Origin of the sequence: Gracilimonas sp. (assembly GCF_040218225.1) — a bacterium.
GTDB lineage: Bacteria > Bacteroidota > Rhodothermia > Balneolales > Balneolaceae > Gracilimonas.
The window spans coordinates 1-57,671 of sequence record NZ_JAVJQO010000002.1; the positions used below are offsets into that span (position 1 = coordinate 1).

At 41.5% G+C, this 57,671-nt stretch carries 51 protein-coding genes and 1 tRNA gene (1 of these 52 running past the window's edge); 16 read left to right on the forward strand and 36 right to left on the reverse strand.

The window, feature by feature from the left end:
• Positions 1-133: 133 nt before the first annotated feature.
• Entirely contained in the window at positions 134-496 is a 363-nt protein-coding gene (locus tag RIB15_RS00015) for a hypothetical protein (protein ID WP_350200088.1), read from the reverse strand.
• A 327-nt stretch (positions 497-823) separates the two neighbouring features.
• Between RIB15_RS00015 and RIB15_RS00020 the strand changes: the two genes are divergently transcribed.
• The 3 genes from RIB15_RS00020 to RIB15_RS00030 are packed head-to-tail and all read left to right on the forward strand — an operon-like array spanning position 824 to position 2,891.
• Positions 824-1,519 (forward strand): TetR/AcrR family transcriptional regulator, encoded by a 696-nt coding sequence (locus RIB15_RS00020; protein WP_350200089.1) that lies wholly within the window; start codon positions 824-826, stop codon positions 1,517-1,519.
• 20 nt (positions 1,520-1,539) lie between these two features.
• On the forward strand, positions 1,540-2,409 hold the full coding sequence (locus RIB15_RS00025) for an N-acyl homoserine lactonase family protein (protein ID WP_350200090.1): 870 nt from the start codon (positions 1,540-1,542) through the stop codon (positions 2,407-2,409).
• Entirely contained in the window at positions 2,406-2,891 is a 486-nt protein-coding gene (locus RIB15_RS00030; RefSeq protein ID WP_350200091.1) for an SRPBCC family protein, read from the forward strand. The genes RIB15_RS00025 and RIB15_RS00030 overlap by 4 nt, the downstream gene beginning before the upstream one ends.
• Before the next feature lie 531 nt (positions 2,892-3,422).
• Here the strand turns inward: RIB15_RS00030 and RIB15_RS00035 are convergent.
• A complete protein-coding gene (locus RIB15_RS00035) occupies positions 3,423-5,918 on the reverse strand; it encodes an efflux RND transporter permease subunit (RefSeq protein WP_350200092.1) in 2,496 nt (831 codons plus the stop codon).
• Between the two features lie 446 nt (positions 5,919-6,364).
• Between RIB15_RS00035 and RIB15_RS00040 the strand changes: the two genes are divergently transcribed.
• Positions 6,365-7,414, forward strand: a complete 1,050-nt coding sequence (locus RIB15_RS00040; RefSeq protein ID WP_350200093.1) for a hypothetical protein — start codon at positions 6,365-6,367, stop codon at positions 7,412-7,414.
• A 75-nt stretch (positions 7,415-7,489) separates the two neighbouring features.
• Entirely contained in the window at positions 7,490-8,530 is a 1,041-nt protein-coding gene (locus RIB15_RS00045) for a hypothetical protein (protein ID WP_350200094.1), read from the forward strand.
• 2 nt (positions 8,531-8,532) lie between these two features.
• Here the strand turns inward: RIB15_RS00045 and RIB15_RS00050 are convergent, their stop codons facing one another.
• A complete protein-coding gene (locus RIB15_RS00050; RefSeq protein WP_350200095.1) occupies positions 8,533-9,273 on the reverse strand; it encodes a phosphocholine cytidylyltransferase family protein in 741 nt (246 codons plus the stop codon).
• A gap of 6 nt (positions 9,274-9,279) precedes the next feature.
• On the reverse strand, positions 9,280-10,599 hold the full coding sequence (locus RIB15_RS00055) for an inositol-3-phosphate synthase (protein WP_350200096.1): 1,320 nt from the start codon (positions 10,597-10,599) through the stop codon (positions 9,280-9,282).
• Positions 10,600-10,798: 199 nt separating this feature from the next.
• On the opposite strand from RIB15_RS00055, the gene RIB15_RS00060 reads away from it, so the two are divergent.
• Positions 10,799-12,235 carry a lipopolysaccharide biosynthesis protein gene (locus tag RIB15_RS00060; protein WP_350200097.1) on the forward strand — a complete coding sequence of 479 codons (1,437 nt, stop codon included), beginning with the start codon at positions 10,799-10,801 and terminating at the stop codon, positions 12,233-12,235.
• A gap of 6 nt (positions 12,236-12,241) precedes the next feature.
• Here RIB15_RS00060 and RIB15_RS00065 read toward each other — a convergent pair whose 3' ends face one another.
• The 19 genes from RIB15_RS00065 to guaB all read right to left on the reverse strand — a co-directional run bounded on the left by RIB15_RS00065 (position 12,242) and on the right by guaB (position 28,959).
• On the reverse strand, positions 12,242-13,138 hold the full coding sequence (locus tag RIB15_RS00065) for a sulfotransferase family protein (RefSeq protein WP_350200098.1): 897 nt from the start codon (positions 13,136-13,138) through the stop codon (positions 12,242-12,244).
• Positions 13,139-13,160: 22 nt separating this feature from the next.
• On the reverse strand, positions 13,161-14,165 hold the full coding sequence (locus tag RIB15_RS00070) for a sulfotransferase family protein (RefSeq protein ID WP_350200099.1): 1,005 nt from the start codon (positions 14,163-14,165) through the stop codon (positions 13,161-13,163).
• Positions 14,166-14,193: 28 nt separating this feature from the next.
• A complete protein-coding gene (locus RIB15_RS00075; protein WP_350200100.1) occupies positions 14,194-15,369 on the reverse strand; it encodes a CDP-glycerol glycerophosphotransferase family protein in 1,176 nt (391 codons plus the stop codon).
• 32 nt (positions 15,370-15,401) lie between these two features.
• Positions 15,402-16,952 (reverse strand): capsule assembly Wzi family protein, encoded by a 1,551-nt coding sequence (locus RIB15_RS00080; protein WP_350200101.1) that lies wholly within the window; start codon positions 16,950-16,952, stop codon positions 15,402-15,404.
• 139 nt (positions 16,953-17,091) lie between these two features.
• On the reverse strand, positions 17,092-17,685 hold the full coding sequence (locus tag RIB15_RS00085) for an MlaC/ttg2D family ABC transporter substrate-binding protein (protein ID WP_350200102.1): 594 nt from the start codon (positions 17,683-17,685) through the stop codon (positions 17,092-17,094).
• Positions 17,686-17,694: 9 nt separating this feature from the next.
• Complete coding sequence (locus tag RIB15_RS00090; RefSeq protein WP_350200103.1) at positions 17,695-19,080, reverse strand: TolC family protein; 1,386 nt, start codon at positions 19,078-19,080, stop codon at positions 17,695-17,697.
• A 97-nt stretch (positions 19,081-19,177) separates the two neighbouring features.
• Positions 19,178-19,264, reverse strand: a tRNA-Ser gene (locus RIB15_RS00095).
• The gene (gene atpG, locus RIB15_RS00100) at positions 19,264-20,160 is read right to left on the reverse strand and encodes an ATP synthase F1 subunit gamma (protein WP_350200104.1); all 897 of its coding nucleotides are present in this window, start codon (positions 20,158-20,160) and stop codon (positions 19,264-19,266) included. Before atpG ends, RIB15_RS00095 begins: the two co-directional genes overlap by 1 nt.
• A 13-nt stretch (positions 20,161-20,173) precedes the next feature.
• A complete protein-coding gene (atpA, locus tag RIB15_RS00105; protein WP_350200105.1) occupies positions 20,174-21,784 on the reverse strand; it encodes a F0F1 ATP synthase subunit alpha in 1,611 nt (536 codons plus the stop codon).
• Between the two features lie 31 nt (positions 21,785-21,815).
• The gene (gene atpH, locus RIB15_RS00110) at positions 21,816-22,364 is read right to left on the reverse strand and encodes an ATP synthase F1 subunit delta (protein ID WP_350200106.1); all 549 of its coding nucleotides are present in this window, start codon (positions 22,362-22,364) and stop codon (positions 21,816-21,818) included.
• A 10-nt stretch (positions 22,365-22,374) separates the two neighbouring features.
• Positions 22,375-22,887, reverse strand: a complete 513-nt coding sequence (gene atpF / locus RIB15_RS00115; RefSeq protein ID WP_350200107.1) for a F0F1 ATP synthase subunit B — start codon at positions 22,885-22,887, stop codon at positions 22,375-22,377.
• Between the two features lie 16 nt (positions 22,888-22,903).
• Positions 22,904-23,119: an ATP synthase F0 subunit C gene (gene atpE, locus RIB15_RS00120; RefSeq protein ID WP_255132016.1), complete on the reverse strand. Its 216-nt coding sequence runs from the start codon at positions 23,117-23,119 to the stop codon at positions 22,904-22,906.
• A 42-nt stretch (positions 23,120-23,161) separates the two neighbouring features.
• The gene (gene atpB / locus RIB15_RS00125) at positions 23,162-24,235 is read right to left on the reverse strand and encodes a F0F1 ATP synthase subunit A (RefSeq protein ID WP_350200108.1); all 1,074 of its coding nucleotides are present in this window, start codon (positions 24,233-24,235) and stop codon (positions 23,162-23,164) included.
• 5 nt (positions 24,236-24,240) lie between these two features.
• Positions 24,241-24,627 (reverse strand): hypothetical protein, encoded by a 387-nt coding sequence (locus RIB15_RS00130; RefSeq protein WP_350200109.1) that lies wholly within the window; start codon positions 24,625-24,627, stop codon positions 24,241-24,243.
• The gene (locus tag RIB15_RS00135; protein WP_350200110.1) at positions 24,611-24,841 is read right to left on the reverse strand and encodes an AtpZ/AtpI family protein; all 231 of its coding nucleotides are present in this window, start codon (positions 24,839-24,841) and stop codon (positions 24,611-24,613) included. Before RIB15_RS00135 ends, RIB15_RS00130 begins: the two co-directional genes overlap by 17 nt.
• Before the next feature lie 11 nt (positions 24,842-24,852).
• Positions 24,853-25,290, reverse strand: a complete 438-nt coding sequence (locus tag RIB15_RS00140) for a bactofilin family protein (RefSeq protein WP_350200111.1) — start codon at positions 25,288-25,290, stop codon at positions 24,853-24,855.
• A gap of 9 nt (positions 25,291-25,299) precedes the next feature.
• Positions 25,300-26,157 (reverse strand): M23 family metallopeptidase, encoded by an 858-nt coding sequence (locus RIB15_RS00145; RefSeq protein ID WP_350200112.1) that lies wholly within the window; start codon positions 26,155-26,157, stop codon positions 25,300-25,302.
• Positions 26,158-26,187: 30 nt separating this feature from the next.
• The gene (locus RIB15_RS00150; RefSeq protein ID WP_350200113.1) at positions 26,188-27,456 is read right to left on the reverse strand and encodes a glycosyltransferase; all 1,269 of its coding nucleotides are present in this window, start codon (positions 27,454-27,456) and stop codon (positions 26,188-26,190) included.
• A 15-nt stretch (positions 27,457-27,471) separates the two neighbouring features.
• Entirely contained in the window at positions 27,472-28,959 is a 1,488-nt protein-coding gene (gene guaB / locus RIB15_RS00155) for an IMP dehydrogenase (protein WP_350200114.1), read from the reverse strand.
• 112 nt (positions 28,960-29,071) lie between these two features.
• On the opposite strand from guaB, the gene RIB15_RS00160 reads away from it, so the two are divergent.
• Entirely contained in the window at positions 29,072-29,845 is a 774-nt protein-coding gene (locus RIB15_RS00160) for a hypothetical protein (RefSeq protein ID WP_350200115.1), read from the forward strand.
• Here RIB15_RS00160 and RIB15_RS00165 read toward each other — a convergent pair.
• On the reverse strand, positions 29,842-30,183 hold the full coding sequence (locus tag RIB15_RS00165) for a hypothetical protein (protein WP_350200116.1): 342 nt from the start codon (positions 30,181-30,183) through the stop codon (positions 29,842-29,844). The genes RIB15_RS00160 and RIB15_RS00165 overlap by 4 nt on opposite strands.
• 163 nt (positions 30,184-30,346) lie before the next feature.
• On the opposite strand from RIB15_RS00165, the gene RIB15_RS00170 reads away from it, so the two are divergent.
• Positions 30,347-30,880 (forward strand): ExbD/TolR family protein, encoded by a 534-nt coding sequence (locus RIB15_RS00170; protein WP_350200117.1) that lies wholly within the window; start codon positions 30,347-30,349, stop codon positions 30,878-30,880.
• Here RIB15_RS00170 and folD read toward each other — a convergent pair whose 3' ends face one another.
• From folD to RIB15_RS00190, 4 genes are read right to left on the reverse strand one after another with little or no spacing between them, the layout of a single operon-like run.
• Positions 30,881-31,771, reverse strand: coding sequence for a bifunctional methylenetetrahydrofolate dehydrogenase/methenyltetrahydrofolate cyclohydrolase FolD (gene folD, locus RIB15_RS00175; RefSeq protein WP_350200118.1), 891 nt, complete (start codon positions 31,769-31,771; stop codon positions 30,881-30,883).
• Between the two features lies 1 nt (position 31,772).
• Positions 31,773-33,146: a sigma-54-dependent transcriptional regulator gene (locus RIB15_RS00180; protein WP_350200119.1), complete on the reverse strand. Its 1,374-nt coding sequence runs from the start codon at positions 33,144-33,146 to the stop codon at positions 31,773-31,775.
• A 12-nt stretch (positions 33,147-33,158) separates the two neighbouring features.
• Entirely contained in the window at positions 33,159-34,595 is a 1,437-nt protein-coding gene (gene dacB, locus RIB15_RS00185) for a D-alanyl-D-alanine carboxypeptidase/D-alanyl-D-alanine endopeptidase (RefSeq protein ID WP_350200120.1), read from the reverse strand.
• A complete protein-coding gene (locus tag RIB15_RS00190; protein ID WP_350200121.1) occupies positions 34,596-35,069 on the reverse strand; it encodes a PTS sugar transporter subunit IIA in 474 nt (157 codons plus the stop codon).
• Positions 35,070-35,369: 300 nt separating this feature from the next.
• On the opposite strand from RIB15_RS00190, the gene RIB15_RS00195 reads away from it, so the two are divergent.
• The 5 genes from RIB15_RS00195 to RIB15_RS00215 all read left to right on the forward strand — a co-directional run bounded on the left by RIB15_RS00195 (position 35,370) and on the right by RIB15_RS00215 (position 39,845).
• The gene (locus RIB15_RS00195) at positions 35,370-36,035 is read left to right on the forward strand and encodes a heme exporter protein CcmB (protein ID WP_350200122.1); all 666 of its coding nucleotides are present in this window, start codon (positions 35,370-35,372) and stop codon (positions 36,033-36,035) included.
• A 65-nt stretch (positions 36,036-36,100) separates the two neighbouring features.
• Positions 36,101-36,499: a four helix bundle protein gene (locus RIB15_RS00200; RefSeq protein WP_350200123.1), complete on the forward strand. Its 399-nt coding sequence runs from the start codon at positions 36,101-36,103 to the stop codon at positions 36,497-36,499.
• 54 nt (positions 36,500-36,553) lie between these two features.
• A complete protein-coding gene (locus tag RIB15_RS00205; RefSeq protein ID WP_350200124.1) occupies positions 36,554-37,735 on the forward strand; it encodes a DNA polymerase III subunit in 1,182 nt (393 codons plus the stop codon).
• A gap of 3 nt (positions 37,736-37,738) precedes the next feature.
• A complete protein-coding gene (gene dapF / locus RIB15_RS00210; protein ID WP_350200125.1) occupies positions 37,739-38,563 on the forward strand; it encodes a diaminopimelate epimerase in 825 nt (274 codons plus the stop codon).
• 64 nt (positions 38,564-38,627) lie between these two features.
• The gene (locus RIB15_RS00215) at positions 38,628-39,845 is read left to right on the forward strand and encodes a type IX secretion system plug protein (RefSeq protein ID WP_350200126.1); all 1,218 of its coding nucleotides are present in this window, start codon (positions 38,628-38,630) and stop codon (positions 39,843-39,845) included.
• 8 nt (positions 39,846-39,853) lie between these two features.
• Here the strand turns inward: RIB15_RS00215 and RIB15_RS00220 are convergent, their stop codons facing one another.
• Genes RIB15_RS00220 through RIB15_RS00245 form a run of 6 tightly spaced genes read right to left on the reverse strand, consistent with a single transcriptional unit; the run spans position 39,854 to position 53,260 of the window.
• A complete protein-coding gene (locus RIB15_RS00220) occupies positions 39,854-43,195 on the reverse strand; it encodes a peptidase MA family metallohydrolase (protein WP_350200127.1) in 3,342 nt (1,113 codons plus the stop codon).
• 18 nt (positions 43,196-43,213) lie between these two features.
• Positions 43,214-45,385, reverse strand: coding sequence for a ribonuclease R (rnr, locus tag RIB15_RS00225; RefSeq protein ID WP_350200128.1), 2,172 nt, complete (start codon positions 45,383-45,385; stop codon positions 43,214-43,216).
• 10 nt (positions 45,386-45,395) lie between these two features.
• Complete coding sequence (locus RIB15_RS00230; protein WP_350200129.1) at positions 45,396-50,108, reverse strand: translocation/assembly module TamB domain-containing protein; 4,713 nt, start codon at positions 50,106-50,108, stop codon at positions 45,396-45,398.
• Complete coding sequence (gene aroB / locus RIB15_RS00235) at positions 50,108-51,199, reverse strand: 3-dehydroquinate synthase (protein WP_350200130.1); 1,092 nt, start codon at positions 51,197-51,199, stop codon at positions 50,108-50,110. Before aroB ends, RIB15_RS00230 begins: the two co-directional genes overlap by 1 nt.
• On the reverse strand, positions 51,192-51,755 hold the full coding sequence (locus tag RIB15_RS00240) for a shikimate kinase (RefSeq protein ID WP_350200131.1): 564 nt from the start codon (positions 51,753-51,755) through the stop codon (positions 51,192-51,194). Before RIB15_RS00240 ends, aroB begins: the two co-directional genes overlap by 8 nt.
• Complete coding sequence (locus RIB15_RS00245) at positions 51,752-53,260, reverse strand: NFACT RNA binding domain-containing protein (RefSeq protein WP_502881327.1); 1,509 nt, start codon at positions 53,258-53,260, stop codon at positions 51,752-51,754. The genes RIB15_RS00240 and RIB15_RS00245 overlap by 4 nt, the downstream gene beginning before the upstream one ends.
• A gap of 102 nt (positions 53,261-53,362) precedes the next feature.
• Here RIB15_RS00245 and RIB15_RS00250 point away from each other — a divergent pair, with 102 nt between their 5' ends.
• The 3 genes from RIB15_RS00250 (at position 53,363) to RIB15_RS00260 (ending at position 55,764) form a co-directional block, all read left to right on the forward strand.
• Positions 53,363-54,016: a hypothetical protein gene (locus RIB15_RS00250; RefSeq protein ID WP_350200133.1), complete on the forward strand. Its 654-nt coding sequence runs from the start codon at positions 53,363-53,365 to the stop codon at positions 54,014-54,016.
• Between the two features lie 392 nt (positions 54,017-54,408).
• Positions 54,409-54,924 (forward strand): SLATT domain-containing protein, encoded by a 516-nt coding sequence (locus RIB15_RS00255; RefSeq protein ID WP_350200134.1) that lies wholly within the window; start codon positions 54,409-54,411, stop codon positions 54,922-54,924.
• 45 nt (positions 54,925-54,969) lie between these two features.
• Positions 54,970-55,764 (forward strand): hypothetical protein, encoded by a 795-nt coding sequence (locus RIB15_RS00260; protein ID WP_350200135.1) that lies wholly within the window; start codon positions 54,970-54,972, stop codon positions 55,762-55,764.
• A 157-nt stretch (positions 55,765-55,921) separates the two neighbouring features.
• Here RIB15_RS00260 and RIB15_RS00265 read toward each other — a convergent pair whose 3' ends face one another.
• The gene (locus tag RIB15_RS00265) at positions 55,922-56,776 is read right to left on the reverse strand and encodes a 3-hydroxybutyryl-CoA dehydrogenase (RefSeq protein ID WP_350200136.1); all 855 of its coding nucleotides are present in this window, start codon (positions 56,774-56,776) and stop codon (positions 55,922-55,924) included.
• Positions 56,777-57,246: 470 nt separating this feature from the next.
• Positions 57,247-57,671 carry the 3' portion of a hypothetical protein gene (locus tag RIB15_RS00270; RefSeq protein ID WP_350200137.1) on the reverse strand. Its footprint extends 274 nt past the window's final position, so only the last 425 of its 699 coding nucleotides appear in the window; its start codon lies off the right edge, out of view — the gene reads right to left on this strand; its stop codon occupies positions 57,247-57,249.

The window sequence follows — 57,671 nt, forward strand, 5'->3', positions numbered from 1 at the left end:
TAACGGCCCAGCGTTTAAACGGCGCGGGGATTATAATTTAGTTGAAGTAGCGATATTAATTCCTTGCAAACAAGTTTCCATCGAACCCCGTCCGCGTCCGATTTAAAACGCCTTGTTATACCACAACATATGATTACTTAAGTACTACGGATTCTCCAATTGGTGTTAGAAATATTATGCTTTTTTGTTTAAGTATTTCTTGAGGTACTTCAAAGTTTCTCACTTCGCTAACAATACCATCGCAAGGTTGATCTGGAGTTTCTTTAAATAACCAAACTTCTGTTCTTGATGTGGAAGCACGTTTCTTCAATAAAAAAGAATGATCGTTACTACAACCACTGTAGTAAAGTGAAATATTTAAAATATTCTCCTCAAGAAAAGGTGTGCGTTCACTCAAACTAATCGTGTAAGATGCTCCAAACACTGATTCTTCAGTTTGATTTACAGAACAACCAATTATTAAAGGTAACAAAAATAAAAAGCTAAGATTTCTCATACGACCTCTTTTATCATTATTGTGGTATAACGACCTTGCGCATAACCTGCAGGCGCAAAGATGTTGAAATTATTTACAAATGACAGGTTAACTAATAAATGGGAAGCTGGCAAGAATGGGCGAGGCCTGTCCGAGTTAATGCGCGGGTTAGCCGTAACCACGGTTGTAAGAACGAGCCGAAACTGCTTGCTACCTCATTTTGTGATTTTACTCTTCTACTGACCGGTCAATTTTTACATCCAGAAAGTATTCCTTGACAATTTATTTTAACGGTGTTAAATTAATTAAACAATGTTCAAATAAATCTATCATCGTAATAATATTTTTATGGCACGTTCGAGGCGAGAAAAAATTCGTGACATCACACGTGAAGAAATCAAAAACACAGCCCGGCAATTGATGGCTGAAAAAGGTACAAGTGGTCTTTCTATACGAGCCATCGCTCGAGAAATGGAAATGACGGCCTCGGCCCTCTACTATTACTATTCCAGCTTGAACGATCTTATCACAGCCCTTATTGAAGATGCTTTCACACAATTGGCAGACACTATTGAAGCCGATAGCAAGAATCCGGAGTTGACTACATCTGCTGAACGAATAACCGCTGTTGCTAACGCTTACCGCGGGTGGGCACTCAATAATCCCACTGATTTCCAATTACTCTATGGCAATCCAATACCCGGTTATTCGCAACCAACAGGTATTACCTATCCACCAGCACGCCGTAGTTTTCTTGTTACGGCCCAAATCTTTTCCGAGGCGATTGATAGCGGGGAGATCGATCTGCCGACTAATTATCGCAATTTTCCACCCACTTTAGAACAATCGTTGTTTGATTTGACACAGGTGGATGGTCATGACCTGCCTTTGCCCGCATTGTATTTAGCAGCGACGGCCTGGGTGAAGATACATGGTCATATCATGTTGGAATTGTTCAATCTTATACAGCCTGTCATTGCGAATGTAGACGACTTTTTTCAATACGAGGTAAAGAATTTTATTCAAAACGTAGGTCTTAAATAACCATAAAAGGAGGAGCTAAAATGAAAATTCATGCGATAGAAACCGGCAAAGTAAAAATCACAAAAAATTGGCGCATTGGGCGGGGTAACGGTCTCAAGCGTTTTAAAAACACTCTGTTTGACAGCGAATTTACCGAATGGCTGCCCATTTATGTGTGGGTGATAGAACACCCGGAAGGACTCATTGTTATCGACACCGGCATCCCGGTGGACGCCAATAAGCGTATATGGTTCCCACCGTTCATGCCCCTTGTGCAACGTGCTGCCAAATTCAAAATGACACCAGAACAGGAAGTTGGTTCCCAGCTAAGGCAACTCGGTTTGTCGCCAAACGACGTGCGCTGGGTTGTGCTGACCCATCTGCACCAAGATCATGATGGCGGACTGCATCATTTCCCCAATGCCGAGTTTGTTGTCTCATCTAAAGAGTGGGAAATGGCCGCTGGGATAAAGGGACGAATGAATGGTTATCTCAATCAACGCTGGCCCGACTGGTTTAACCCACGATTCGTTGATTTTGATAGCCAGAAACCATTTGGGCCGTTTACCGGTCATCATACACTCACTCAAGCAGGGGATATCCATCTTGTACCGACCCCCGGACATAGCCCGGGCCATCTGTCGGTGATTCTGGTTGAAGATGATCTTATGTCTATCCTATTCGCAGGAGATGCCTCGTACACCGAAGAATTACTCATTGAGCAAAAAGCTGATGGGATAGGAGCCGATCCGGACGTTCAACAAGAGACCCATAGAAAGATTCTGAAATACGCTGAGCAGCGTCACACAGTTTATCTGCCAAGTCATGATCCTGGTGCGAAGGAGCGGCTGGAAAATCGTATTCCCCTCAACATTAACGCGAACCTTGAATTGGAGGCGCAAGCAGTATGAAATTTCAAAATGAAATTGAGATTCAGGCGTCAATCAACGACGTGTTTGAGTTTGTGGCCGATATGAGGAACATACCAAAATGGAACTATTTTGTGACAAAGGTGACCCAGGAAAATGGAAACGGACCTGTACGTGGCGCACGCTATTACCAAACACGGAAAACGGACAGCCAGCGTTATGAAATAATCCATTACGAGCCGGGGCAAAGCCTGATCATCAAGACTATCCCTGGCAGTTCACCTATGTTCGAACGTCATCTACGTTTTGAGGCTACCGCTAACGGTACACGACTGATTGACGAGATGACGCTCCGCACAGGGTACCCTGGGATACTTGAACGTTTGGTTGTCGGACGCATTCGCCGAGCTGTAGCGGAGAATTTAGGGAAGCTCAAGGAATTACTTGAGTATGGGCAGACTCAACTTCAAGACGGGCGGGACATCTACCTGGCCTCCATTGATGGGGCCGAGGCCAAAAAGTAAACTTCCAACCCTTATCTTGCCAAGAACTGCAGTCGCTGAGAACTTTCCGGCTAACATATTAATATGCGACATGGGCTATCTTATGAGACGTCGTATAACATTCGAAAATCATCCATAATAGCACCCAAACGCATCTTTTGGGTTTTTATGCGAAAGGGATGTCGCATAACCTCGTCGGATAATATCCAACTTTTTTGTAAGGATTTGCTTTCCCATCGCTCTAACAATATAAATAATATTATCCGAACAAGGGTTTTGTTAGCAACCGGCAGATAAAATCCACGAATCCCTCTTCAAATCCCTTATTCGATGTTTTATGGATATTATCCAATCTGTAAGACGGATAATGTCACCGGATAACATCCACTCAGGAATGTGCAGATTTCTTTTGAGAAAGGAAAATCAAATAGTTAGCGGTACGGAAAAGAAACTGGATTCTTGCCTGCGCAGGAATGACGGGAGTGATCGTGATGTAGTTTTTAGGTTAAATCTAAATACTCACATCTAAAATCAAACGTCTAACATCTAACCTTAAAACCGAATCCAGTCCTTGTCTTCCAGCCATTGGATAAGCGCAGGCAGAAAAGTAATCGAGGTAAGCAAAGTCATGCCAATTCCCAATACCGCCATCACCCCTATCGACTGTAAGCCCGGATGGTTGGTAAACAGCAGTCCGGCAAAACCCAGCATGGTGGTCACCGAGCCCATGGTAATATGCTGACCGGTACTCGACAGCACCTGCCACATGCTGTTCTTCCCTTCTTCGCGATAACGGTGTGCAAGGTGAACGCCACTGTCTTCCCCAATTCCCAGAATGGCCGGAAGCACCACCAGGTTGTAGAAGTTAAACTGTAGCCCGAAGATCATCATGATGCCAAACAGCCAGAGCAATCCCACCAAAAGCGGAAGCATGGCCATCAGCGACCAGCGGAACGACCGGAAGGAAAACAGCATGAAGAAGTAAATAAAAATGAACGTAGCTCCTACCATATATGGACTTTCGGTTCGCATCAGGTCGAGCATAGACGCTGCTACAATGGAAGTACTGGCAGCATGGAATTTCTCTCCGCTGTCCAGTTTCACTACGGCGACATCGTTTTTAAAGGCAATGGATTGCCGGCCGTCTCCCAGTCCCACCGATGGATAGACAATCACAAAACGGCCCACTTCTCCATCTTTGGTGATAAACCGGGACTTCAGGTAATTCGGGATAGAATCTAACGAAACAGGCTCGGTGGTTTGGGCAGCCTGTCGCAGCTTATCCAGGTCTTCATCGTCCTGCTCTACCAAAAACGGATCACGCAATAATTCACGGATTTCAGCAATTCGCTGAAGTTTCTGCTCCTCTTCCTCTTTACTGGTCGGGTAGCGTTCCTGTAGTGTCTCCACGCTTTGGATGGTCGGCGAAGTGGTGTCCGAACGCATGCGCTCTTTCAAAATGGCGGCAATCTCTTCCACCTGATCATTATCTTCTGCTACGATGTAAGCGGGATTTCGTTTGCTGTTGTCATCTACCTGTCCGGCAAAAGACCGGAATTCTTCATACTCAGGGAAGGTGGGTTCCAGCTCGCCAAAGTCATACTGGAAGCGGAGGTTACCGCTGAAACCGATGACAAAGGCAGAGGCAACCAATCCCACTGTGACAATGGTTTTAGCAAATGGATAGCGATGTACGCCGGTGTATTCTTCTTTGGTATCGTCGGAGATAAGGATCCAGTTTAATCTTTCATCAAAAATAACCAGCAACGCCGGAAGGATATACAACATGGCCATCAAAGCGAGTAAAATCCCTGTTCCGGATATAAAACCGAATTCGGAGAATCCGCGGAAATCAGCAAACATCAGGATATACAGAGCCGCGGCCGTGGTAAATGCAGATACCAGGATTGCTTCCCCGGTCTTCTCGTTGGTTCTCATCACGGCATCATGGGCGTTCATTCCCATAGAACGCAATTCAATGTAGCGGGCGTAATAGTGAATTCCGTAATCGATCCCCAGCCCAAACAGAATTACAAAAAGTACCGAGGTCATCGTATTCAAAATTCCCAAATAAAAATAGGTGATTCCAAACGTCCAGGTCAGGCTAATCAGCAAAGGCACTCCGATAATTAAAACAGGAACCGGCATCCGGATAAAGTGCGACCACACCGAATATTTCCCCCGTCCATTGGTTCCTTTCCGGTAGTGGATGTATTTCTTGAAAAAGAAGTACAGCATCACCAACAGAATCACACTGCTGATTCCGCTGGCAAAACTTCCCAATACATCGTTCATGATGGATGTCAGCTCTTCAAGGTGACGTTTTAACCTTCCCCCAAAGCGAACTTCCATGTCCGGATGGTAAGCCTGTGGATTCATGGAAGACAGCAGAGAATCATATTCAGCAAACATATCCTCCAGGTATTTAATATCACTCTTGGACCCGGTTGGGTAAAACTTCACCACCATAATGGTGCTGTCTTCATTAACCGGGTATTCGGAAGGCACCAGCATGTTATAGCTGTCCTCAAAGTTTTCTGCACCGGTACTCTCTTCCTCCTCTTCATCTCCAAGATCAAAATAAAAGGGGTTGGCTTCTTCTTTAGCCTGCTGTATCTCGTCCTCAAGAAATTGCGTGACTTCATCCAGTTCTTTGTTGCTGGCTAAATAAAGAGCATTATCTTTTACAAACTCGGTTTCCCGGCGGAATTCAGCCCGCTTGAAGAACGTATCTTGATACCGGGGATAATATAAATCCAGCGAGCGCTGAATAAGCGTATCGGCAAACGCTTTATTGGCTTCAAAACTCGGAGAGTTGATAACCACCAGCATTTCAGTTTCACCACCTACTGTTTCGCTAAGCTTTTCCAGGGCTAAAACATTGGGATGATCTTCGGGAAGCAGATTAGCTATATCGGTATCAACCTTAAGCTGAAGTGCATAATAACCGCTCAAAACAGCCAGCACAATACAAATGGAAACGACCCAATATGGATGAGAGTAATTGAATTTTAATAGTGGCTTGAAAAGCCGCAGAAGTTGTTTCATTTATAAATAAATTCTTGGAAAATTCTTAGGTCAGCGCCCTGTCCGTTTGCCACGTTTTGATTTTCGTTTGCAGATGACCTCAGCTATTTAAAAACTGAATGAAGTTATTTTTAAATTTCTAAACATAAAAAATATATCATTCAATCCTGATGGGTAGAAATTAACTGTTTTTCAAATCATTTATTCCCCTTTCCTAATACAATCTTTAAAAATAGAACATCTTCTGATTATATGAATTTACTTCATTCAGACTAATTACTTACTTGCTTCGTTTTTGTGGGAAATCAGAAGGATGATCATTTCAAGAAAAGCCAATGAAATCCTCCAGAATAATGTTCTATCCATAATATTTATTCCAATGTTATATATTGGTTGAGTTAATATTTAAAAGTCTGTCATCTGCGAACAAACACCTATTTTATCCAATCTTTCAATTATTTTATTTAATGAAATCACTCTTTTTAAGGTTATTTCTATTTCTAATCCTGATTCCCGCTGCTCTTTCGGCTCAAACCGTCTATTTCCCGGTTGGCAGTTTTGGAGATGCCGATGGCGAGGATTTTGAGGCCAAAAATCTTTCATCAAAGTATTACAACGAGCTTTGGACATACCATGTGCACCTGGATAATGGTGTTCAGCTGATTTACACGTTTTCCATCAATGACTTCGGCTCTTTTAAAGGAAGAGTTACCGGCGTTAAGCTTTCGGTTACCTGGACAGACGGTAATACCTACGTGGTGAATAAGGAATATAATCCCGCAACCTTAGTGGTTGATCCTGACAGTAATTACATCCGGCCACACCCTGACCGGCCCTACTGGGGCAAAGGCAGTTTTGATGATAAACACCGGTTGTTTTTCCATAATACCAACGACGGGATTCAATATGACCTTGACCTGACGTTCCGTAACATGGCTAAAGGAAAAGTACTGGGTGATGGAGTGTATAAAGTTGGAGATAATGAACTGGGTATTTCTCTGCTTATTCCTCATGCCGAAGTAACCGGGATGGTAGCCATAAATCAGGATACCTTACAGGTAACCGGCGTCGGGTATATGGATCACATTTATCAGAATAATTTGTCATCTGAAATTATTGACCGCAGTTATCGTATTAAAACCGGCAATAAAGAGAATGGCATGTTCTTTCACTTTTTAACACTGCGAAAGGCGGGTCTTCAAACCCCTATCGGTTATGGTGTCGGTTACAAAAACGGGCTCGAATATATGATCACTCCTTCCAGCATTGAGCGCGTTGAATCAGATTCTAAAACCAGCGAGCTGGATAGCTTTATAAAAATCAAGCCCTACCAGACCGACCTGCTGAACGTGAGAGTGAAAAAGCACATGGATACGTATTCCCTGCTCAACGAGCTTGGAGGTATAAAAAGGTTTTTAGCTAAAAAAGTGATTGGCGGAGAACTGATTGAGATGAATGGCACCGTAACCATCAATAAAGACCAACCCGGTTATTTTTATTATCTGGTAGCTAAATAATAAATTTGAGGTCAATACAAATTAACCGTTTTGACGGATGGGGCTCACTTCATTAATTTTTTTGAGCAGTATTCTATGAAACAATCATTCATCGTTATCCTCTGTTTATTTTATTTTCAACAAGCTTTGTTTGCCCAGAATTATATTAAAAAAACACCCCCCGAAATAACGGATCTTGAACAAGATGATTTCAAGATTCACAAAAAACAGGGCGCTTATTATAATGAACAATGGGCCTACCACGTGATTCTGAATAACGGTGCTCAGATCTATGTAACCTACACCGTGCATCATTTTGCAGGACTCAGGAATTCTTCAAGCAGCGGGAGACTTTCCCTGTTGAATTGGAAGGGTGAAAACTACAGTACGGCCAAAGAATATGACCTGAATAATCTGGTGCTTGATGAAAACCCATATAAAATGAAGCTGCATCCCGAACGTGATATTTGGATTGCAGGCATACCCGGATTTAATGAGCATCACTTTCATTTTAAGGGTAAATATGAGATACAAATAAATTTTGATCAACCTTACCCCGGTTTTAAGCCAGGCGATGGTGTTTTTAAGGTAGGTAATGAGGATGAACTTGGAATGTTTGTCCATATTCCCTTTTCCAGAGTTTCGGGGTATATCGCAGATAATAATGATACCGTAAAAGTCTCCGGGATCGGATTTATGGATCATACGTATCAAACAAATTTAGCCACAAGACTGTTTGAAACCAGTTACAAGTTTAATGGAAGAACAGAGAGCGGTTTTTCAGGAGGCCATTTTTTGGTACCTAAGCACTCTCCCAATGACGCCATCGGTTATGCCTATTTCTATGATGGCGAAACATTGACTCTGAAAGATCCAGAAAAGATTACGGTTAATAAACGAAAAGAAGTATCAGGAACTAAGATCCCTGTTGATATTACTGTCAATTATGAGGACGGATCCAATGATACTTTTTATTTTAGTGAAGTAGAGGAAAAAGTAGCTATGTTAGATGAACTGAGTGCTTTTAAAAAACTAATCATTAAGCCCTTTTTAGGTGGAGAAGTTCTTTTCTACCGGGGCCGGGCTCAAACAAACAAAAAAGAAGAAGTCTATTTTAACCTTTCTTTGGTTGATTGATCTCAGAGTTGTACACCCAACATCTTCTCTGCTTCTGCAAGCATTTCCGGGGTGTCCACATCCTGCCAGTAAGCATCTCCAATATCCAGTGTATGCATTTTACCTGCTTCAGCCAGAGCCTGTACTCCATCGGAAAGAGATGCATCGCCGGTGGCTTCATACACACGTTTGATTTCTTTGAGCAAACCATCTGTACAGACAAAAACACCGGTGTCTATGCAGTTGTATTCGCTGATAAGCTTCCCTATTGATTTAATACGCCCCTCTTTAACCATTACCTTTGTAGCATCATCCATATCAAAAATTTCATCTACCTTGTAATCAACAAGTAAAGTAGCAGTTCCTCTATCGGGGCGATGCGCACCGGCCAGCTTCATCATCTGATCGGAAAGGATATGATCAGCCATAGTCAGGATAAAATCGTCCTGAATAAAAGGTTCTGCTGCTAATACCGAGATACCATTACTCAAATCATATCGCTTATTATGGGCGAATTCTATGGGAATATCACCGGTATAGGAATCAAGGATATCATTTTTGATCTCCTCAAAACCAAATCCCAGTACAATGACGACTTTATTACACCCGGCTGTCTTCAGGCTTTCTATAGTTCTGTAAATAAGCGGAGTACCACCAACGGTGGTCAGTGGTTTGAGATTGGTATCCGTATCTGCACCAGCCAGACGGGAACCAAATCCCGCTGCCAGAATTACACCTGTCTTTGTTGCTCGGGAGTCTGACATTCTAAATTACTTATAGGTGTCGTAATTTTCTGAAAGGTGAGTTACCGGCTGCTCCCCTCCCATCACACGCAATGTATTCTTCAATCTGAAATGCTGAATGAAAATATCATGCTCCTGAACGTGTCCGTTTTCCACCTGTGGACTCTTGAAATAGAAACTCAGCCATTCCTGAATACCGGACTTTCCTTTACGCTTGGCAAGATCAAGGAATAGTGCTAAATCGAGTACGATAGGAGCAGCAAGAATAGAATCACGACAAAGGAAATCTACCTTAATCTGCATAGGATATCCCATCCATCCAAAAATATCGATGTTATCCCAGCCTTCTTTTTCATCTCCGCGCGGTGGGTAATAATTGATCCGAACCTTATGGTACAGATCTGCATACAAATCTTTGTACGTTTCGGGCTGAAGAATGGTGTCTAATACACCCGACTTTGTCACTTCTTTAGATTTGAAGCTTTCAGGATCATCCAGAACTTCACCATCACGGTTTCCTAAAATGTTTGTTGAGAACCAGCCCCGAATTCCAAGCATTCTTGTTTTGAAGCCCGGTGCCAGAATGGTCTTCATCAAAGTTTGACCGGTCTTAAAGTCTTTTCCGGCTATTGGCACGCCTTTTTGCTCAGCTAATTGCGTAAGAGCAGGATTGTCAGCAGATAGATTTGGGGCTCCGTTCGCATATGGAACACCTTCCATGATTGCAGCATACGCGTACAATTGTGAAGGTGCTATCGCCTCGTCGTTTTCCTCAAGGCCTTTTTCAAAAGCTTCAATCGACATATGGCAAGCCGATGGCGATTGGTACACTTCGGTAGATCCACACCAAACCATAACTGCCCGGGAGGAATTGGTTTCTTTCATTTTGTTGCGAATGTCTTCCCTGAGCTGTTCTGCAAGATCTTTCTTAGTCTTGAAATCTTTTACATTCGGACCTTCAAGCTTCTTAACATATTTCTGTTCAAAAGCAGCAGACATGGGCTCAATAGTCTTAAGAAAGTCTGCAATAGGATCAATATCCTGAGGCTTCAGAACTTTTGCATGAACACACGCATCGTACACATTTTCAGGCTTTACATCCCATCCACCAAAAGTAATATCTTCCAGATTGGCCAGCGGAAGAAAGTCTTTTATTAAAGGATTTCTGTTTTCAGATCTGGCCCCCAGCCTGATGGTTTGCATCTGTGTGAGAGAACCAATGGGTTTTGATAATCCCTTTCTGATTGATTCTACTCCTGCTATAAAAGTGGTAGCGACGGCTCCCATACCAGGGGTTAGAACTAATAAGTTGCCATCCGGTGCTTCGTTTTTACTCTGTTGTGACATTCGGTGATTTTTTTGAAGTAATTTTGCTGCGCAAAGATAAAGAACTTGACGAAGTTATGTTAGCACTTAATTAGTAATTATATAACAATCTGGTTACTTCCTTTTAGATCATACATTTTAATTCCTCAGACTTCGCCCTATATTTGCTGACTCCATTTTTCCTTAACAAAAGCAGCAATCCCGATGAAATTTGCCCATAATGAGTGAGAATTCTTTTGCACGGAGAGTAGCTTCTTCGGTGCTTTATAGCGGTGTGGGATCCGTCACAGCCCGATTATTGAACGCTGTTGCTCTTTTTTACACGCTTAAAGTAATTTCAGAAGAGCAATTCGGAATCGCTGCACTCGCTCTCGCTTTCTTTAGTACAACCAAAGCATTAACAGAGCTTGGACTAGGAACTGCCCTGGTTCAGGAAGAAAGAATCGGGCGCACACAAGTTGATTCCCTTTTCTGGATCAGCTTTCTGCTCTCGGTGGTTGTGTATGGTATTATCTATCTCGGCGCCCCCTATGTTGCGGCTTTCTATGATACCCCGGTACTTTCTTCCATGATTCGGGTATATATGCTGGGCATCATCGCATTCAGCTTTTACATGATCTCCAGCAAGCTGATGATGAGAGATCTGGAGTTCAAGAAGCTGGCTATCAGTGATAACGTGGCGTTGGCTTCCTCAGCCGGACTTATGATCTACCTGGCTTTCACCGGCTGGGGAGCATGGGCTATTATTCTTGCTGAATTGGCAAATAAAGTTGGACAGATGGTGTTTTGCATGTTCTTCAAACCTTATTGGCCGCGGCTAAAATATGAACATGGACAGGTGAAGCATCTCATTGAATTTGGAGTTTTTACAACCGGTTCCAACTTCTTCCAGAAGTTTTACATGAATGCCGATTACCTGATCATCGGTAAGTTCTTTTCGATGGAGTTAGTAGGTATTTACTCTTTTGCCTATCGTCTGGTGTTTGATACGGTGAAAGAGCTTTCAAATGTAATTAACCGGGTTGCTTACCCCGCTTTTGCAAAGCTACAGAATGAAATTCCCCGGCTTCGCAATTACTTCTTCACAATGTCCCGGGCAAGTATGCTTTTGGTGGGAACCGTAATGGTAATCATCGGAACCTATATAGATTGGTTTCTCCCACTCGTAGGCTATGAAAAATGGATGGACGCTGTTCCCTATATGAGAATATTTGTGGCCGTTGGAATTATTCAGTGCCTGGTTACCCTGCTTCCAAAACTGATCAACGCCAAAGGCGAAGCCAAATTCATCTTCTATTTTACTTCTGCCAATGCCTTATTACTGCCGGCAGGATTTATCATAGCCTCTCAAATCAGCATGATGGCTGTAGCACTTGTATGGCTTACCGTGTACCCTCTTGTCTCGCTGGTGATTGTATATTTTGGAGCAAAGCTGACCGAGACCAATGTCTGGAAATTCGGATTGAAGAGTATCTCTGCATTTGCCACACTTATTCCTCTGGCAGGATTTGCTTACGCCGTACGATATGGCATCACTACCTTTTACGGTGAGGCAACGATAGGAGCTGTAGCTTTGGCTTCAATCTTTGTATTCAGTATTACAGCAACCGTCATCTGGGTTCGCGAAAAAGAAGCCATTCAGGCCATTCGGAAATAAGTATAATTATACTGTAAACTCGTAATCTTTCAGAAAATCGTATTTCTGACTGCGCTCCGCTACCTGATCAATCATCTCCTGCGGCCATTCAATTTTGGTACGGCTTTGTGAAGGAGAATCGAATACTTTGGCGGCAGCAGCCTTGATATAATCCTCATAAGGTTCCACTTCCAGAAATTCGACCAGAGTCCGCAGGGTTTTTTCTGAATCAGAAATAAACTCTTCATGTGTTAATTCACACCACTCATCTTCTGCCACTTCTGATTTGAGTTTGGCATTGGCTTCAACCCTCTTGAAATAGCTGTCAATAGCTTCCTGCAGACTGGGCTGTACCGACCATTTTCTCTTGTGAGTAGCGATATTATCCAGCGGGTGGCGTACGATATGAATCAGCTTAATAGGAAGTTTGACCTCTTTTCTGAGCTTTTCAATAATATTTGGCTTGGCCTGTAAATGACGAGACGATCCTCCGCCCTTTTTATCACCGATTACTTTCAAATTTCGGTATCGTCCCTGCCACAATCCTTCAATCGCATAATCATAACCGGTCCATTCACGGCCTTTCCCGGTAAACACCTTGTCTTTATGCAAAATGAGGCTGAAAATCTGCTCACGGCTGAATCCGGCCCTCAGGTAACGCAATGCATCCAATTCATGGGAAATAACCACATCAGGGTGTGCATCCAGAAGTGAACCAACCAGTGTGTGTCCGCTGCGGGGGTAACCAATAAACATGCAGTAGCGCTCTATCTCATTATAATCCCACTTGAAATGGGAGTTCATGATTTTACTTTTCACGTAATCCCAGGGCATTCCAAGATCTGCACGTAGATCTCTGCGTTCGAACCCAAGCGCATCTGATAAAGCGGTTATCTGTTCACCAACTTTTTTGAATACCGCCATTTTACTTCCTAACTATTTATTTTTATTTGAATTTCGATTTATCAGGATATCTATATCCTTCCTGCCGGGCTCCGGTAACAGTAGCCCAAATTGATCGGCTGAAATCTAAGCATTGATAGAACAAGTTTTTGGAAAAGGAAAGGGAATATTCACTTTTTTGATATCCCATTTCTTCCAGCTTATTGCCAGCTGTTTGTTCCACTAATGCAATCTGCCAGCGGGTTAATGCCGTTTTCCATTCCTCGTTCTTATCTTTTTGAATAGGTTTTAATGTACCCTCTTTCCAGGACTCCTCACCTTCCGCAAAACCTTTTTCATCTCTTTTGTAGTACTCCAGCATTTGTGGCTGAAAATCTACACCTAAGAACGCACAAATATTTTTCAACAAACCCTCCGTATCCTCAATCAAATCCTTATAACGGAGCATCATATACTGCTCAGCCGAAAGCTCCCTTTTGCACTGCTCATGAGCTTCTACATACTCACGCCAGCGTCGGGTTGTCACAAATACTGATGGCGAGCCAAAATGAGCTTTTATCTCCGACCATGCTGCTGCTCTGGGATCCCTAAACATAGATATTATTTTTGCATTGGGATAGGCCTTTATGATTTCCTTGACACTGAGAATGTGTCTTGGAGTCTTTTCGCCAACAATCTTCTTGCCTCGGTCTGTCCGGTACATGGTAAGTTGAAGGGTGAATAGCTCGGCAGGATCTGTCAGGTTTAATTCTTTTGAAAGCTGTCCAACATCCTGCTTTTCAAGCCCTAAATCTCTAATTCTGGTTTTTTGGTCATACCAAAAATGAAGAAGCCTTTCCCTGAAAGAATCTTTTAGGTCGCTTTCTTTATACTTTTGATTCAGATAATCTGCGGAATGAAAGAAATGGGTTTCGGGAGGAATCACAATTTCATTGTGCGAACTCAGCATACTCTGCAGCAATGTTGAGCCCGATCTGCTGGTACCAACGATAAAAAATATCCGGTCCCTGGTATCCTGAAGGTCGTTTTGGCTAATCTGTATACTCAAGAGCTAATTGCGTGATTTAATTTTGAGTTCAGCCTTGGTCTTCCACAAGTTCATTTATTGCTTTCCAGATACGCTCACAATTTTTCCCATCCGCAGAAAGCATGTGCTTATCTAAATATTTTTGGGATGCTTCAATACAGCAACCAGGGTTTTCTAATCCCTTTTGAATTTGATCCATCATGGAATCAAAATTCCTCGCCAACATTCCCCCATTATCTTCAGGGGAATATTTCCATATAAACTTAATGGAATCTACTTTTTTCTTACGAATGCCAAACAGGGTTTTATTCAGCCACATAAACGACTCATCTTTACTTTTTACAGGGTATATGTGAACCGTTGGCCGGTGCGTTGCATAAAATAAATTGGCAATACTACTGAAGTTTGTCACCAACAAATCTGAGACCTGCAGATCAAGAAAATTGTCTGGATGATGATCCTTAAACTTTAATACGATGTTATCATATCTTGTTTCCAGGCTTTGCAAAAACTCCAGGTAATGGTGTTCAAATCGATAAGAATCGTGCAAGCGCAGAATTACATTTACATCTTTCTTTTTAAGATCGGTTAGCAGCTCGTTGAATAATTTATCCTCATCACCCCAGTGCGAAAATACTTCTCCATAATGCCAGGTTGGTGCAATCAGTACCGTTTTTTTGTTTACTACATCAAAAGGATAATAAGGCTGAAGTTCTTCTTTGGATACTTTTTCCTGCAAATAATCATGGCTGGCTGATCCAAGATTAATACAATTTTCCGGGTCAAAGCCGCTTACTTCTGTACGATGTTTGAAATCAATTTTCCCAAAACTCGCCCATTTGATATCAGGATTAGGTTCCTTCATCGTACCCCAGGTCAGCTTTATATTCCGGTGAAGCCATTTGAATTCTTCTTCATCATTAGGCCCCTTCCACCCATAGCCATGCCACAGAATCAAAGCTTTAGGACTCAATTTACGAAGTGGAATATTGTTATCCATAATAGTGATATCAGGATCAAAGCCTTTTACACCTCTGATCAAGGTCATCTTATTGGAGTTATACAGCTCTACATCCAGGTCCCAAAAATCAAAAATACCTTCTTGCTTAAATTTTTCCGCATCCTCCAATAGCACTTTTACTTCAGAGTTGGTCTCCTCGGTAAGATATTTGGTAAAACTCAATAAGTCTGCGCCAAAAGTAGTGGCGTAGATCAATACTTTCATAGAATGAATCCTAGTTAGTTGCCCTAAAAGTTTTAATTATTCCCATAAAGACCTAACCTAAAACCTGCTTTTAAAATAGTCACTAATCTTTGCTGAGTAATTCCAGCTACATTATTGTAATTCGCTACGTGATTATATCCTGTATCCAATTCAAACCAAAACTTCGAATTTGGCTGGTACAATACGTGAAGACCACCTCTTACCGTATTCTCCTCCTGCCCTGTTAAGATCAAATCTATGATACTGCCATCGGAATTCCTGCGGTTAAAATCCTGGTTAATCACCTGTTCCCCTTTTGAATAGTACGTAACATAAGGTGCCGCCATAAGCCCTTTTACATGCTGATCCAGAAAAAATTCCGGATAAACTTTAACCTTTATATAGTCATTTGTCGGGGTGCCAATTCCTCTATTCAAATATAAGTATCGTCCTTCTGCCTGATCAGTATTATAGGTTTGATAGGCAACAGCTTCAAACTCCAGATTCAAATTTAAAGCAGAACTTTTTGGGGCATAGCTCAAAGAAGACAGAAATGTGAATGTAACCGGTTCACCTTCATTGGTTGTATGTTCAAAATCATCAATTAATAGCTGACCGTTCAGGGTTATATTCTTGAATTGGGTCCATACCATGCCACCGAAAAGCAGATTGTTTGTGTCATCCCAGGGTAAATTATCCGATACAAATACATGCGCCAATAATGGATTACTATATTTCAAAGAGAGGCCTGCATTATTTCCCGAGTACAGGATCGCTTCAAAGAAGCTGAATCTTAAATTAGGTAAAGGATGAAAGTTCAAGCGATGAAGGGAAAGAAATCTGTTTTTTGAACCGTCCTCAAAATAGGTTTCGCCCACAAAAACGTCATTCTCTGAAATATCATTTAGTTCTCCGATAATACTTTGAAAAGAAAAATACTTACCGCCAAAGCTGATATTCAGATGATCAAAAGAACGGGCATTCGTACTAATAATAGATGAAGCCTCTCCATACTTGCCCCAGTGATGATTATAACGGCCCAGCATAATCCTTATATCCCCTTTTTGATAACCTGCATAGGAATCCTCAGCCCTGATAAATAATCGTTTTGCCGCATCAATTCCATCAGGATCCTGATCATAATAGTAGTCATGACGGAAGGAAAATTGTCCAACAAAATTCTGCTTTTCCATGTATCCGGTAACAGTAGCTGCTGGATACACATACAAATTTTGGTTCAAAGGATTTATGGGATCGAGCCGCTCGGTATCACTTAACACCGGAGAAGCAGAGAACTCACCCCCAATTTCATTGTCTGCCAGATTATTAAGATTTACTCTCTCTTTTATAAAATTTAGCCAAATCTTCTCATTTGCTGACAGTCTTTCTTCATCAATCTTATTTATCGATTGCTTAACCTGTCCATATGAATAAGGCAAAACAGTAGGGTCAAGATCCAGCATTTTCCCCCGATGTTGCAAACGCTGGATATATTCATACGTGTAGTCTGAAAGCGTCAGTATCCTGCTATCTTGTGCATACAAGCTAACCGAAATAAGAGAAATAATTACTGTAAGAAGAGCGCCTTTAAGTCTTTTAGTCATCAAGAAAACAGGTAATGAATCTTTTTGAGAGCAAACAAAGTTAATTCACGATAAACTTTTTATGAAATATATTTTGGAATCGCATATTTCCTGAACATCAGCTCAACAATACAAAAAGATTTACCATAATTCTTGGTGATCACGCCCTGGCAGCTCTTTTTCTCAAACTCTCCAAAAGAGGTTCAAATCCTTTTTGGTTAATAATGCGCTGGAACTGGCGATTATAGGAAGATGCCGTTGATACATCATCAATTTCCATATCTACTATTACCCATTCGCCGCTCATGTACTCCATTTCATAATTAACAGGAGTACGCACATTTTCAAGCTGTGCCAAAGTTTCAACCCGGGCCTCATCACCTTCTACCTGAATATCCTGATAAGTGATTTTTGCTCTGTAGATATCCAATTTATTTAAAGACTGATCTCTGACTATGGTCGCAAAAAGGTCCACAAACTCCGTTCTTTTTTCTGTAGAAATAGTATCGAAGGTTTCTTCCAAAGCTTCCTTCGCCATAGCTTCAAAATTGATAACGCCATTAATAATTTCTTTAAGCTTCTGACGCTGTTCATCCGTGTACTCTGTTCCTTCAGGACCAACAAGTTCCTTTATTTGTACATCTCGTTCTTCCAGAAGGTTTCTTACATCTTCTGAGGTCTGTTGGGCAACTGCAGTTGCCGTCATGAAAAACCCTATTAGAATTACTTTGATTCCGGTGTTAAACATATTCATTCGTCTTAATCAATTGGTTATTAACGTAGTTAACGGAATACCCGCCGATTTATTCAGTTTGGCCAGAGATGAATTATACTCAAAAATTCGCTGCTTTAATTGCAGCTTAAGTTCAAGTTCTTTCCGCATGGCATCAATCAAGTCCTTTACTTCACCCATACCAAAATCATAGTCGAGTTGTTCCTGCCGTAACCAGCGCTTTGAGGTAACCAGCGCTTCATCAGTCTGTTCTACCTTCACATCAGCCAGGGAAGCTTGCCTGTAATTTGTATTCACTTCCAACAAAATACCATCCTTTGCGGCATCCTGGGCATATGTAACTTTCTTCAGTTCAATTCTGCTTCGTTCTATATTAGCTTTTATAGAAAAGAAATTAAGCTTCTGGCGAATTGTAAATCCAAAACCACCACTGAAGAGGTTTGTATTGTTCTGAATGAATGGATTTGACTGACGGGGCCGATTCGGTGTATTGGCAAAGTTTAAATACCCGGCCAGGTACAAACCGGGCAAATTTTGTTTCTTCTGAGAAGTAATGTACGTCTCAGTAGCTTCCTCTCCCACTTTAAGTGCTTTTAATTCTGGTCTGTTGTTAAAAGCAGCATTTTGATAAAAATCGACTGATTCAATATTTGCGGCTACAGGATCAAGAAACCGAACTTGTGGTTCATAAACTTCATTCTCTTCATTCCGGAGCACATAGTTCCAGGTCTCCTTCACAAAGTTCATGTTCTCTTTTACTTCTGCTTTCTGAATCTCGAACTCTGATTTATAGATCTCAAATTTAAAAACTTCAGATTCATCGAGGCTGCTATCGCCTTCTTCTTTCATTTTGTTTATCTGGCGTTCAACCTGGTCTACTTTATCCTGAGCCTCATCCAGCAAACGCTCAATTTCCAAAGCCAATACATAACTGAAATATAAATCAAACAGCCTTAGTTCAAGATCGGCTTTCTTTGCCTCAAAACTATGCTGAGCTGCTTCAGCTCCCAGCCTTGCGGCTTCAACCGCTTTATTGATTGCTCCCCATGTAAAAACCGGCTGTACCGCTGAAACCTGAAATTTGGTGAAAACAGCCCAGTTGCTCCAGTCATTTCTGAGGTTTGGATCTAAATAATATTCGTCTTCCTGAAGATCGGTCCTGTCGCTTTCTACACCAGGAACAAGCCCGTGTTGTGTATCTAACCTTAAGTTAGGTACTATGCGCTGTGCCTGAGCCTGCTTGATTTGGTTCTCGGCAATTTCAACTTCCTGTCTTTGATACTTAATCTGACCAGAATTATTCAGTGCTTTATTCAGGAATGTATTGAAATCAACTTGAAGAGTATCCTGAGCTATACCCACAGAACTAAAGGTGAGTAAAAGACTTACAATCGAAAAAAGAATTCGTGCTGTCATATTAATTAGTTGGTTTGAGGCGTAAACGCATGCACGATGATATTATTTAAAACCCATTATATAAAACAGAAATAGCCCCAAAAGGGGCTATTTAATGCGGAGAGCGAGGGATTCGAACCCCCGGAGACCGTGAGGCCTCAATGGTTTTCAAGACCACCGCATTCGACCACTCTGCCAGCTCTCCTAATTTTCACTTAGTGCCTGAGCACCAGATACAATCTCAGAAATTTCTGTTGTAATTGCACTTTGTCGAGCCTGATTGTACTCAAGGCGTAAATCTTTTTCCAGCTCCTTCGCATTTTCAGTTGCACTGTCCATTGCGGTCATTCGTGCACCTTGCTCCGAAGCATTCGATTCAAGTACGGCTCGCCATAGCTGCATGTTTAAATGCAAAGGCAATAATCGATCTAATATTGCTTGCGAATTCGGCTCGTAAAGGTAATCAATAGCTTGCTTAGATGCATTATCAGAATCACTTTTTGTGATATCTTCTGTATCTATAGGAAGTACCTTTTGAACTTTACGGTTTTGTGCAATTACAGACTTAAATTCATTGAAGGCGATATACACTTCATCAAAATCGCCATCAACAAACTGTGAAGTCGCAGCTTCCATTATACTTGATGCTGCATCGTATTGAATATCATCAAAAAATCCGGGGAAGCTGTTGGTTACTTTATATTTTCTCTTTTTGAAGTGAGCAGAAGCCTTTTTCCCAATAGTCACCAGTGATAATGTTTTATTATCGAGGTGCTTTTGAAAATCTTTATGAAGTCGGTTTTCAACTTCCTTAAAAAGATTATTATTAAAACCTCCGCAAAGTCCTCTGTCAGAACCTACCACTATAAAGAGCACATTTTTAACCTCTTCGGGTTTACGCATCACTGGATTAGTAGCATCGCTATTTTCAGCTAGCCGACCTGCAACTTCCTCAATCTTAGATGCATATGGACGCGTTTGTGTCATGCGATCCTGTGCTTTTCTAAGCTTGGCAGCAGCAACCATTTTCATAGCTTTGGTAATCTGCTGTGTATTATTAACAGATGATATCCGGTTTCGTATGTCTCGAAGATTCGCCATCTATGCTAATTCTTTAGTTGGTTGCTTTAACCTGATCAATTATGGATTCCGCTACTTCGATGAGTTTATCTCCAAAAGCATCATTCAGCACTCCGCTCTTAGCTAATTCACCCATTTCATCTTCATACTTGATGCCAATAGTTTCGAGATATTGATTCTCAAATTCTCCGATTTGCTCTACAGCGAGCTTATCGAGAAGGCCTACATCATTCACTTTCAGAAGCGCGATTTGCTGCTCTACCGGTAGCGGCTGATATACATCCTGCTTAAGTAATTCTACCGTACGCTCTCCTTTTCGGAGCTGAGCCTGAGTAGAAGCATCAAGGTCGGAACCGAATTTAGCAAAAGCTTCCAGCTCACGATACTGTGCAAGGTCAAGTTTCAATGTACCTGACAACTTCTTCATTGATTTCACCTGAGCAGATCCACCTACACGAGATACAGAAGTACCCACATCAATAGCTGGGCGAATACCCTGGTTAAACAAGTCCGTATCCAGGAAGATCTGACCATCGGTAATAGAAATTACGTTCGTAGGAATGTATGCAGATACGTCACCCGCCTGAGTTTCAATTACAGGAAGTGCCGTCAATGACCCTCCGCCTTTTACTTTTGGTTTTAACTCGTCAGGAATATTGTTCATTTCGGAGGCTACTTTATCATCATTAATGATCTTAGCAGCACGTTCCAGAAGACGGCTATGCAGATAAAATACATCACCGGGATAAGCTTCACGGCCCGGAGGTCGTTTCAGCAAAAGAGAAAGCTCACGATAAGCTACCGCCTGCTTAGAAAGGTCATCATAGATTACAAGAGCATGTCGGCCGGTATCACGGAAATACTCCCCGATGGTAGCACCCGCAAATGGAGCAATATAACGCATCGGTGCAGACACACTAGCAGGAGCCGCAACAATTGTTGTGTACTCCATGGCACCATTTTCTTCCAACACCTGACGGATATTGGCTACCGTAGATCCTTTTTGTCCTACAGCAACATAAATACAATGAACAGGTTTATCAGAATTTTGAGTAGCTTTTTGATTAATAATGGTATCAACGGCTACTGAGGTCTTTCCGGTCTGGCGGTCACCAATAATCAACTCACGTTGTCCGCGACCAATAGGAATCAAAGAGTCAATAGCTTTCAATCCGGTTTGAAGAGGTTCTTTTACCGGTTCACGGTAAATCACACCCGGAGCTTTTCGTTCAAGTGGCAATCGAATGGTTTCACCGCTTATAGCACCTTTACCATCAATGGGATTACCAAGAGGATCAATTACACGACCAAGCAAGCCTTCACCTACGTTGATAGATGCAATATCATTGGTACGTTTCACGGTATGCCCTTCCTGAACTGCGCTTGACGCGCCAAAGAGTACAATACCTACGTTATCTTCCTCAAGGTTAAGTACCATTCCGGTTACAGGTTCGCCTTTTTCATTTTTTGAATCTGGCAATTCAACCAATTCACCGGCCTGTACTTTTGAAAGCCCATATACACGTGCAATACCGTCACCTACTTCAAGTACGGTACCTACATCGTAGGTATCAGCTTCGTTGTCAAAGCCTGATAATTGTTTTCGTAATATGGCTGAAACTTCGTCTGGTCTGACTTGACTCATTGTTATCTAAGATTAATAAAACTGTTTTAATTTATTCCGTTGCTGTATTCAGGAATACATCTTCAAGCTGTTCCAACTTATGCTTGATGGTACCGTCAATAACTGTATCAGCTATTTTAATGGCCATGCCGCCTTTCAGGTCTTCCTGCACTATAACAGAGATGTTCACCTTTTTACCGGTCACATCTTCCAGTCTTTTAACGACCTGACTCTTCTGTTTGTCATCCATTTCTTTAGCAACAAAAACTTCCGCTTCAATAATACCTGCATATTGATTGTAGATATTGATAAAAGCAGCAGCAATTTCGTCTAGTATGTTTTGACGATTTTTGCGCGCTATAAGAGTGATAAACCTGTAAACCAATTCACTGAGCTCACCTTCAAAAAGAGCTTCAAGTGCATTTACCTTTTTATCTGGTTTGATGACCGGGCTCTTCAAAAACAATTGCAGATCGCGTGAGTCTTCGATTGTGTTCTTTACAAACTGAACATCCTCAAAGGTACGCTCTACAGCATCCTGTTCTTTGGCGAGCTCTAAAAGTGCAGTGGCATAACGGCGTGCCGCTTTAGATACCAGCATTTATGATCAATTAATTTTTTGGAAGGTCGGACAGAAAACTATCCACCAGCTTGTTATTCTTTTCACTATCAAGCTCTGAGTCTATAATGATAGAAGCAGATTTTACGGCAAGTTTTGCCACCTCTTCTCTCAATTCAACCAAAGCTTGTTTCTTTTCTTGCTCAATAGAAGTTCTGGCTTGCTCAATAATTTGATCAGCCTCTTCTTTCGCTTTCTTGATGCGTTCGGAGCGAATTAATTCCGCCTCTTCAGCAGCTTCTTTACGAATCTGCTGTGCTTTTACTTCAGCTTCCCGAAGAGCTTTCTCGTTATCTTTAGAGATTTGCTCGGCTTTAGCCAGAGCTCTCTCTGCAGACTCCAAGGAGTCTTTAATTTTAGACTCTCGCTCTTCAAGCGCTTTCATAATTGGGGGTACTGCATATTTAGACATCAAAATGATAAACACGACCATTGTGATGGCAATCCACCAGGCAAACCCGGTGTTAAATGAGAGTAATCCCCCTCCGCCTGCTAAAAGTAGCATAGAGTGTAACACGATATTAACCCAAGAAGATGATCAGTGCACAAATAACCGCACAGAAGAGAGCAACACCCTCAATAAATACTGCCGTTAAAAGCATCGCACCACGGATATCTCCAGAAGCTTCAGGCTGACGTGCAATACTTTCTGTGGCCGCCTTACCAATCATTCCGATTCCAAGTCCGGCACCAATTGCTACGATTCCTGCTCCAATACCAGCTGCTAAAAGTCCCATATTTCTTTTGTTTTGTTTTTAGTTGATTATGGTTTTTTAAGTTCAATTTGCTTGTTCAGCAATATGCTCTGCGTGATATCCTTCCTCATCATGTGCATGATCTTCAGCTGCCATACCGATAAATACAGCGGAAAGAATGGTGAATACATATGCCTGCAGTAAAGCCACGAAAGCTTTAAGGAAATATAAAGCTGCAGTAAGAGGTACAGATAACAAACCTGCCATCCCATAGGCCCCACCGGGACCAAAGAGATCAGCAAAAATGAAGATTAACCCGAGAATCGCGATAATCATCATCTTTCCTGATAACATGTTGGCAAAAAGTCGAATAGCGAGTGCAAAAGGCTTGGTGAATAGCCCAAGAATTTCAACCGGCGTTAAAATCAGACGTGTCCATCCTGGCACGCCAGGAAACCAGAATACGTGAGCCCAGTGATCTTTAGTGCCACTGAACTGAGTAATGAAAAACGTGATGGTAGCCAAAGTAGCTGTCACCGTTAAATCAGCGGTTGCAGTAGCCGCCCATGGAAGTAATCCAAAAAGGTTCATGAAGGCAATCCCCATGAAAATGGAGAAAAGGTACGGTACATACTTTTTATATTTGTCATCGCGAATATTATCCTTGGCAATATTATCACGAACAAACTCAAACAGGATCTCAAAGATATTTTGAAAGCTCCCCTTTGGCTCGGTATCACGGCCAACACCTTTTTTGTATTTACGGGCCATAGAGATAGTAATCCAAAGAACCAGGATTATGCTAATCCAGAAATACATTAAATGTGAAGTAATAGAGAAATCTACTTTAATATGCCCGCCATTAGCTGGCACAATAGCTCCAGCCTCAGACATCATAAACTCATCAGACGCCTCAGCTTTTTTTGTAGAACTGTAAAAACTTAACTGAGCTTCACCTTCTGCTGTTTCCCAATAAAAAATGCGGGGCAGATAAATTTTCCCAAATGGCGTTTTGAAATAATCGTGATCAAGAACAGTGCCCATTACGTCGATTATTGGCTCATCACTGGCTTCCGCCTGATCTGCCGCAAAAGTATTTGAGGTGCTTATACTTAAAAATAAAAGAGTTAAGAAAACTCGACGCAGGGTTTGAATCATTGTCTTTAACTGCCGCTCTTTTGAAGAATTTTGTTAATAAAAATCATTTCCGTTACAGATTGGCAAAGATAGGAAATTATGAAACTAACTGTAAAGTAGATTTCATCAATTTTTGTCACTCCAAGCAAAATTCCGAACAAAATCAGCACTAATAGAAAGCGAATGGCTGTAGAGAAGAAAAATATTTTTATAAAGGTGCTGGTTTTGGTCTCTCTGAAGGTATCAAAAACCCACGCACTGCTGATTACAAACACGCAGCTGAGCATCACGCCGGTTACGACGGCTATACCTTCCTGTTCCCCAACAATAAAAAATACCCCTGAGAGTAACATCAAAAATCCGGATATCCATAGTGTGTTTTTAACTACGCTCCGGTCACTGTTTTTTATCATTATCCTGTTGATTTAGCTTTTTTGCTATTCGTGCAATCATCAACCCGAAATTGAACATACCCACTAAAACCCCGGTTAGAGTGAGCCAGGGAGTTAGTTCAAAATATAGATCAAGATAGTATCCGCCAACAATAGGCAGGGCCATTGATACAGCAATCTCTACCCCAAGGCCTACATATTCAGCATATTTATCGGGCAGAAGGTTATGAAGCAATTATTTGTGGGTCAGGATTTTACTTTGGTATCGCTGGCGTAATCAGCATCGCTTTTCTGAGAAAGTTCTTTTGCGTCTGACCCCATCCGGCATGAGCCATTTATTTGAGCACCCTCTTCAACGATAAGAGTTTTGGTGTAAATGTTTCCATCAATAATGGCGCTCTCTCTGAGAGTAAGTTTGTTAGATACCTTCACCTCTCCCTCTACTCTACCAGCGATATCAGCATCAGATGAAGTGATATTTCCAATAATCTTACCGTTTCCGGTTACTATTAGTTTTCCTTTTGAAACCGCCTCTCCGTCAATGACTCCGGCTATGCGAATATCGGTCTGGGAATTAAGGTCTCCTTTGAGTTTGGTACCCTCACTCAAAATATTTACTGCGGGCGAATGGTTTGTATTCTCAGACACGTTATTAGTATTTGTAGATTTTTTTGAATTTAGCATAACTCGATTTTATTTGATTAAATAGACTTCCGGATTTTGAGGTACTCCATTCTTCCAAATCTCAAAATGGAGATGCGGCCCTGTACTTAACACTCCGGCGTTTCCAATTTCGCCCAGAATATCACCTTTTAAAACAAGGTCGCCTTCCTTCTTATTTAATTTCGAAAGGTGCTTATAAGTTGTAACCACACCTTCACTGTGTTGCACGGATATTACATATCCATTATTAATTGTCCAACTACTATTAAAAACGGACCCATCAGCAATATTGATAACGGGTTCGTTATTTTTTGTGGCAATATCTAATCCATAATGTTCGTCATCAGGTAAATAGCCACGGGTTAAGGATCCCTGTACCGGGTACCTGGCTGGAAAATCCGGTGCCGCCTTAGACACATTTGAAAATAACACTTCGTTCTGGCTAAGCCGATCGAATGAACCTGTTTGCTCGAAATTTATAAAATCTGAGTTTTGAAAAGGATCATTGGGATCGAAAAAATTATCAAAGCGCTGATCCATCGCCAGCGTGGTATCAATGCTCAACCGTATGATATTCTTCATTTCCCTCAGCTGCAAATCACGCTGGCGAAGAGAATCTTCCAGGGCAATAGCTTTTTCTGTTACATCCATAATCTGTGCGCGAATTTCAGCATCATCAGTGCTATATAATAATCCTCCTAATGGAGTTAACATAAACACCAAAGCTACGAAAATGGCGAATACCGTAGAAATACCCAGTATCATTCCAAACAACCCATTGGGATAAACCCTGTAAGAATTATCCTCATCGGGCTTGGAGTCATCCAGCAAAATGACAGTAATTTTCTTCTGTCGCTGTTCAAATAATTTTTTAAGCAGATCAATCATTGCTTTTCAAGTTACTACAATCACATCTATTTATTGAGTAGAAATTTTATTCAGAATAGTGGCTAATTTTCCTGTTAAAATTCTTCGGTTATAGGATTCCACCACTTGTTCCGAGTATTCAGGCCAGCTATCATTTTCATAACATTCTATGATATTCATCAGCTGTTCCTTGATTTCTGCCACATCATATGGATCTGCTAAAAACGCTTTACCATAATCAAGCAGCATCTCTTTAGCACTCCCTTCAGGTACAAGACCAAGAATTGGCTTTTTTGTTGCAAAATATTCACTGGTTTTTCCCAGAGAAATGATTTCGGGGTTTTTCTTTTGCCCGATATTCAGCCATAACACATCCGCATTCATTAAATTCTTTACGGCCAAATCATGATTCACGTACCCGAAATCCAGAACCATAGAAGACAAACCCAGATCATTTATCAACTTCCAGTGTTGTGCATTTAATCCTCCCTGGAATTGAAGTTCGAGCCTATTCTTTAGCTCCGGCTCATTCTCAATCAACTTATATACTGCTTTTAGAAAAGAATCTGGCCGGCTTTCAGGATAAAAAGTGCCACTATATAAGAACTTCAGTTTATGGAGTGAACCGGAGGCCATCTCTTCTGCTGATTCAAAATCTTCAGGATCGTACCCATGACCTATGACTTCAACATCTTTTAGCACCCGTGACTTTATGCTTCCCGCAATTTCAGCATTGATAGTTAGCAGGGTGTCAGCTTTTGTTAGCGTATCAATTTCCAGCTGTTGCATTTTATTCTTATGCAGGGCTGTGGGGTAATTAATCAAATGACTCTCAACCCAGTCATCCCTCAAGTCCATAATGGTTGGCAAGCCAGTCTGTTCCTTTAGTCTTTGGGCAAGCATCAAATTACTATGCGGAGGTCCGCTGGCAAAAACAGCATCTATTTCTTTCTCTTTAAAGAGTGTAAGCGCCTTCTCTAATCCCGGTTCAATCCAGCTTTTTTTGTTGTCTGGTATATAGAAAAAAGTTGACAGCCAGCGCAGAACTTTTGCAATTGTACCTGGCACTTTTACTTTTCTGGGACTCTGTCCGACCCGGTGAAATGGAGTATTTGCTTCTACCCTGTGAACTTCTATGTTCAAAGACTGTAATTCTTCCTCAAGAGAGTCATCGAATGTGTGATAAGCTCCCGGCTCCGGACATAAAACAATGGGATTCCATCCAAACTCTTTCAAATACTTAGCAAACTTGAAAGGTCTTTGAACTCCGCTCCCTCCCATCGGAGGAAAATAATAGACGATGAAGAGTACGTTTTTCATTCCGGACAAGGCCGATCAGGAAACCGAGTAATTCGGTGCTTCCTTCGTAATCTGAACCGAATGCGGGTGACTTTCACGATAAGATGCCGCTGAAATCTGTACAAACTCAGCTTTTTTCATGTCTTCGATATTAGCAGCGCCAGCATAACCCATAGCAGCTCTTAGTCCGCCAGACATTTGATGAACTACTTCACTCAGATATCCTTTAAATGGTACCCGGCCTTCAATACCTTCGGGAACCAGCTTGCTGATATCATCTTCCACATCCTGGAAGTAGCGGTCTTTAGAGCCTTTGTTCATAGCACTGATACTGCCCATTCCACGATAGGATTTGTACTTACGGGATTCATAAATAATCGTCTCTCCAGGACTTTCATCTACCCCTGCAAACATCGAACCCATCATAACGGCATCGGCGCCTCCTGCAATAGCTTTAGGGATATCACCAGTTTGTTTGATACCACCATCAGCGATTAAGCCAATTCCTTTTTTGCGGGTAAACTCGGCCACCTCCATAACTGCACTTAATTGTGGAACTCCTACACCAGTTACCACCCGTGTTGTACAAATTGAGCCTGGCCCAACACCTACTTTTACCACATCAGCACCTGCTTCTGCCAGAGCTTCTGCCGCAGCTTTGGTAGCAATATTTCCACCAATCACATTGAGGTCAGGATAAGCTTCCTTAATTTTTTTGATTGTTTCGAGTACACCTTTGGAATGTCCGTGTGCGGTATCTACAGTTATGGCATCCACGCTGGCCGCCACCAGTGCATCCACCCGATCCATGGTATCTGCTGTAACTCCCACTGCTGCCCCAACTCTCAATCTTCCCATCTCATCTTTACAAGCATTGGGGAAGTTCATCTTCTTTTCTATATCCTTGAAGGTAATAAGCCCAACCAGCTTATTATTTGCATCTACAATAGGAAGCTTCTCAACTTTATAATGCTGAAGGATCTGCTCTGCCTGCTTTAAGTTTGTTCCTTCTTTTGCCGTGATCAGGTCTTCATAGGTCATTATATCCCCGAGCTTTTTATTCAGCTCAGATTCAAACCGGAGGTCTCGATTGGTTACAATACCTACCAAAATTCCGGTATCGTCAACAATAGGTATGCCTCCAATTTTCTGCTTCTTCATCAGAGCACGGGCTTCCCGGACTGTTGCTCCTTCTTTCAGGGTAACCGGATCAACAATCATACCGCTCTCACTTCTTTTCACGAGCCGGACATGCTCGGCCTGATCTTCGATGCTCATATTCTTATGAAGCATCGCGATACCGCCTTCTCGAGCTAAAGCAATGGCTAATCGATACTCTGAAACTGTATCCATAGCTGCACTGATAATCGGAACGTTGAGTTTCAGCGTGGGCGTAAGCTGAACCGTTGTATCTACATCGCGTGGGAGAACCTGAGAAAAATTAGGGACCAAAAGTACGTCATCGTACGTAAGTCCCTGTCGCGTAATGCGTTCGAAAGGGGAAGAATCATTCATTTTGTACATGGAGAAGAAAATTTGGCTTGCAGTTTTTCAAAGATAAGGATATCTCTGTGGAAGTTCTGCATTGAATAACAATTTTTGTTGGGATTACGTAGAGCGACCAAACTTATTATTTATGAGCGATTCCAAGACATACTCGAAAAAAGAAATTAGCAAGATTCTCACCAAAGCTTCTGAAATTCAGGTTAAAAAAGATCTGTATGAAGATCAGGAGACTTTGTCTGAAGAAGATCTCATTCACATAGCCGAAGAAGTTGGTATTAGCAAGGAAGCCTTGCATGAAGCTCTAGCTAAAATTGGAGAACCTGACCTGGACGATCAATCCTATAGTTTGATAAAAGGAACTTCACGCATTCAAAATGTTTCTTCGGTAAAAGGTGAAATTAATGAGGACCAATGGGAAGACCTTGTTCTTGAAATACGGAAGATAACCGGCGGTATTGGCAAGGTTAAAAAAACGGGGAATACCTATGAATGGGAGCAGAGAAAAAGTGATTTTGGATATAAGCACTTCTCCTTCACTCCAAAAAATGGGCAAACGAAAATTCAGATGGTCAGTTCATGGGGACCCTTTAAAGCACTAACCGGTTTCCTGAGTTTTTTCTTCGCATTCATCGTTACCTTGATCGCTGTTAAAGAAATGAGCGGCAAGCAGCTGGCTTTGATGATCGCTCCTTTTGTAGGCTTGGGCGGATTTGCGATGAGTCGCTTCTTCATGAAAAGCTACTACCAGAAGCAGAAGAACCAGCTATATAATCTTACAACAGCTGTCTCACAGAAAATTGCATCCTTCAGTAAAAAATCCGAATCCATAGAGATCGAAAATGCAGATCTCTACCAAACCGAAGAGCATCCGGCTTCATCCCGGGATAAAGAACACAACTCCTAAAGCGGCTTTACTTTAAGTGCATTGATAGCTGCACTTAGTGAGCAAATTCCATCCTGAAAACTGCTTACCCAGTAGTGAATGGATTCTCGTCGGCGCTTCACAAAAGGATCGCAGGAAGAAAAGCGGCCTTTCAGCTCTTCGACCATGAACTTCACATCATCATTGATTTCAATTTTGAGCTCGTCTGGCAAACTTCCCCAGCCTAATAAATCAAACGCCTGCTGCATTTCAGCATATTCCTGATGGCTCTCTTTTTTAATTCTGTTTAGCAGTGGAACGGCAAATAAAGCAGCTGACTGTTCTTGTTTTGGAGTGATTGAAAGTGCATTGCTTGTCATGATCATTGGGTTTTGTTTTTTGATTTACTCAATAATAATGACTAAGAGTGACATCATAGTGTCACCCTTTTCTAAAAAAGATTTATAACATTCATATGCTAATTTAATTCTGCTGATAAATTCAGTTTATAGAAGTAGCAATTTCAACTAAAACCCATGAATTATGCTCTTCTCTAAGCCTTTTCGATCAGTAGCTAAAATAAATGGATCTTCACTTGCCGACATAGCCTTTTTATTACTCATCTTTTTCCTGGTTACAACAACTATCAATGTTGACACAGGAATAGGTTTAACCCTGCCCCACCCGCTTAATGACACTAAACAGGAAATTAAAGAACGGAACCTGATGAAAATTCTGGTTAATGCTGAGGGTGAGGTAATGATGGATAATAAGAAGGTTCAGGTTAGCGAAATAAAAAACACCCTGAAAAGCTTCATCAATAATTTTGGAGAAAACCGGGAATATTCCGAGTCCCCTCAAATGGCCATCGTCTCACTAATGACTGTAAGGGAAACTCCCTATAAGGTTTATATCGACATGCTGGACGAGGTTATGGGCGCCTATGATGAACTCAGAAATGAAAAAGCTATAAAAAGTTATGGAAGGTCTTACCCAACATTGAATGACTCAGAAAGAAAATACATCAAAGAAAGTTATCCCAAAAAGATCTCCATTGCTGAGAAAGATAGCCGTTAATTACTCCGGATAAATACTCTTTTTCGCGGCCAGAAGCGTATTCTTCATAAGCATGGCAACCGTCATAGGACCTACACCACCAGGAACAGGAGTAATCCAGCTGGCTTTTTTCCTTACGGATTCGAAATCAACGTCACCAACCAGTTTATAACCTTTTTCGGTGGTCTCATCGGCAATGCGGTTAATTCCCACATCAATAATTACTGCTCCTTCTTTGATCATCTCCGCCTTAATAAGATGAGGCTGCCCCGCTGCTGCAATCAGAATATCAGCTGAAATGGTATGCTGGGTTAGGTCTTTGGTGTATTTATGACAAATGGTTGTTGTGGCCTTTCCGGATGAATTCTCCCGGGATAGCATGATGGCCATTGGTGAACCTACAATATTACTGGCTCCCACTACCACGGCATGTTTGGCTTTTACCGGAATGCTATAATGCTTGAAAAGCTCCATGATTCCTGCCGGAGTGCAGCTGCGGAAACAAGGCTGATCTACCGTTAATCGTCCTACATTCATGGGGTGAAATCCATCTACATCTTTCCGGTGATCTATGCTTTCAATCACATCATGGGAGGACAAATGAGAAGGCAACGGAAGCTGAACCAGTATCCCGTCTACTGAATCGTCCTGGTTATATTTATGAATGATGGATTTAAGTTCTTTTGCTGAGATAGTGTCTTGCAGGATCTCGGTATGAGTTTCGATACCCACATCCTCACATGCCCTGGTTTTGGCACCGGTATACACTTTGGAAGCGGGATCATCTCCAACCAAAATCACCTGAAGAAATGGAGCCCTGTTTCCCTTTGCTTTCCAGTCTTCCACATCCTCGCGGACCCGGTTTCGGACTAATTCTGCTACTTGTTTACCATCGATAATCTCTGCACTCATGCTATCGCTCTATATTATACTTTTTCATTTTATTGTACATGTGGCTTCGCTGGATGCCGATACTCTCAGCCGTCTGGGAAACATTCCAGTCGTTCTTTTCCAACTGCTTTACCAAAAATAAGCGTTCTGCCGTTTCCTTGAAATCCTGAAAATCTTCTGTCTCATCGGCCAGTTTGCCCAAATCTTCTGCTTTTAAATCTCTTGTTTTGAGCACATCATTCACAATTTCCCTGGTTATTTCATCGTCGGAGGATAAAATACCGAGCCGTTCAACAGCATTTTGGAGTTCTCTTACATTTCCGCTCCACTCTTTTTCCATAAGCGATTTAAGTCCATCATCGCTAAAAGAAACGGAAGAAAAGCTTATATCCCGGTCTTTCAGATTACTCAAACAGGCGTTGGCAATGAGCGGGATATCTTCCTTCCTTTCTCTGAGAGCCGGCACTTTAATGGGGATGACACTAATCCGGTGAAATAAGTCTTCCCGAAAATTTCCTTCATCGATCTCTTCTTCCAGGTTTTTATTTGTGGCTGCAAGAATTCTCACATCAACGGAAATAGCTTCATTGCCACCGACCCGGCTAATCCTATTTTCCTGTAAAGCCCGAAGTACTTTTGCCTGGGCTTCAAGGCTCATGTCTCCGATCTCATCCAGAAAAAGCGTGCCTCCGTCAGCTTGTTCAAACTTTCCTATCCGTTGATCTGATGCACCGGTAAATGCTCCTTTTTCGTGGCCAAATAATTCGCTCTCCAGTAAGTCAGACGGAATAGCGGCGCAGTTCACTTCTACAAATGGTCCTGAACTGCGCGGACTTTTTTCGTGAATCCATTTTGCCACCAGCTCTTTACCAGTTCCATTTTCTCCGGTAATCAAAACACGTGATTGTGTGGGAGCAACCTTATCAATCAAAGACTTTATTTGTGAAATGGCTTTACTCTCCCCGATGATCTCCTGCACTTTAGGCAGCTTCTTCTTAATCTGTTTATACTCTTTCGCTAGATTTTGCTGAGAGAGTGCATTTCTTACAGATATTAATAATCTATTTAGATCAGGTGGTTTCTCCAGGAAATCGTAAGCGCCCATTTTGGTAGCTTCAACGGCAATTTCAATGGTTCCATGACCAGAAATCATGATAACCGGAAATTCATGACCGGCTTCCCGAATTTTTTTTAGTGTTTCAAGCCCGTCCATCCCCTGCATCTTAATATCAAGAAACATAAGATCGACATCATTCTTAGCTATAAAATCTAAAGCGAGCTGACCGCTTTCGGCCGTGGAAACAACATAGTTTTCATACTGTAGAATTTCTTCCAGCGTATTACGGATGGCTTTTTCGTCATCCGTTATCAAGATATGTGCTTTCTTTTCGGGCATGCGGGAAGCTAATCAATATTTTTCATACAGATACATCAAAATCTGCTCGTGAACGGCATCAATTGGGCGTACTTTTTCGGAGATAAAGTTATTGGTTGCCAGGCTTACAATGAGATTTTTTCCCGATTTTGCCTCAAAGTAACCACTGAGTGTTCTTACTCCGGTTACAAATCCGGATTTCCCTTTAAAGTTGTTGTACAGAGGTGTCCCTTTCATCCGATAGGCTAGCGTACCATCAATACCCGCAACCGACATACTATTGAAGTAGGCCCCAAACTCCGAATGATTCTGCATTTTAACCAACATGTCTGAAAGAATGCTTGTCTTGTTGAAATTACCTCCGGCCATTCCTGAACCATCATTCATCTGAACGTATGTGGTATCAATACCCAGATCTGCTATAAAATTCCGCACCTGTTTAATCCCATGTTCAAAGGACCCAGGCTGATTTCCGGCTTTAGCAGAAAGAGTTTTAAGCAACATTTCGGTGTAAAAATTATCGCTCTCTTTATTGATCCAGTCAACAAGTTCTGAAAGAGGTTTAGACTTATGACTTGCTACTACCTTTGAAGTATCGTAATCGAAAGATTGATTTGAGAACGCTATCGGGCCATTAAAAATGATTCCATTGTCATTCAGATAATTTTTAAAGGAATCCAGAAAAAACATGGGGGGATTATCAATCGAAAGAGACTCATCTTCGTAATAATCCCGGGGCAGGCTACTTCCCAATACAATTTGGTTCCCTCCCATTCCCCGTCGGTAGTATTCATCGTATTCAGTGGCAGGATGGGTAATCACCTGTTGATTTTTAAAATTCACATAATCGGTGCTGTCAGGAAACCATGTAATACGGGGAGTATCTCCAATTTCTCCTTCAGCAAACACTTCCAGATCCACGGCATTGTTATTAAAAGAAAGCGGGCTGATTTGAACTCCGTAGTAAAAAGAAAAGTCGTACCAGTCCCACCCTTTAGGGTAATACTGTTCGTCAAACAACCCAACATCGGCCATAAGCACCCCGTCAATTTGTTCAATTCCTTCCTTTTTAAGCTGATTCAAAAACTTTCTGAACACATGGTAGCGATCCTCATCATACAAATCACCACTTATGGATGGGTCACCACTACCTTTAAAAATCAGATTTCCCTTCCAGGTATTACCTACAAGCTCCCCATCTCCATACAAATTGGTCTGAAAACGGTAATCTGATCCAAAATATTCAAGAAATGCTGCAGTAGTGATTAACTTTTGATTGGATGCAGGAACGATAATTTTTTCGGAATTAAGGCTTTCCAACACTTTACCGCTCTCATCACGTACGGTAACCGCCCAAAATGCTTCCTGATTTGGAGCTTGGTCAATGATTGACTGAATATTTTGAGCATGGGTTAATTCCGCCAATAGTGCGAGCAGCAGAATAAGTGCAATGCGGAACGGAAGCTTCATTTAGCTTACAAAATATTTTTCTTCTTCACCCTGAAACGCATTCAAAATCTCGTCAGTGGAACTGCAGTTCAGGATAGTTTCACGAAAAGAACCACTGTTCATCAACCTTGAAATCCTGCTCAACAATTTAATATGCTGACTATTATTTGATTCCGGGCCTACCAACAGAAAGACCAACCGTACAGGTTCATTATCAATTGAATCAAAGTCGAGAGGCTCTTTAAGAAGAGCAAAAGCAGCCAGATTGTTTTCTACTGCTTTTGTTTTTGCGTGCGGAATAGCAAGCCCCTTACCCACTCCTGTACTCATGATTTTTTCACGTTCAAATACGGCTTTTCTCACCTGTTCCAATTGTTCTTTGGACTCCAATTTTTCCTCTAAAGTATCTACAAGAGCGTTTATGAGTTCTTTTTTGGAGCCAACTACAAAGTTGGGAAGAACCGTGGCTTGATCTAACAGCGAAAATAAATTCATGTAATTTCCTGGCAAAAATAAAGGTTCGATAGCGCTCGAATATAGGCAGTGAAGAGTGAATCAATCAAAGATTAATTCTTCCGATTTCTGTAAGCCAGGTAATTCATACGATTCTATAACCGATTTTTACAAATCAACCAAGGCCTGTCTTTTTTTAATAATGTTCCAATTCTACTTCTATTTAAGGGCTGGGAAATGTTACACAAGTAACGAAGCAAACATCTTTTATATATTCTACTTATCCAGTAATCATTGAACTAGCCCCCTATCAATAACCCGCCAAAATCCTTAAACTTGGACATGGACTGGATCCGGAGTACACTCACTATTTTAAAGAAAGACCTGCAGATTGAACTGCGCACCCGTTTTGCCTTCAATATGGTATTGGCATTCGTGGCTGCGGCTATGCTTCTGGTTCTTTTCACCCTTCGGGCCGATCAGCTTGAACCTGGCCCTAAATCTGGTTTGGTATGGATTATCATTCTGTTTGCAGCACTTTCTGCTCTGAGCCGTAGTTTTATCGCAGAGACTGATAAAAAAACTTTTGACCTGCTTCGTATCTATGCAGAGGGAACCACGGTTTATACCGGAAAACTGCTTTACAATTTTCTTTTTACTCTCCTGATAAATATCGCCACCTTTATGGGTTATATTTTCCTCATGGGTTTAGAAATTCAATCCTGGCCAGCTTTTTTAGTTATGCTTTTTATAGGTACTGCAGGCTTATCAGGGGTGGCAACCATGACAGCAGCTGTAGTTTCACAAGCCGATCGCAAAGGAGCAATTTTCTCCGTACTCAGTATACCGCTATTTATGCCGCTGGTGCTTTTACTGGCCGACATAAGTAAAACCGCCTTTATTAGTGGCGGAGACGGCTCTATGAACAACGTAGCGGCTCTGGTCGGATTTGCAGGCGCCACCATAACCGCTGGCATTTTACTTTTTGATTACATTTGGGAAGAATGATAACGACCGATGACGGTAGACGAACGACTATTGACTGTTGATCAACGATAAACCCTTTAACTGATATGGCTTTTAAGTTTGAGAAACTGGAAACTTGGCAATTGGCTATTAATTTGGCTGATGAAATTTATCATTTGATAGAAGACTTGCCTGATTCCGAAAAGTTTAATCTAAAATCTCAAGTTCAACGTGCTGTAACTTCTATTTCATTGAATATAGCTGAGGGTTCAACGGGTCAAACTGACCCTGAACAAATTAGATTTATTGGTTATGCTCATCGCTCTCTAATGGAGGTAGTTGCTTGTTTGATTCTTATGAAAAAGAGAGCTTATATAGATGAAGAAAAGTTTAAAGCTCTGTATAAAGATTCAGAAAAACTCTCAGCAAAATTATCAGCAATGAAGAATTATCTTAAAAGTAATAATCAGGCAAATGACTTTGACGAAAGCTACGAAATTGAATAAACGTTGGTCGTTCGTCTACCGTCATTGGTCACTCGTCGTAAATTAAAGAATTACATGAACATTAAATTCGGAAATCGAAGAATAATAGGACAAAGCCGAGCTAAAGAGCAGGTAGAACGCATGCTTTCCTCAGAGCGTATAAGCCATGCATATCTTCTTTCCGGCCCATCTGGTGTGGGTAAAACTGCATTTGCGCTTGCGTTTGCCGAAGCCATTAACGGAATTGATCACCTTAGTGACTTAGGAGAGCATAAAACCTCAAAAAAGTCTTCCTGGTTCACCCATCCGGATATCCATGTCTTCATTCCCAAACCAACTTCGGCTAAAACGGAAGAACTAAGAGATCGGCTGGAGTTGCTTTCTAAAGACCCATATGAAATCATCGATTTTTCACAGCGTCCTTCTCTTGATGATGAGTCTTCCAAAAACCTTCAGGCATTTTATCCTATTGATTATTTCCGGGATGATATTCGGCCTATAGCCAAACTAAAGCCCAACGAAGGAAACCGTGCGGTCATCATTCTCACCCAGGTTGAGACGATGCGTAAGGAAACTGCCAATGCCTTTTTAAAACTATTGGAAGAACCTTCTGACCGGCTCATGTTTATCCTGACTACCGAAAGCTATGAAAGCCTCCTTCCTACCATCACTTCACGCTGCCAGCATATTCCTCTTGGGGCTTTGAAAGATAAGGAAGTAGAACAGGGCTTAATTGAAGTGGACGGACTGGAACCGGATGCTGCTGCTTATCTGGCTCGTGTCTCAAATGGTAATTATGCAATGACCCGCTTTTTTGATGTATCTAAACTCAAGGAAAACCGGGAATCAGTTGTTGAGTACTTAAGGATGGCTTTCAGCCAGGATGCAAATGGACTTTCTACCCTGGTTCAGGACTGGCAAAGTTCACATAATATTGAGGGTTTGATTGCTATGACCAATCTGATTGAAATGTACATCAGAGATTTGATGGTCTATCGGGAAACCGGGAATAAAAAATTTGTGACCAATATTGATCAGTTGGAATCGATCCAGAAATTCGTAAAGGCTTTGGATGATGCACGGCTGGAAGAAATGATTACCCATCTGGATGAATTTCGTCCTGCCCTTCGCCAAAATGTAAACCCTAAGCTCATATTTATTGTTTTAGCTCTTAGATTTTCAACCCTAATGAGAGGACTAGATCCCGTCATACCGGATGAAGAAAACTGGAAACATGTACCTGCTTTTGTAGAATAGATCATGAAAGAAATTAAATTTCATAAAATGCAGGGAGCCGGCAACGATTTTGTTGTTATCGATAATCGGAAATACGGCTTCACACTGGATGAAATAGTCGAGTTCACCCCAAAAATGTGTGACCGGAAGTTTGGCATAGGTGCGGATGGAATACTCGTACTGGAACCAGCTCAAAAAACAGAAGTAGATTTCACCATGATTTACCGGAACGCTGATGGCAGCGATGCCGGAATGTGTGGAAATGGTGCCCGCTGCCTGGTTATGTTTGCCTTCAAAAACGGTTTTAACGCCACGCAGACCTTTAACGTACACAACAATGTATATGAAGCTGAAGTCCACAATGATAACAGTGTGAGCGTTCATTTTCCGGTTCATGTTCAACCGGAAAAGAGAATACTGAATGATATCACGCTTATAAAAGCGGATGCAGCTACCGAACATTTGATCACGTTTGTGCCACAAGAAAAGCTTGAGGATGAAAAGGAACTAGCCCGGGTTGGCAGTGAACTTCGATATCACCCGGAAGTAAATCCCCCAGGAAGTAATGTGAATTTTGTTTTTGACAACGGTTGTGAATCCATCCACTTACAAACATATGAACGAGGAGTTGAAGATCTGACCCTCGCTTGTGGTACCGGGGCACTGGCCTCTGCGGTTGCCACCCATTTTACCAGAAATCAAAAAGAGAAACACGCTGCTTACACTGTAAAAGTGAAAGGGGGAACGCTTAAAGTTTCATTCGATTTTAATTCAGATAACAAGACTTATCATCAATTAATACTAACGGGACCAGCTCATTTTGTATTCGAAGGCATTTATTCTTTGTAAATATATATTCATTTTTCTTACAGGGGTTTTTCTAAGCGGCTGTTCAGCAAATATCTCCAATTCGGTGAGTAGTTCGAATAGCGGTGAGCGTTATTTAAGCCGCTACCTTGTACCAAATCAACTTCCTGCTCCACAGTCAATTAAAAGCCTGCAATTGTACAGAAAGGGAACCGACAATAATCCTCCCATTATAGAACTCGGTTCACCCCAAAAATTGATCCTGGCCTTTGATGAGCTATCGGACTTATCCGGACAGTTCAGAATTACATTTACCCATCATAATCAAAACTGGGAAAACAGTAACATACCTCAGGATTGGTACCTGGAAGGAATAAACGAAATTATTCTTGGCGGAGGGCAAAAGAATGAGCTCAGTGAACCTAATTATTTTCACTATAAGACTGAATTTCCGAATGACCAGGTAAAGTTTAAAATTAGCGGAAATTACATGCTCCATGTTTCTGATTTCAACTCAGGTGTAAGGCTTTTCTCTTTGCCCTTTTTTGTAACCGAGAATGAAGGGGAAATAGTATCCTGGGTTGAAACCGTCTATAATGCCGGTCAGAGATATAACGCCATCGATCAACCATTTAGTGAATTTGTATATCCTGATTTTATAGAATTTCCTCAGTTTGATTTGAGTTTCTATTTTGTGCAGAACCGGTTTTGGGGTGATTTCAAACAGTCAGAAAATTTCGATTTTTCTGAACAAGACCGTTCTCAGTTTCATTTATCGAGGGATAATGCTTTTCCTGCCAACTATGATTTTATGGGGCTGAATCTAAACTCTCTTTCTGTGGATGGAAATCAAATTATAGATTATCAGCCGGGGCAAACTCCACCCCTCGTTGTTCTCAGAGAAGATATACTAAACTTTTCTTCAGATCCGGTCAGAGGCTGGACTTCCAATTTCGGAAACCCTAAAAATGCAACTGATTCACGATACGCCAATGTTCGTTTCAGGTTTGATGATGGTGGTCAGTTCTCAGAAAATGAGGGAGTTTACCTGGTTGGGGACTTTAATCAGTGGCTGCTCTCAGAAAGCAACAAACTTAAATACAATGAGGATTCCGGATATTGGGAGACTTCATCCCTGATAAAACAAGGTACTTACACCTATAAATATGCTGTAAAAGAAGGTGAATTGGGCATCAATGATCTTATTCTTAGTGATACCATTACCCGTCAAAACCAGGAGTATGTGAGCTTTGTTTATTTTCAAGACCCGGATTATCGCTATCAACGCTTGCTCCAGGTAAATGTGTTCAGAACGTCAGACTAGAACAGGTTTTAGAAATCTATTCCCAGCGAGAAGTAATGAATGGGATCATCACCAAACCCATTTCTTCCATAAGGCCATCCCACATCATAGCGTAAAGGTAAACCGAATACTATGGTTCTCAACCCAAAACCTGCTCCTATAAGAATATCACCATCATAATAAGGAGCTTCAAATTCTACGGGACCTTGTGGTGTTTCTGCTTCAGTACTAAATTTTTCCTGTGCTACTTTAAAGTCTAGCTTAGCTTCATTAATGATTGGGTTGCCATTTGCATCCAATAATCCATAGTCAATTCTTTGTCCCCATGCAGTACCTGCATCTATAAAAGCTGCTCCGGTAATGTTATAGAATGGAAGGATAGGTAATGCTCCGGGAACTACAGCAGCAAATAGCGGAAAACGAAATTCTGCATTAATCAATGAGAAATTACTTCCATAAATACTGTTGTAAGCATATCCACGAACAGGTAATGCCGGTACAGTGAAGAAACTATCAGTTAGTCGGTCAAAGGAAAGACCATTATTGCTAAATTGTTGATTGATCCAACCCAGACGTCCTCCCATAAAGTAGGTTTGCTTATCAGGACCAATAGAGGATGCACCAGAAGCCCGGAGTGCTATTGAATACCGCCCGCTCTGCCCCAAACCTATATATTGCCTGAAATCACCAAGTACAGACCCAAACTGGGGAGCATTTTCCCCTACTCCGGGACTCCCGGAAATACCAATTGAATAACGACGGCCTCCACGTGCTGTTAAAAAGCCGGGTAACGTTCGGTCGTTGGTGAAAATAACTTCTGGATATAAAAATATGCTGCGCTGGTTATCAGGTTGATTATTGTTAGAAGACAACCCTGCAAACCGGTCACTGATTGAGTTGTAGTCCCGGGTAACACCCATTGCAGAAAATCCAAAATCAATCCGCTTAAATTTATTAAATGGATATTGGATATTTAAAGAACCTCCAAAGGTTCTGAATCGAATTAATTCCCCAAAGATGGTCTGATATCTTCTGGAAGTATGGAAATAGGACGCAAACCAATTGGTGCGATTTTTCAGATATCCATATTGAAGGGAATAATCGCTATTCCTCAGATCAGTCACGAAATTAGTACCGAGAGCAATTTGATGATCGCCCAGCAGATCACTGATAATAAATTGAGTTTGGGCCGCAGAACCATAAGTAGAAGCTACAAATGTTGGATTGTAGGCGATATCAGTGGAGAACTTGAGACGGTAGTTCTTTGGCTGAAAGCGACCATCGTCTGTTATATTATTTTCAGGACTAAAGCTTTCAATATCTTCAAGTTCTAAGGTAGTATCTTGCATTACTTCCGTACTGAAAACATAATTTCTGAAATCAATTTCATCAGACTCTTCTTCCTGTTGCTGATCTTCTTCAGCAGCTGCTTCATCTTCAGTTTGTTCGGCCTGCTCAACATCCTTATCGGCTATAGCTACACGCTCTCCTTCCAAATTCAGCCCATCAGCAAATAGCTCCCGGGCATAAGTGATTGCAGGTACGCGCTTCCCTTTGCTTTCGGCAGCCCTTCGCTGAGCCCAGTAATTTTTGGATAATTCTCCGCCCTTTTCTCTGTTCAAAGGAGATCTCAGGAGAAAAATATCGAGGTATCCCTCATTAATGGAATTAAATGCCAGCCTCGAACCATCATCGCTAATTGAAATTTGTGATGCACCAGTTTGAAGATTTGTTAATGGTCTCGATGTTCTGGTATCCAGATTGTATTCGTAAACATTGAAAATTCCGTTCTCATCTGACAGATAAACCAAACGCCCATCACGGGTTGTTTGTGGGCCTTTCTCGCTCCAGGTTGGAGTGCTGGTAAGTCTTGTTGCTGTAGTTCTGGCGTTCAAATTCACCCGGTAAATATCCGTTTGATAAAGACTTTCATCACCTAATAAGTCATAATTCAGAGTATAATTATGCAGAGCAACTTTCTCCCCGCGATCGGATACAAAATATAGTGTTTCAGAATCTGATCCCCAGGTGGGCTGCATGTCGGAAAAGAAATCACCTGTAACGTTTATCAATTTTCCGGTCTCCAAATTATAAACGAAAATATCCTGATATGGACCGATATTACCATCAAAAGCAATCTTATTGCCGTCTGGTGACCAAGCTATTGAAGCAATTGCATCCAGATTTGGAAACTTCAGTTTATTAATCTTACCGGAATTATAGTTAATGAGTGCAATATCATCTCTGCCTTTCGATTTGGTTGAAATTGCAATTCTATTGCCATCCGGCGACCAGGCGATATTTGGATTCAAAATGTTGAGCTCTTCAAATTCAGGATTATCCTCTCCCCTTATCAAAGTCTTAAGTTTACTGCCATCAATAGCACTGATAGCTACAACATCAAAGTAACCTCTCTTATTTGTGATAAAAGCTACTTTATCGCCCTGAGGAGATATAGCCGGACTGGTATTATATGACCCATATTGTCCACGTTCTGTTAATTGATTAGCTATCATATCGGCACGTTCACGCTCTGCTACTTCAGGGTAGTATCTTTCCTGAAGAGCGTCTTGCCAGGCTTTATCGAGCTCTTTAAAAGTTAATCCCAATGATTGCTGTAAACCTATTTCGACACTTCGCATAGTTTTAATGCGCTGTAATATCTCAGCAATTTTTTGGCGGCCGTATTCTTCTACTATAAAATTCCAGAACGACTGCCCACCACGATACGCATAATAACCGCTTAAATACTGCAAAGGGGGAAGATAGTTATTGATTACAGCATCACGTACATACATATCTGTATTAGTATCCCAACCAAGAGCAGTGTATTCAGCTAATCCTTCTTCAAACCAAAGTGGAAACTGTAACTGAATGTTGTTACGAATAATGGAATTAATAGTACCACCATAAAACATATCGTTAAAAACTGCATGTACCAGCTCGTGATGCAGGGTGCGACGGAAGTCAGCATAATCTCCAGTGAAGGGAACCGTCATGCGATTTTTCATTTTGTCAGTCACCCCGCCAATTCCTTCTGCACTAGTAGGAAGAGCTACAACATTAGTCTGAGAGAAATCATTATGAGAATCATAAACAATAAGCGTAATACGGTTAGAAATCTCATGGTTAAAATCTTCCGTTAACTGCTTATAAGCAGACTCAATACTTTTCGCGCCAAATTCTGCAAGTTCATAATTCTTTTCTCCGTAATAGTATACATCGAAGTGCTTTGATTGAATGTAGCGCCATTCAAAATCTTCATACTGAACTCTGTTTTTACCAAAAGAGTAATACTGAGCCAGAGCTGGCGTACCAGATACAAATAATAATGCAGCAAGAATTAAAACTGAACTAATTTTAACTTTCATAGTAAAGAGTATTAAAAGTTATTTGGCTAATCCGAAATCAATTTGTCGTTTTTCCAGGTTTGTGCTTTTAACATAGACCCGGATTTCGTCACCAAGCTGATACTGTTTTCCACTCTTACGGCCTACCAAAGCGTGCCGTTTTTCATTAAAAACAAAGTAATCACTTTTCAGATCGCTCATTCTTATCATTCCTTCACAATAAATGTCTTTCAGGTTTACAAAAATTCCCCTTTCCATCACACCGCTTATAATTCCATCGAATTTTTCACCGGTTTTACTGCTTAAAAACTCAACCTGCTTTAGTTTGACAGAGTCACGCTCAGCGTCTACAGCTACACGTTCGCGTTCACTGCAGTGCTCTCCGTCCTTCTTTAGTTGGTCATGGGTATACACTCTTGCACCTGAATTGTAACCTTTTAACAAGCGATGCACAATCACATCGGGGTAACGGCGAATCGGACTGGTAAAGTGTGCATAATGTCCAAAACCCAATCCAAAGTGCCCAACGTTATTAGGTGAGTACTCAGCTTTAGCCATTGCCCGAAGCATCAATCCGTTAACGATATACTCCAAGCTTGTATTCTCTACTTTTTTGAGAAGGTCATTTATCTTTTTGGGAGAGACATTTTTTCCTACTTCAAACTTGATTCCTATAGGTTTCACCTGTTCTGCAATAGAAGCTAATTTCTCCTGATCAGGCTTGTCATGAACCCTGTAGAAAAATGGATATAAATCTTTTGAGCGTTTTTTATCCGATCGTTTTCGAAGTTCTTCCACATGCATTGCAACGGTTTTGTTCGCCATCAGCATGCATTCCTCTATAAGCCGGTGTGCAAAAATGCGTTCTTTCAGAATCACTTTAAGCGGCTTGCCATCATCATCTAAAACGAATTTAGGCTCAGGAGTATCAAAATCAATGGCTCCTTCACGGAATCGCTTATCGAGAAGAACTCTTGCCAGTTCTTCAGCCAGCTTCACTTCAGATGCAAACTTATGATTGCGTCCTTCGATTACTTGCTGGGCTTCGTCATAGGTAAACCGTTGCTTGGAATGAATCACCGTTTCTTCGATGGAATAATCTACCAATTTGCCATTGGGTGCTATCTCCATGAAGCAGCTATAAGTCAGCTTATCTTCATTTGGTCGTAAGCTACACACGCCATTACTCAATACTTCAGGAAGCATCGGAATTACACGGTCTACCAAATAAACGCTGGTACCACGGCTGTGTGCTTCTTCATCAAGAATGGTTTTTGGAGTGAGATAATGGGTTACATCAGCAATATGTACTCCAAGGTAATAATTGCCATTATCCAGCTTTTTAATGCTCAATGCATCATCAAAGTCTTTGGCATCATCAGGGTCTATGGTGAATACATTTTCGTCTCTCAAATCCCGGCGTCTTGCGCATTCCTCTTCTGGAATTTCTGTGGGAATTTGATCTGCATATTCTTCCACTTGCTTGGGAAACTCAGCCACCATGTCATTTTCAGCAAGAATGGATAACACATTGGCATCGTTTGAACCCGACTTGCCTAACACCGATTTAATGCGAGCCTCAGGAAGTGCTTTGGGATGAACCCAGTTCACCAATTCAAAAATAACCTTATCTCCATCCTGTGCTCCATTCACAAATTCCGGAAGCACAAAGAAGTTGGTGTGAACCGATTTCTTATCCGATTCAATAACGAAATTCTCTTTGCTAACCTTAGAAAGCGTTCCTACATAAAAGTCTTTCCCGCGTTCTAAAATTTCCAGGATTTTACCCCTTGGCTGACCTGATCCTTTCTTTTGACCGGTGATTTTCACCCGAACTTTGTCATCATTAAGAGCAGTTCCTACATCACGGGATGAAATCATGATATCCTGATCGAGCTCATCGGTAATTACATATCCGGTTCCGCGGACTGAGATATCAATTTTACCTTCTACAATATGTGATGAACCTGAGGATTTTTTGGTTTTCTTCGTGTTGTTTTTCCCCAGAAAAACATAATTGTCTTTTCTGCTGACGGTATTTTGATTAGCTAACCGGTTTAATGATTTATCCAGTCTTTTAATTTCATTATTACTTTCTAAACGAAGTACACTAATAATCTGCTCTCTTGTTAGCTTATCGTCAGGGCTGTTTTTTAATAGATTAACAACCAAATCTTCAAATTTACTTAATCTGTCTTTCTTACTACTCATTCAAATATTCTTATGTGGGATCTTGTCCCTCTATGTTTTCTGTTATTTCTTCTTGATTCTGTTCTTTTTCTTTAACGCCAAATAGCTTTTTGAAAGGGGAAAGCAACCGATTAAAAAATTCATCCCAGGTATTGAAAGTTACTTTAGCCTCAAGGCCTACCCCGTTTATTTCCTGAGATTGTTGAGATTGCTCGGTACTGCTAATGGTTCCGAAAGTAAGATCCTGGCGATGAAAAGCCGTTACTGCAAAGGTGCGGTTGATTCTATAGGTAGCACCAAGATCTCCAATATTTGATTGTCTTCCTGTAATTTGTCCTTCTCGACGAAGTATTATTTTATCATTATAAAGCCGCAGTGCAACTCCAAGGTCTACTTGGTTATATGTATTCAAGTTAAAATCTACATCTAAACTACTCAAATCGCTGTTCAATAACGAATTTACCTGATTTGATAACAATGGGTTAATAACCTGGCTCGAAAGCAAAGGGTTCAATACGGCCGCACTACCCGATAAATTTTCCCCAAAAGGATTGCCTTGTGGGTCTCCAGCAGATGAAACCGGAATAAAATCCCCCATCAACATGAAATTAGTAGCCTGGATTAACTTCAGATTTTCGTCTCTGTTAATGGATGCCAGTTGTGTCGAAAGCGTTGAGCTTTGCTGCGATTCGAAAGTATCGGGCAGCCGGAAAAAGAAATTATTCTCAATACCGGAAATGGTACCTCCGATATTCAACACCAATTCAACAGGCACACGCTGGGCATTAGCCGGATCTCGGGTTCCAGTGTTACTAAGCGTGTTAATATCAGGCCTTGCACGATAAATTGCATTCAGGTTAAGACGTGCGTTTGCCGGGTCCCCTTCCCAAATAATAGTGCCACCTTGTTCCAGTTCAAATCGTCTGGTAAAAATATCTCCACTCACAAATTGATAACTCCCGCCTGTAATATCAAAGCGGCCAAACATGGAAACCTGTTCATCCTCTAGCAAGATCCGAAGTCGCCCTGTACCATCTGCTGTAACAATATCACCCGTAACCGGATCAAATATAAGCTGGACGGTCATGGGGTTGGATGCCACAAACTGCAGATCCAGGGTAAAGCGTTCAGCAAATGTTAACTCCTCCTCCGATTGCCCCGGCACCCCGTTTATTCGATTACGATTGTTGGTTGAACTCATGCCAGAACGGATATCATCCATGTCAAAAGAGTTTACAAAGCGTATGAAGCGGTTGTCTTCATTAAACTCTGTTTCTTCCAGAAGAGGAATAGAAATCTGGGAGAAATCTGAGATCACAATTGGCTGTTCTGTTCTAAGTACAGGGTTCATATTGGTTCCGGAAATGGTTACCGTGCTGGAACCATAGGCCTGTCCAAAAAATGCCACAGTTGGATCAAATGTACTATTCAGAAACTGGAATTCATCCATTTCCAGGCTAATTCGCAGACTATCTGAAGGACCAAAGTCATTTAAGTCATAATAGCCGCTGAGAATGGCACTACCACCCGAAGGATCAATGAAATAGATATCGTTAAAGGTAAAACCGTCGTTCCGCGTAAATGTCAAATTGCCCTGTGCGTAGTAATACGTATCTAAAAACTCGGGACGGATATAAGCTGCATCGTCAATACCAACCATAAAATCCGATTCGAAATCGTAAGTCTGTAAATTACCCCAAATTTTTCCGGTCCCGTTGGCCAATCCAGATGCTTCAGCAAATACCTTTGGTCCGATATAAGGCAATATCCACAAGTCAATATTCTCAAAGTCTATGTCAAACTGATAGAGGGAATCCACATCAGGAAAATTGCCTTCCTTTGGAGCTAACACGTATCCGTCTATTTCAAAATTCTGACCTTTTCGATCATTGTTTGCAAAGTATTGAGGATATTTGGCCGAATCTGTACTGACGGTAATATTGGTATCAAATCTATCCAGTGAAGAATTGTAGCGGCTTGTGAGCAGGATGTCTCCAAACAGAGTGTTATCCAGGTTGAGGGCTTCCACATCAATTTCACCTTGTATAGTCGGCACTGTTGTGAGCGTTCTTGTGGTAAATTTACCATTTACGATTCCACCAAAGCGAATCCTTCCGCCTATTAAATCCGAAAGGCGGGCCAGATTTACATCAGCAATGTTGTAATCTACTGAGTCTTCTGTAGCACTGCTGAACGTGCCATTTACCTGAACAAATTGCGAATCACTCTCAAATACAAAATCTCTCAGCTTTAGTTTTTCATTGGATTGATACTGAAGCATAGGAGTGCCTGCGTTTGCCCATTGGAATGTATCAGTTCCCAGCATAAAGTCATGGATAAACAGCGTTAAAGCATCCTCCGAAATCTCCCCTCCGGCATGAAATAAGAATGATGCGTCTTCTGCTAACTGCTGAATACTGCTCCTTACTTCAACAGAATCCTGATTGAAGTTCGCTGAAAAATCAAAATTTCTTCCTTTTACAGAATAATAGTCAATCTGTGCAGCATCAGCCTGGAATTGCAGTCCGGAAAAATCTTTTAATGATGCGTCCCTTCTGAAACCTCCTGTGGCTTGTACCATCAGTGAATCAGCATCAAAATTTCTAATGCCCGTCTCAGTATCAACAAAGGTAGCGTTAAAGAGAAGCCGCTGGGAGTTTACATTGATGGTAGAATTAATGCGGGCAGAGGTTTTTATAACCGGGAAATCAGGGAAGTAAGACTTTATCAATCCCAGGTTCTTTAGCCTGCCGGATATCGTCAGACTTTGATTCCGAAGAATTTGGGTAGAATCCCTAACCGCACTTAAACTATCAAAGGTAAACTCTTCCCGCACCCTATTTTTAAAATACTGGGTCCATTGTTTACTGAGTGTTAGCACATCTGCAGGCACAAAATCTCCCTGAACTGTGGCGTCAAATGCTGATGACGTTAACCGGAGAATTCTTTGCCGGGCATCTGGTTCATTAAAATCCATATAAAGCTGATGCCGACCCAGAGTATCCTCTCCAGCTACAGCCCGGGTTATATCAAGGCTGACCTGTCCAAACAGATCGTTCCATTCTTTCCCTCTGAGATTAACATCATACTCCAGGTCTGCATAAACCTCACGCATACGATTGTCCTGTACAATCTCATTCAGAAAGATATTACCGGCTTCTCCATTTAATGAATAAGACGGAATGGATGTGCTAAGGTCTATAGTACCATTTGTGGTTAAAAGTGCTCCATTTACTTCTGCCCTGATATCCGGCTCAATCAAGCCTCTGTCCCAGTTTGCTAATATCGAAACCTGATTAAAATTCCTCTTATCAAAAACTCCCTCTTCCGACCTGATTACCAGCCCGCCTTTACTTTCTCTGAAGTTTAGAGAAGAGCTTTTTATTTCACCATTCAATGTCAGGTCTGTCGATTGTATTCGTGGGTCAATTAAGTTCCCAAGATCAAGGGAATCCGTATTGAAAGTAAGATCAAAACCTATCTGATCACTCCAGCTCCAAACTCCGTCTATTTCAAAACGACCGCGCTCTATATTCTCTGCAATGATGTTTGTAGCTGTACTATCTTTAGTGCCGGAAACTTCCCCTTCGAATCGTGTAGACGTAAGTGCTGCCAGTTGAGAGGGGGTTAACTTAGAGTTTAACAGTTGAAGCTCATTCTGACCTAATACTGCTGCTTCAAGGTTTATATTATATGAAAATTGACGACTACTCCGGAGATTCCTGACATAACCGTTCAAATCAGCAAAACTATCACCAACACTCAATTCTGCATTGCTGAAATAAAGGGAATCCAATGTTCCTTCGCCCATTACAGATCCTCTTATAGTATTTTGAAGCTCGGGAATGTCCGGAAAAAATCGTGTTATGTAAGACGACTCCAGTGACAGGCGGTCTACCTGCATGTTTAAAGTAGCATTTATGATCTGTTCTTTTACTCTTCCCTCAAGCAGATTCACCCCTTCGGCCTCCCCGCTAAAGCGCCCTGTAGAATTACCTACTCTTACATTGAGGGCATTAAGTTCCAGGAACCTGGAATCATTATAAACTTGACCAAAAAGTTCAACAGAAGGGATATCAAATTCAGGGATATCAAACTTTATCTGGTTGATGTCTACAAAGCGCTGATCTTCCGTAAATTCAAAAAACATGTCCATCTGCACATTTTGCAAGTTCATACTGTCAGCCGAGGACAATCTGTTTGGTCTTTCAAATGCATTTCTGAATATAAAATTCCCGTTTTGAACAACTACAGAGGGGATAATAATTTGAAAAGAAGATCCTGATGAATTGTTTATGGTATTATTTCTTGCCGGTAATGCAGTTTTCAGCTTGAAAGCTTCATCAAGAGAAAAGTCAGATTTCGGATCAATGATACCCATCGGCGCTTCAATTTCCAGAGCATTGATCACAACACGATTACGAAGCAAAGACCAAACATCGAGACTGGCATTGATGGCATTGGTCTCAAAAACCGGCTCAAATTCTGAAGAATCCGGGTATATTTTAACATTACTCATTTGCATACGAAGTGGCAGTAAACCATCAAGCTCACCAATACTTAGTACACCCTCAAAGTTCTGGCTGAACCGGTCCTGAAGTTCTACAGCTACCCGATCTTTAACTGGCTGGAGTTGCATTAAGCCAAAAGCAGCACCGAAAACTATGGCAATAGTCAACACAAGCACCCCGATAAAGGTCCAGAAAACATTCCAGGATTTATGTAACCAGCGTATATATGCCACTATTTAAAAATATTTAGTGTGTGCTCCCATGTCCGTTCCACAAAATCGGTTTCCGATACTTTGTATACATAAGGTGAGCTTATTTGCTTTAACAAAATGAGTTGTATTTGTTCGTCCTTCACTTTTTTATCTGATTTCATCAGGTGCACTAATTCTTTTGCAGATGAATCCACCTGATCCAAAGTCAGCTTATACAACGGCTTAAACTGCAATAAATTGGATAAATCAATATTTGCTCCCAAAGAGTTTGAAGCATGAACTGCGGCTATCATTCCGGCATACACAGCTTCACCATGAGAATATGTTGTATAGTTACCTGCTTTTTCAATCACGTGTGCAAAGGTATGTCCGAAATTTAGAAACGCTCTTTTACCCGCTTCCAGTACATCTTCGGCCACTATTTCCACTTTAATTGTTGCGCTCTGCTGAATTAACGGCAACCATGATTTTCCATCAACAAAGGTATTTTGTTCTATCAACGTCTTTACCTTCTCAAGGATTTCGGGACTATGGATCATCCCGTATTTGAGCACTTCGCTCAAGCCATTTACCCATTCTTTTTCCGGCAATGTCTCAAGATACTTCACATCAGCAAATACCGCTGCCGGCTGGTAAAAGCTGCCAATCAAATTCTTTCCGGTAATATGATTAATGCCCGTTTTCCCACCTATGGAGCTGTCAACCATAGCCAGCAATGTTGTGGGAATGTGAATAAGCGGTATACCCCGCAGCACCGTTGCCGCCACAAAACCAGATAAGTCACCAGTCACACCTCCGCCAATAGCTATCAAAGGGGTTCCTCTTTCAACCCCCTCATTCAAAACAAAATCTACGGCCTGCTTATAAACTTCAATATTCTTAGCCTGCTCTCCCCTGGGCACTTCAAAAACGTGCAGTTCTTTAAAATGAGATTTGAGAGCTTTCTCAAAATGTGTTCTGTGATGCTTCAGTACAAAAGCATCAACCATTAAGAAGGCTTTACCAGAACCAAAATTCTGAACAAAGTGCTCTAATTCTGCACTCAAATCGTAACCAAAGTGCAATTCGTAAGTATCTGCTGTAGATGTTTGAACTGAAATAGAATCAGACATGCCGGGTAATTTTTTCGATGGCTGCTTCGGTCATTTCCTCAACAGAGGAAAACAACGTTGTTTTTAAGCCAACCTGAGCCTGTTTGTAGAATTTTTCTCGACCTGAATATAAGGCTTTCAGCTCTGTAAAGAGAGTTCCCCTGGATTTAATTTTTCCGTCTTTATTAAATAGAATTGGCCGTTCATTACTATCAAGTACTCTATCTGTGATTTGTTCCAGTGGGGTATCCACAAAAAGTAACAAACCATTTACTTTAAGGTGATCAACTATCCGCTGATTCTGCAATGCCCCACCTCCCAGTGAAACCACTCCGTTGAAATGCCGGGTCAAATCCAGCAGATATTCCCACTCTTTTTCTCTGAAATAATCTTCTCCGTGTTCATCAAAAATTTTGCGGATACTCTTTCCTTCCTTATTTACAATAACCTCATCCAGATCGCGATATTCCCGTTCCAGTTTTTCAGCCAGAGCTTTTCCAAGCGTGCTTTTCCCTGAAGCCATAAAGCCACACACGTAAATACTGTCCTTAAATCTTTCCAGCCGATATGAGTTCATGTATTGGGCTTTTTAGGAGTCACCATTTCTACCTCTTCCCGGTCCACAACTACTGCCCCGGGAGGAGAACCTTTGGGTTTTCGGACATATTTCTTTTTGGTGATGATCACAGGAGCCAAATTCGATCCTTTTGCCTTCGAATTATAAGCAGCGTACGAAGCGGCCTCCAGTAACACCTTTTTTCCGGGCATTCCTTTGTCATTCCCCATTCTGATAACAAGGTGTGAACCGGGAACACCTCGTGCGTGCATCCACACATCTTCCTTATGAGCTTTCTGGACTAGGGTATCATTGCTTTTTGCATTTTTCCCAATCCAAACCGGGTAACCCATTACTTCGAGTGTGTAAAATGGGAGCTGTTCTTCATCTGATGAGTTGTCCTGATTTCTATATTCTTTGAGCTCTTCTTCATGATCTTTTTCCCAATCTTTAAAATCCCAGAGATTCGTAATAGATTCAGCCTGTTCCAGTAACCGTTCGGCCTTTTCTTTTTCTTTTTGCATGATGGGAATACGCTTCATGGCTTCCTCATAAGACTTTTCAGCCCCGGATGATTTCTTGTAATAACGCTGGGCATTCTCTGCTATGTCCAGATCGATCTCAAGCGGAATAGTCACATTTTCGCCTTCATTGTATAAATCTTCCACTTCAATCTCTTCCTGGTTAACATCTCCAAGATGAGCATTGGCCATCAGAATATGCCCCCATTGCTCGTATTTTTCAGCGCGTTCCAGTCCTTTGTCCGCTTGTTCCAGGTTTTGCAAGCCTGATTTAGTACGCTTTATTTTACGCTTCAGGCTTTTCAGGAGTGATGATTTCCGCTGTTTGAGCCGCTGATCCCTGGAGTAATTCTTATAGCGATAAAGAATAAGGTCATTTACGCTTTCGAATTCTTTTTCAGTCTTCAGTGGTAAGGTCTTTTCAGACAGCAGCGTGGTGTCTCCATTTTCAAGGAGCCGGGGGAAGGGTTCATTTTCCATCTCATCACAGATTTTTCGAACAAACTCCTGCAGTTCTTCTACGCTAGACTCTTCCAGATTGTAAATATCAATAAGCTCGGGAATATTTTGTCTGGGGAACATCGCATTGATAGCTACCAATTTATTCTTGGTGCTTTTTCTGCTTATATCTTCCTCGATCTCATATACATTCAAAACCTGGGGAGATGACGGTTCTTCTCCCTCTTCATCATATTCTTTGAACACTTCAACAATTTGCCCTTCCCTGGAAAGGAAAACATTAGCCCGGTTACTAAACAGCCTGAAGTGTAATTTATGCCCGTCCTTAAAGTGAATAAAAAGCCAGCGATCGGTCTCTGGTATGGTTACATCGGTTATTTCCACGCCATAAATTTTCTCAAAGAAATCAATGGTGTTGCTCTTTTTTGCTCCGCGGAAGCTATCCAGATATAATGCAATATTTCCGGGGGCTGAGCTAAAGCATAATCGGTGTTTAGCGGTGTCTGTATGCACAAAAAACTCCAAATAGTTTTTATATGGGCTCACCGCCTGCTCGATTTTACCGACAGTTAACTTGTTTTTAAGCTCTCGCTTTAGATATATTAGTTCGTAATAGTTCATTTAAATAGAGGGGAAAATACAGGTTTCATGCATTATCCAATATTTAATTCTATCGTAAATACTGTAGAATCACAATTGGGCAAAAGAGGGATTAAAGCCAAGAAATTCAGGACCTGGGAAGATAATAAGATTCATGCCACCGGATTAGAATTAATCATTGGACTGGATCAGACATCTAACTTCATGAATTCGCTTTCCATCAACTTTGACTGGGATAGCTTCCGGGAAACCACCATGGCCAAAGAACTGGAAGGTATGAATAGTCATCCGTTTCTCAAGATCGAAACCCTAACCAAATCCAACGTCACTCCTACCATAGATGTTGAAATGAGCTGGTTGTTTGATATTGACCGCTGTCAGCCCGAAATACCCGGAGAAGCAGGAAATTACCGCATTGAACGAGCCAGCCGCTGGATGGAATCCATTAGCAAACGGGTAAATGAACTACTGGCTAAAGACGATATCATCACCCGCTGGCACATCGAAATTGACGGAGATGAGCATGGCCGCTATCTCTCCGCCATTAACCTTATCTCTTATTTCCAATATGAACTGACTTCGCCCAAGAGCCTAAAGGAAGTTCAGCATTTGGTAAGCCGAAAACTGCAGGATTTGCTCCTTAAAGCCAACAGAGTGATTTACCTGGCTGATGAAATCCTCGATGATTCGGTAGCTGCTTAAAGTTATTTACTCCTTTCTAATTGTCATGATGAAAAAGGTCAAGCGATAGGAAGACAAAGTGAAGCATATCCTGGAAGACGGCTGTACCCTCTTCATTTAGGAAATTAAGATTTTTCACTTTTACCTTACTCATACCCTTTTTGCTAGTATCCATCTTCGCAACTCAACCTGGAGAGCCCCGACTTGCTGTTTAGAAAAAATATTTTTTAGGGATATATACTAATTTCAAAATTGTATGTACTATTATTCAATGCCTAAAAATAAGGATATCGTGGTGCTCACCTCTTCATTTTGAAGCAATACTAAACAATACACTGTTAGTTATTTCACATCTCCTTTAACACCGTCATTGCTTTTCCTGATGGTTTGAAAAGGAATAACTGTAAAAACCCATGATATACGAAGAATTACTCAACCGATGGCATAAAACTATCCGCCGCTACCAGGTTGAACATGAGTTAAGTGCCCGGTTCTATGAAAAATTAAACTGGAAATTTGGCATTCCGGCTGCTTTGCTTTCAACCATTGTTGGAGCCGGTATTTTTGCCGATATAGAACAACTGCCCTATAATAACCTGATTGTATTTTTAGGAGGTTTTGTCAGTTTATTGTCAGCGGCCCTGATTGCTGTAGAAACGTTTATGAAGTTCGGTGAACGTTTCATTGTGCACAAAACTACGGCCGTTAAATACGGAGAGCTGGCCCGCAGCATTCAGCAGGTAATTACATGCGGCCCGGGCAGTACAAATCCGGAAGCGTTTATGGAATTCGTCAAAGAAACATGGAATGCCATAGATAAAGAAGCTCCCACTTTACGCAATAGTACCATTAAAGCCATTGTCGCCGACCCCGACGGAGCCGACCCTGTATTGTTTGTAAGAAACAAGAATACAGATAAAGCCGCCTGATCATGGCTTGCTTCCGCCCTCTTAACTATTCATCAACTATATAAAATGAAAACCATAAGCCTGCTTCGTTTCTTTTTCTTGGTGCCGTGTTGGGGAATCCCCGTACAGGCACAAACTACCTTCCTCCCCTTACCTTTCGATATTGAGATTGGTGTTACAACCAACGAAGAAATTGAAAACCGGGGAACCTGCCTTGAGCGTATTCAGGTAAGCGAATATTACTTTCGGTGTGCAAAATACTCCATACAGGATCGGTTTAATGTGTATTCCAGTCAGAACGAAATAGTGACCAAGCTGGAATTTCTGAGTACCGCCAGTCATGGCTTTCCGAGAGACTGGGCCTCTGCAGGGTTCAGGATGGGGCCTTTCCAACGTGAAGGATATGATGGCTTGGGTTTCTATAGTTATTTCACCAAAAATTGCGAAGCTGGAACTTCTGCATCTGAACTTATCAGTATCCTGAAATCGAATAACATTACATATGAGATCGAGGAGAATAAAGCGGAAACCAATCTTTGGATTGAAAAGGAATGTCTGGTATCTAATCCTCAATACAAAGATATTACAAACTCCGCCTATAGAAGCACTCCATCAAATACTGAAGTCATCAACAGTTATGGTGGCGATTACAAAAAAAAATCAGACATCGTGAATATCAAAATAATCCGGTTTTCTGTTAACGGAAGATTGTATCAGGTTAAAACCGCTCAATGGTATCATAACTTTTCAGTTATCATCCATGCGCCAACTTTTGAACAAACAAGATATCACTCGAATGTGCTTCCTTTCTTTCAGAAAGATCTGGGTATTTTTGAAATAAGCGTTACCGAGGATTATTGAGGATAGTCTAAAGTCTTGTGAAGTTGCTATATAAATTCCGAAGAAGTCCGGCGGAACGAGCACTACCTACCTGGTAATTATTTCATGGCATAGGTTCATCCTACCTACGGCAGGCAGGCGCTTTCGCTCAGAGTGACTAAAGTCAGGCTTAGGTCACTCAGTCGTAAGTGTAAAACCCTTCGCCGGTTTTGTTGCCCAATTTGCCGGCATCCACCATTTTAACCAAGAGCGGGGCCGGGCGATATTTCGGGTCTTTGAAACCTTCATACAACACGTTCAATATATCAAGGCACACATCCAGGCCAATAAAATCTGCCAGTCTTAGCGGACCCATTGGGTGAGCCATTCCCAGCTTCATCACTTCGTCCACATGTTCAGCTGTTGCGACTCCCTCTCCTACGCAAAAGATGGCCTCATTGATCATGGGCATCAGAACGCGGTTACTTACAAAACCGGGAGCATCGTTAACAGGAACTGGTACTTTGTTCAATTTCTCTGAAGTAACTTTCACTACCTCATAGGTTTCATCATCGGTTTGGAGTCCGCGTACAATCTCGACCAGCTTCATCACCGGAACCGGATTAAAGAAATGCATCCCGATAAATTTTTCGGGGCGGGATGTTAAAGCCGCCAGCTTTGTGATGGAAATAGAGGACGTATTGGATCCCAGAATAGCATGATCAGGAGCAGCTTTGTCTACTTTTTCCCAGACGGTTTTCTTGATCTCAAAATTTTCGGGAACAGCCTCAACAACCAGGTCAACATCTTTTACACCTTTCTCCACATCCAGAAATACGGTGATTCCATCCAGTGTTGCGTTTTTCTTAGCCTCATCAATCTTTTCTTTCTTCACCATGCGATCCAAATTCTTCTCGATGGTCGCTACGGCTTTATCCGCAAATTCCTGTTGGGTCTCGATGAGATGTACGGAAATGTCATTCATCGCAAATACATGCGCAATTCCATTTCCCATTGTTCCGCCGCCAATTACAGCTACTTTCTTTACGTCCATTCTATCCGGTTATTTTCAGTTTTTAATTTTTATCAGATTAGGACTTTTGGAAGCGTTTTTCAAGGCGATGGAGTTCCTTTTTTAGAAAAAATTCAGTCCTGTAAAAAACCTTCATTAACCTGAGTTCGATATAAGAAATGAGCATAGCAGACGAACAAATAGCGATTGTGATCATTCCCGCGAAGACGGGACTAGATATAGCCATAGAATCAGTTATTGATGTCTGGAAAACAATTGGGTTTCGGGCATTCGCCGCGAAATGACCACTCAATATATAATAACGACTATCTTTATATTGAACTGTCGTTAGTTAACGCGAATTCGACAAAAAGTCTTTCTAGAGATCCATCAGACTGACTAGAAGCCATCAGGGCATAATCCAGATGCCAAAAATGACTCATTTTAACTTGACTTGAACTCATGTTTAGTTATGAGATTCAGAAAGGAAGGAAGGAAAACGAAAATTTGCTTTAAAAGTTAAACCGAAGATTAGCTGTTATCGCAGGCTGACCAAAAGTATCTACATAAGTAAAGCTAGCTTCAGGTACATTTTCTGCAAGATCTCGGGCATGAATAAAAGCACTGATACCGCTTACCATCCTGTTGGCTACCATAAGCGCTACTAAAGTGGGTAACTGACTGCGGTTACGTTCCACACGCTCTCTCGCATCCTGATACTGAAACCTTTGCGCTGTGCTTTCCCAACTCCATTGATTTGCAGGAGTATCCGGAATAACCTGATCCCAATTTCGTGTCCGGAGCTGTGCATCGTTGTAAGCAGAAAGGTTATCATAATTACCCACAGCGATAATATAATCTCTGGATTTACCGGAGAGATTGGTGCTAGCTTTCGCTTGAGCAAAGGTGTAGTAATCCTGCTCTAAATAATTCGCGC

What these genes read in the sequence shown, in the direction of transcription:
- RIB15_RS00015 (WP_350200088.1), bottom strand. Translation starts at nt 496, where the DNA reads ATGAGAAATCTTAGCTTTTTATTTTTGTTACCTTTAATAATTGGTTGT.
- RIB15_RS00020 (WP_350200089.1), top strand. Translation starts at nt 824, where the DNA reads ATGGCACGTTCGAGGCGAGAAAAAATTCGTGACATCACACGTGAAGAA.
- RIB15_RS00025 (WP_350200090.1), top strand. Translation starts at nt 1,540, where the DNA reads ATGAAAATTCATGCGATAGAAACCGGCAAAGTAAAAATCACAAAAAAT.
- RIB15_RS00030 (WP_350200091.1), top strand. Translation starts at nt 2,406, where the DNA reads ATGAAATTTCAAAATGAAATTGAGATTCAGGCGTCAATCAACGACGTG.
- RIB15_RS00035 (WP_350200092.1), bottom strand. Translation starts at nt 5,918, where the DNA reads ATGAAACAACTTCTGCGGCTTTTCAAGCCACTATTAAAATTCAATTAC.
- RIB15_RS00040 (WP_350200093.1), top strand. Translation starts at nt 6,365, where the DNA reads ATGAAATCACTCTTTTTAAGGTTATTTCTATTTCTAATCCTGATTCCC.
- RIB15_RS00045 (WP_350200094.1), top strand. Translation starts at nt 7,490, where the DNA reads ATGAAACAATCATTCATCGTTATCCTCTGTTTATTTTATTTTCAACAA.
- RIB15_RS00050 (WP_350200095.1), bottom strand. Translation starts at nt 9,273, where the DNA reads ATGTCAGACTCCCGAGCAACAAAGACAGGTGTAATTCTGGCAGCGGGA.
- RIB15_RS00055 (WP_350200096.1), bottom strand. Translation starts at nt 10,599, where the DNA reads ATGTCACAACAGAGTAAAAACGAAGCACCGGATGGCAACTTATTAGTT.
- RIB15_RS00060 (WP_350200097.1), top strand. Translation starts at nt 10,799, where the DNA reads ATGAGTGAGAATTCTTTTGCACGGAGAGTAGCTTCTTCGGTGCTTTAT.
- RIB15_RS00065 (WP_350200098.1), bottom strand. Translation starts at nt 13,138, where the DNA reads ATGGCGGTATTCAAAAAAGTTGGTGAACAGATAACCGCTTTATCAGAT.
- RIB15_RS00075 (WP_350200100.1), bottom strand. Translation starts at nt 15,369, where the DNA reads ATGAAAGTATTGATCTACGCCACTACTTTTGGCGCAGACTTATTGAGT.
- RIB15_RS00080 (WP_350200101.1), bottom strand. Translation starts at nt 16,952, where the DNA reads ATGACTAAAAGACTTAAAGGCGCTCTTCTTACAGTAATTATTTCTCTT.
- RIB15_RS00085 (WP_350200102.1), bottom strand. Translation starts at nt 17,685, where the DNA reads ATGAATATGTTTAACACCGGAATCAAAGTAATTCTAATAGGGTTTTTC.
- RIB15_RS00090 (WP_350200103.1), bottom strand. Translation starts at nt 19,080, where the DNA reads ATGACAGCACGAATTCTTTTTTCGATTGTAAGTCTTTTACTCACCTTT.
- atpG (WP_350200104.1), bottom strand. Translation starts at nt 20,160, where the DNA reads ATGGCGAATCTTCGAGACATACGAAACCGGATATCATCTGTTAATAAT.
- atpA (WP_350200105.1), bottom strand. Translation starts at nt 21,784, where the DNA reads ATGAGTCAAGTCAGACCAGACGAAGTTTCAGCCATATTACGAAAACAA.
- atpH (WP_350200106.1), bottom strand. Translation starts at nt 22,364, where the DNA reads ATGCTGGTATCTAAAGCGGCACGCCGTTATGCCACTGCACTTTTAGAG.
- atpF (WP_350200107.1), bottom strand. Translation starts at nt 22,887, where the DNA reads ATGCTACTTTTAGCAGGCGGAGGGGGATTACTCTCATTTAACACCGGG.
- atpE (WP_255132016.1), bottom strand. Translation starts at nt 23,119, where the DNA reads ATGGGACTTTTAGCAGCTGGTATTGGAGCAGGAATCGTAGCAATTGGT.
- atpB (WP_350200108.1), bottom strand. Translation starts at nt 24,235, where the DNA reads ATGATTCAAACCCTGCGTCGAGTTTTCTTAACTCTTTTATTTTTAAGT.
- RIB15_RS00130 (WP_350200109.1), bottom strand. Translation starts at nt 24,627, where the DNA reads ATGATAAAAAACAGTGACCGGAGCGTAGTTAAAAACACACTATGGATA.
- RIB15_RS00140 (WP_350200111.1), bottom strand. Translation starts at nt 25,290, where the DNA reads ATGCTAAATTCAAAAAAATCTACAAATACTAATAACGTGTCTGAGAAT.
- RIB15_RS00145 (WP_350200112.1), bottom strand. Translation starts at nt 26,157, where the DNA reads ATGATTGATCTGCTTAAAAAATTATTTGAACAGCGACAGAAGAAAATT.
- RIB15_RS00150 (WP_350200113.1), bottom strand. Translation starts at nt 27,456, where the DNA reads ATGAAAAACGTACTCTTCATCGTCTATTATTTTCCTCCGATGGGAGGG.
- guaB (WP_350200114.1), bottom strand. Translation starts at nt 28,959, where the DNA reads ATGTACAAAATGAATGATTCTTCCCCTTTCGAACGCATTACGCGACAG.
- RIB15_RS00160 (WP_350200115.1), top strand. Translation starts at nt 29,072, where the DNA reads ATGAGCGATTCCAAGACATACTCGAAAAAAGAAATTAGCAAGATTCTC.
- RIB15_RS00165 (WP_350200116.1), bottom strand. Translation starts at nt 30,183, where the DNA reads ATGACAAGCAATGCACTTTCAATCACTCCAAAACAAGAACAGTCAGCT.
- RIB15_RS00170 (WP_350200117.1), top strand. Translation starts at nt 30,347, where the DNA reads ATGCTCTTCTCTAAGCCTTTTCGATCAGTAGCTAAAATAAATGGATCT.
- folD (WP_350200118.1), bottom strand. Translation starts at nt 31,771, where the DNA reads ATGAGTGCAGAGATTATCGATGGTAAACAAGTAGCAGAATTAGTCCGA.
- RIB15_RS00180 (WP_350200119.1), bottom strand. Translation starts at nt 33,146, where the DNA reads ATGCCCGAAAAGAAAGCACATATCTTGATAACGGATGACGAAAAAGCC.
- dacB (WP_350200120.1), bottom strand. Translation starts at nt 34,595, where the DNA reads ATGAAGCTTCCGTTCCGCATTGCACTTATTCTGCTGCTCGCACTATTG.
- RIB15_RS00190 (WP_350200121.1), bottom strand. Translation starts at nt 35,069, where the DNA reads ATGAATTTATTTTCGCTGTTAGATCAAGCCACGGTTCTTCCCAACTTT.
- RIB15_RS00195 (WP_350200122.1), top strand. Translation starts at nt 35,370, where the DNA reads ATGGACTGGATCCGGAGTACACTCACTATTTTAAAGAAAGACCTGCAG.
- RIB15_RS00200 (WP_350200123.1), top strand. Translation starts at nt 36,101, where the DNA reads ATGGCTTTTAAGTTTGAGAAACTGGAAACTTGGCAATTGGCTATTAAT.
- RIB15_RS00205 (WP_350200124.1), top strand. Translation starts at nt 36,554, where the DNA reads ATGAACATTAAATTCGGAAATCGAAGAATAATAGGACAAAGCCGAGCT.
- dapF (WP_350200125.1), top strand. Translation starts at nt 37,739, where the DNA reads ATGAAAGAAATTAAATTTCATAAAATGCAGGGAGCCGGCAACGATTTT.
- RIB15_RS00220 (WP_350200127.1), bottom strand. Translation starts at nt 43,195, where the DNA reads ATGAAAGTTAAAATTAGTTCAGTTTTAATTCTTGCTGCATTATTATTT.
- rnr (WP_350200128.1), bottom strand. Translation starts at nt 45,385, where the DNA reads ATGAGTAGTAAGAAAGACAGATTAAGTAAATTTGAAGATTTGGTTGTT.
- aroB (WP_350200130.1), bottom strand. Translation starts at nt 51,199, where the DNA reads ATGTCTGATTCTATTTCAGTTCAAACATCTACAGCAGATACTTACGAA.
- RIB15_RS00240 (WP_350200131.1), bottom strand. Translation starts at nt 51,755, where the DNA reads ATGAACTCATATCGGCTGGAAAGATTTAAGGACAGTATTTACGTGTGT.
- RIB15_RS00250 (WP_350200133.1), top strand. Translation starts at nt 53,363, where the DNA reads ATGCATTATCCAATATTTAATTCTATCGTAAATACTGTAGAATCACAA.
- RIB15_RS00255 (WP_350200134.1), top strand. Translation starts at nt 54,409, where the DNA reads ATGATATACGAAGAATTACTCAACCGATGGCATAAAACTATCCGCCGC.
- RIB15_RS00260 (WP_350200135.1), top strand. Translation starts at nt 54,970, where the DNA reads ATGAAAACCATAAGCCTGCTTCGTTTCTTTTTCTTGGTGCCGTGTTGG.
- RIB15_RS00265 (WP_350200136.1), bottom strand. Translation starts at nt 56,776, where the DNA reads ATGGACGTAAAGAAAGTAGCTGTAATTGGCGGCGGAACAATGGGAAAT.